Below are 57,671 nucleotides of genomic sequence, written 5' to 3'. Positions count from 1 at the left end.
CGCCCGGTTACAACGAGCGGATCACCGCACTGGAAAATGATCTGCGAAAAAATGATGAAAAAGGCAGCTTGGGTTTCCTGCAAAGTCTGGTCATTCGTGATATCGCAACGCTGCAGGAGTTATTGAATAACATCACCGAACAGGATCTCGATGAGACCGCCCATCTGCTGAAGGAGGCTGAAACTGTCTATATTGCCGGCCAGCTGCGCTCCGAACCTGTCGCGTCGCTGATGCGGTACCTTTTAACCATGCTCAATCGTCGCGTGATACTGCTGGATGCTGCCGGGGGACTGGCACCGCAAATGGCCAACAATATGCTGGAAAATGATGTGCTTATTGCCATAGCATTTCGCCATTACGCGAAAGAAGTGATCGCCATTGCGGATGATGCCGGTGCGCGTGGCATCCCTATTGTGGCCATTACTGACAGTCAGCTTTCACCACTGGCGAAAAGTGCAAAAGTGCTGTTTACCATACCGGAAGAAGAATACAGTTTTTCGCGATCTCTGGCGGCGCCGGTGTGTCTGGCGCAGAGCATTGCGATGGCATTGGCTGCGGCATTACAGCCGGAAAAAGCCCAGCCCTGCATTGAAACCATTACCGAGCGTGAAAAGCGCACTGAGGGGAACCGCAAGCGTCATCGCAGTTGAGTCACGTTTAAAACAGACTTCTGCCCTGTCGGGATGGGAGTCTTGTCGTTTGAATTTGCAATTTTTATTGCCAATTAAAATAAACAGCAATTTAAAATGCAAAAAAAATAATCATGCTGCTTTCAGGCGTCCAATCCGAATGGGGGAAGATATGGCCAAGATTCGTTGTACAGCGGCTCAGGCAGTCGTTCGTTATCTGAGCAACCAGTTTACGGAAATCGAGGGCGAACGCGTCCCGCTTTTTCCCGGCGTGTATGGGATTTTTGGCCATGGCAACGTCACCTGTCTGGGTGAAGCGCTGGAAGCGGTACAGGATATATTGCCAACCTGGCGCGGCCAAAATGAACAATCGATGGGTTTTGCGGCTATTGGTTTTGCCAAGGCGATGGTTCGCAGGCAGATCATGGTGGTTACCGCGTCGATCGGTCCGGGTACCGCCAACCTGCTAACCGCTGCCGGCGTCGCGCACACCAGCCGTTTGCCCATGCTGATGATTTGCGGCGACAGCTTTGCGCGGCGGCATCCGGATCCGGTAATGCAACAGATCGAGCATTTCAACGATCCGACACAAACCATCAACGATGCTTTCAAAACGGTAAGCCGCTATTGGGACCGCATCACCTATCCTGAACAAATCGTGTCCTCGCTGCCGCAGGCCGTGGCCACCATGCTGGATCCGGGCGACTGCGGCCCGGCCTTTATCGGCATGTGTCAGGACGTGCAGGAAATGGCCTGGGATTACCCGGAAGCCTTTTTCGCCCCGCAGTTGCATCTGATGCCTCGTCCACGGCCCGATCGCCTTCAGCTTGCTCACGCAGCACAATGCCTGATGAACGCCAAACGCCCATTGATTGTCTCTGGTGGAGGCGTGCGCTACTCTCAGGCCGAAGCTGAACTGGAGGCTTTCGCGGTTCGCCATGGCATACCCGTCGTGGAAACCATTGCCGGTAAAGGCGCTTTTACGCACGACCACCCTATCCATATGGGGCCAATTGGTATCCTTGGTTCCACCTCAGCCAATGAGTTGGCTTCCCGAGCCGATGTCGTGGTCGCCATAGGAACCCGGTTGATGGATTTCGTCACCGGTTCATGGACGGTATTCGATCAACAGGCACAGTTCATTTCACTCAATGCTGCGCGCTTTGATGCGCATAAACACCGCGCTATTCCGCTGGTGTGCGATGCCCGCGAAGGGATCATCGAGCTAAATCATGCACTGGGCGAATGGGTGGCCGCGCCCGCCTGGTTGGCTAAGGGACGAGCGGCTTTTGCTGACTGGAACGCACTGATTGCAAAAACCCAAGAACCTGGGGTCACCACCGATGTCCCCAGCTACGCCCAGGTGATCGGCGTGGTGAATGCAGTGGCGGCGCCGGAAGATTACATCATCAGTGCCGCCGGCGGGCTGCCTGGCGAGTTGGTGAAAGGCTGGCGTGTCAAAGATCCCGGCACCTTCGATTGCGAGTTCGGTTTTTCCTGTATGGGTTATGAGCTCTCTGCAGGCTGGGGAGCCGCCATGGCGGGCAAAAAACAGGATGTCTTCGTCATGATTGGGGACGGCACCTACATGATGATGAACTCAGATATCTATTCGAGCGTACTGTCCGGTCATAAATTTATTTTACTGGTGTGCGACAACGGCGGTTATGCGGTGATCAACCGTTTGCAGAACGCCAAAGGCGGTGCTTCCTTCAATAACCTGTTGAAGGATTGCCGCGTGAAAGAGCCTTTCCCGGTGGATTTCGTCGCCAATGCCGAGTCGATGGGGGCTTATGCCCGCAAGGTGACCTCGCTCGAACAGCTTGAAGACGCCCTTAAATGGGCCAAAGGCAACGATCGTACCACGGTAATTTCCATTGCCACCGACGCCCACCACTGGACGCCCGGAGATGCATGGTGGGATGTCGGCGTGCCGGAAGTGAGCGAGCGCGAGAGCGTTAACCAGGCGCATCGCGAACATCTCGAAGGACGCAAAAATCAGCGTATCGGCATTTAAAGAAGGGGCAGAACATGGTTCTTAAAGCAAAGCTTGGCATCGCGCCTATCGCTTGGTCGAATGACGATCTCCCTCAGCTAGGAGGTGAAACCTCGTTGGCAACCTGCCTGTTTGAAAGCCACCTTGCGGGGTTTCAGGGCGTTGAAACGGGCGGCAAATTCCCAAAAACCAGTGAGGAGCTCAAACCTACCCTGAAATACTTCCAGCTTGAACTGGTCTCGGGATGGTATTCGGGCACGCTGCTTGATAACAGCCTGAACGAAGAAATCAGCCGCTCGCTGCCACAAATGCAACTTTTCCGCGACTGCGGTGCCGCCTGCCTGGTTTACGGAGAAACTGCCGGTACCATCCAGAACCGGCAGAACGTCCCCCTGGCTGAACGACGTCGGTTGTCCGACGCAGAAATCAGCGAGTACGGCGACAAACTGTCTCGATTCGCCGCCTTCTGCAAGGATTTCGGCGTGCCGCTCGCCTTCCATCATCATATGGGCACGGCAATTGAAGATGAACAGGATATTGACCGCTTAATGGCGGCAACCAGTAAAGACGTTGGCCTGTTATTTGATACCGGACATTTGGTGTTCGCCGGCGTGGACCCTGTCAGAGTGCTGGAAAAACATGGCGATCGCATCATCCATGTGCATACCAAAGATGTCCGTTCGGATGTGCTAAACGGTATCGACCGCCATAAAGACTCTTTTCTGGATGCCGTATTGAAGGGGGTTTATACCGTACCGGGTGATGGATCCATCGACTTCACCGCCGTCATTAATAAGCTTGCCGCTATAGGTTATCAGGGATGGTTTGTGGTTGAAGCCGAACAGGATCCGGCCAAAGCGCCGCCCCTTGAGTATGCCCGTCTCGGCTATAACACCCTGTGCAAAGCGCTCAGCGCGGCAGGCTATCGCTATACAGAAGGAGATATATGATGGATCAGTTAGTCGGAAAAGTGGCTGTCATCACCGGTGGCACGCAGGGGCTGGGGGCCGCAATCGCGCGCCATTTTAGCCAGCAAGGGGCTGCTGGAGTGATTATTTGCGGAAGAAACCAGGCAAAAGGCGCAGAAATCGCTGAGAGGTTAAATGCAGAAACTGACACCCCAGTGATTTTTGTACGCGCCGATTTATCTTCCGTGGAAGACTGTCGCCAGGTTATCGCTAAAACAGATGAATTATTTGGCCGCGTCGATGTTCTGGTCAACGCCGGGGGCATGACCGATCGCGGCACCATCATCGATACGGCACCCGAGCTGTTCGACAAGATGTTTGCCACCAATGTTCGCGGGCCGTTTTATCTGATGCAAGAGTCGATAAAAATTATGCGTCGTGAAAATACGGCGGGCAGCATTGTTAACATCTGTTCCATGTCAGCGTTGGCCGGGCAGCCTTTTATCTCCGCCTACTGTTCGTCGAAAGGTGCATTGGCTACGTTGACACGCAACACCGCCTACGCCCTGTTACGCAACCGGATCCGCGTCAATGGTCTGAACATCGGGTGGATGGCATCCGAAGGGGAAGACCGCATAATGAAGCAATATCATGGTGCCGAGGATAACTGGCTGGAAAAAGCCGCCGCCGAGCAGCCTTTTGGTCGTTTGATTCAGCCAGAAGAAGTGGCACGTACCGTCGCTTTCCTGGCCAGCGATGAATCCGGCCTGATGACCGGTTCTATCGTTAACTTCGATCAGTCAGTCTGGGGGGGCTACGATCAAACGGCATCCCCCTCCGCCCCGCTCTGATCCCTTCCACCATGGCGGGCTCCGGCCAGCCATGGTGTTCACTCACATCATCTGAAAGGGCGAACCGACGTAGTTTTCCGCCAGCACCGTCATGGCGCTGCGTGACTTCACGGTGTATTGCAGTTCCGAAAGCTGCAGGCGTTGCTGGAATGCGCTGTCGTCCTGGTGGGTGTGCAGCATATTGGTCATCCACCAGGAAAAATGCTCGGCGCGCCAAACCCGTTGCAGGGCATCATCGCTGTAGCTGTCCAGTTGCCGCCAGCTCTTATGCCGGTAAAATGCCTCAAGCGCCTGCGACAACAGGCAGACGTCCGCCATTGCCAGGTTCAACCCCTTTGCCCCGGTCGGCGGCACGATATGCGCCGAGTCCCCGGCCAGCAGCAGGCGCTTGCAGCGCATAGGCTCAGTGACGAAGCTGCGCATGCCAACCACGTTTTTCTGGAAGATACGTCCCTTTTTCAGCGACCAGCCATCGTGATTTTCCAGCCGGCTTTCCAGTTCGTTCCAGATGCGATCGTCTGACCAGTGGTCAACATTCTCCGCCGGATCACACTGGAAATACATGCGCTGCACGCCCGGCGAACGGGTGCTGATCAGCGCAAATCCGCGTGAATGGCTGGCGTAGATCAGTTCGTCGCTGGACGGCGGCGCGTCCACCAAAATGCCGAACCAGCCGAAGGGATAAACCCGGGTGTAGTCCTGACGCAGCCCACCGGGCATCGCGGCCCGGCTGATGCCATGGAACCCGTCGCAACCAATGACAAAATCGCAGTCAAGCCGTCGTTGTTCGCCGTTGTGGCGGTAATGTACCTGCGGCCTTTCGCCGTCCAGCCCCTTCAGCGCCACCTCCTCCACCTCAAAATGGAGTTGCCCCTGCGCGGCCTGCCGTGCGGCAATCATATCTTTCAGCACCTCGTGCTGAGCATAAACGGTGATCGCCCGATCGGTCAGTTCCGTCAAGTCGATCCGGTATTGTTGGCCACCAAATGCCAGCCGGATGCCATGATGTTGCGCCCCTTCTCTACGCATGCGTTCACCCAGCCCGGTTTGATTGAGCAAATCCACCGTTCCCTGTTCGAGTACCCCGGCGCGAATGGTCGATTCCACCGCCTGTTGGCTGCGTGACTCCAGCACTACCGACTCGATGCCTTGCAGATGCAGCAGGTGCGACAACATCAATCCGGCTGGACCGGCACCAATAATCGCTATTTGTGTCCGCATGATTATCTCCTTATAAGGCTTTGTTGAGCGAACCGGGCAATGCCGCCGCTTTGCTGGAAAAGTGTTTGGCTACCAGCGCCAGTGCCGCCACCAGTGCAGGGATCGCCAACAGGGTAAAAATGGTGCTGAACGACAGCTGCATTTGCATCAGTACCCCGCCGCTCATGGCCCCCAGAATGCCGCCGAAGCGTCCCAGCCCCAGCATCCAGGCGACACCGGTCGCCCGTCCCTGGGTGGGATAGAAACCGGCGGCCAGTGCAGGCATCGAAGACTGAGCGCCATTCATGCAGGTTCCTGCGATAAAGACTGTCACGGCCATCAGCAACGGATCGGTGTAGACATAGCCAATCGCGCAGACGAACACTCCGGTCAGCAGATAGCCCACCGCCACCACCTTGTGCGGGTTCATGCGATCCATCAGCCAACCGATGATCAGCACGCCAATACCGCCGCCCAAAGGAAACAGCGCGGTAATCAGCGATGCCTGACGGATAGAAGCCCCGGTTTCACGGATCAGCAGCGGCAACCAGCTGGTCAACAGGTAGAAAATCATCAGTCCCATAAAATAAGTCAGGCACAGCATCAGCGTCCCCAACAGATAACGAGGGGAGAAAATCACCCCCAGCGCCGACTTGTTCTTTACCTGCCCGTTTTCACTCAGGCTAAAGTGCAGCGGTTCGGCGAGATTGAGCGGTGCAATACGCTTAAGTACGGCAGCGATACGCTGCGCCGGGTAGCCGCGCACCACCATAAATCGCGCGGACTCCGGCAGCGCGACAATCAACACCACCGCCAGCAGCAGCGGCATTACCCCACCCAGCACCATCACGCTCTGCCAGCCGAAATGCGGGATCAGCCAGGCGGAGACGAAGCCCCCCATCGACGATCCCAGCGGAAAACCGCAGAACATCAGGTTTACCAACAGTGCCCGTTTACGCTCAGGTGCATATTCCGACATTAAAGTGGCTGCGTTCGGCATCGCTGCGCCCAATCCCAGGCCGGTTAAAAAGCGCAACAGCGTCAGCATCGGCAGCGTGGTGGCAAAGGCCGTCAATAAACTGAAGCCGCCGAACAGGATCAGCGACAGTACCAGCACCTTCTTGCGGCCGATACGATCCGCCAGCGGTCCGGCGGTAAGCGCGCCAACCGCCAGGCCGACCAGGGCGGCACTCATTACCGGCCCCAGCGAGGTTTTCTCAATCCCCCAGTCCTGTACCAGTGAGGTAGCGATAAAACCGATGATTGCGGTGTCGAAACCGTCCAACGCCACGGTCAAAAAGCACAGAACCAGGATCAACCACTGGTAACGTGAGAAAGGGTTTTCATTGATAAACGACTGAATTTCTAACGTGTTTGGCTGGGACATAGAGCGTTTCCTGGGTTGGTCTGGCGAAATAAACCCTGCGGATACGACCAGGCGTTCCCCTGGCAAAGCCGCTAATTGTGCGATTATCGAAACTTGGTTCGTTAATCGCCTAATTATCAAAGCATCGGCGGCTATAAGTTTCAATATTGTTAAATCAATTAGCGTGCGATAACCGAACGAGAAAAGAGGGACATTCACATAACCAGATTAGTTTCAGAAAGATACGTCGCATTCACGTAAGGCGATGGAGCATGGATTCTGTGAGCCGATTAACATTGAAGAAACAAGACTGGCTGCGCACCAATAAAAACACCCTGCGGGGCCACAGGGTGTCGGGGGGACTTCTCTTGCGGGCTATTGAACACACACGCGGTTATTTCAGTTTAAGCATCTCCCCAAGCAGAATATCCGTGGGTTCGAGGATATCCGTATCAATCCCGGCTGAGGGTGTGAAGGTCAACTCGCCAAAGATGACTTTGCCATTGGAGATATAGAAATCGACACGGACAAACTCAAACGGCGCCGAGAGCTTTCTGGCGTAGTCAAAAAGGTCATCGTAACCTTCCGGCTTAACAAAAGCCGCAATCTCTTCTGGGCCAAGGGCCAGGCAGTCTTGGCTGTAGCACAGAAACTTGAAGTCCTTATCGAAAAAGTAATATTTCGGCATGCCCTTGTCCCTGCCGACACAAAGTAACGTGCAGTATGGAACGCCATTGAAGCAGTATATTTTGTAGTCTTCGGGGCCATGACCGCCCGCTGACTCTATATACTTCTCACCGATTATCTTTTTATTGATTTTCTTGTAGTTTAATTCCGCGTAGACCTTCCAATAGTCCTCCCGCATCCAGTTATCTATGATTTTAGAGGCGCGCCCGATGTCCAGCTTGCTTTTATCCTGGCAAATCAGGTTGTAACCGGAGCCATGGTTGCCTTTGATGACAAACTTGTCGGGCAAAGAATCCCAAGGGATCTCATCGACCGAGTCGCAGGCGAAGTACAGCTCATTGAGAATCTCTTCGCATCCCTGCGCCTTCAAATACTCGCGCACGGCGTATTTGTCCGCACACTGCGTGACCAGCGCATTTTTGCTGTAACCGTTCAGTTTGAGGTAGTTGATTTTTTCGTTCCACGTCACCGGCGGATTAAGGTTTAATTTTTTTCCAAATGCCTTTTTATAGATAAATTTTGTCTTGAACGTCGGCGTAAATGTCGCCAGTTGATTCATGATAAATTTATTAATGTTTTTTCTCATACGCCCTGTCTCATCATTATGACGAAAATATTAAAACGGTGACGGTTAGACACCAAAGGAAGCTGAAGCGGTGGCTTTTTCTTGCTCACTGCGCCACTGGATCACCGCCGGGGTGGTGCTTAAATCAAACTGGTTGCGGCCTAAGGCGCGATTGAGAATGCAGGCCGAACGCCAAGCCATCAGGCTCAGTTGGGGATCGGCAATGCCGTGGTGGTGCATGCTGGCGTTGACGGCAAACAAACAGTTCCCCTCGGCTCCTGGTCGTGCCAGGGTAAAATCAGAGGCAATGCGGTATTGTCCATCAGCGGTGGTTGATAAAACGCCGGCCAGGGAGTCAAGAAAAGCCGGGCGTGCCTGTTGATAGCCGGTCGCAAAAATCACCACGTCGGCGTCAAAGGTTTCCCGACCGTGATCAAGGTGATGCTGCGTCTCCAACCGATAGGCATTGTCTTTGGTGCTGAGGGCGGTCACTGAACGGCTGGGCAACAGTTGGACCCAGCGCTTCTCACGGAGCACATCGAAGCGATGATACATGGCGCGATAAATCGCCAACAGAGACTCGCTGGTGATGCCATCAGAGGTCATTTTTTGCTCGTGCAGCATGTGCCGTTTGGCCTCATTGCCCAGCGTGCAGAACTTCTCGACATACTCAGGCGTAAAATACTCGTTAGCAAATGCCGCTTCATCCAGAGCGTTGTAATTGTTGCGCCGGGACAGCCAACTCAGGTGTTCTGGCTGACCCCATTCCCCTTTAAAAATGTTCAGGAACAGATCGGCACCGCTTTGCCCCCCGCCCACGATGGCCACGCGTTTTCCGGTAAGATTCGGCTGGCGCAGCATCATTTCGCTGGCGTGGAAGCATTGATCATTTTGCTGCGTCACGCAGTCAGGCAGTTTGATCTGCTTGCCAATCCCCACGCACAGGTGTTTGGCGTAGAGCACATCATTCTGGGTGGTGACGACAAAGTGTCGTTGCTGGTCATCAAACGCCACATGCTGGACTTCCTGGTTGAACGCCAGTGAGTCCAAACCCGTTGCCGCCCAGTTCAGGTAGTCGGCGAACTCTTCGCGCGACGCAGTGCGTTGCTCGGTGGTCAGGAAACGGTAGAACTTTTTCCGCTTCACCAGATAATTGAGAAAACTATAAGGGTTGGTAGGGGCAACGGCAGTGACCAGATCCTTTAAAAAATTCGTCTGCATGCTGCTCTCTGCCAGGATCATGCCTGGATGCCAAGAAAAGTGCGGTTTGCGCTCGAGGAATTTGCAACTGAATCCCTCGATTTCGCTAGCAAGCGCAGCAATACTGAGGTTGGACGGACCGATGCCAATACCGATAAAGTCCAAACGCTGGTTCATTGAGTGTGCTCCTGAATAAGTAAAAATATTTACCAGATATATAATATTGGCCCGGTAAAATACCGTAACGAAACTTAACCCCGACATGGGAATGATAGAACCTCTCTTGAACGAGTGTTCCTATCGAAAGTACCCTGCATTATCGCCGTCGAGAATCAGCGCATTAGCCATGACAATAAAAACAACCTAATCACCACGGAAATTTATTTTTCTGGGGTTTTGAGCGCAATATTTCAGCCGGGCATTCTTCCGTGAAAGTAAAAAAACGTTTTACAGCATTATATAAAGAGAGTGTTTTGGGAGAGGCTTTTAAGATAATAAAACCCAATGAATTAACAGAGTAATTCATAACATATCCCTATGTTAATCTGCATACCACGCATGGCATTTTCCTTGATCAGACATTGCCAAATGAGAGTAGCGCCAAAGTTGCACTCTGGCATGTGAAAAAAAATAATATTGAAGTCAAAACCCGCGTTGTTAATGTAAAATTAAAAGTGAAATCGTAAAAAATGCTAAAATTTCACCTTGGTTTAGCTACCGTTGCAGGTGGGCTTTATCAAGTGAAACCCGTGTCAAAGCGGCTCTGGGCCTGATGTTCCCGTTTACCGAGCATACCAAATGGAGCAAGTCAGCCTGAGCCAGGACATTACGCTGGCTTTTGCAACCCTCCGGCTTTTTTTGTCTGTCTGGCTTCAATATTTCACCTGCTATTGTGCCATTAACCGCGGATACCCAATTCGACTTGCCGATAATATCCTTGCTTTGGCATCAATGAAGACACGTCCGACATTGAAGTTTCTTGCCCTCTCCCTCACTTTGTTCAGATCGCTTCCTTCTTAATCATCTTCATAACAATGAATATCAAAACCGTAGGAGGCTAGAAAAGACAGTGAAAACGAGCATCAGTACAAATCACCGTCAGCGGCGGGTGGCTTACTTTTTCTCCTCTGAATTAAGATTTTTATGCAAAAATGTCATATCTAAAGAATTAATCAGCTCGCCCACGCGGCGGAAATTAAAAATTAACACCAAGCTTTTGCATTTCCTTTTCGGTACGTTATCTAACCTCCCCTATTCCATGTTCTGTTGCCTAAACTTTAAAAATCCATAGGGGATATATCATCACATACAGATATAATCCCGATGCGCCATTATTATTACTGCGTAATCTGACGGTGGTTCAACATGATGAGCTTCGCAAAGCGCTAACGCGCCAGATTGTATTGCCGGCGAACCCCGGTTAATCTTAACCGGTGCCCTCCAAAAGATAAGTGACTGATGTTTTGAAGAATGACGAGATGCCCGCCACCAAGCGCAAAAATGACCCCGTTGGCCTGAAACAGCGCATTTTCGCTGCGGCGCTGAGCGAGTTTGCTGAAGCCGGCCTTAAAGGCGGTCGCATGGAGAACATCGCCGAGCATGCGGCCACCACCAAACGTATGGTGGTATATCATTTCAAGAATAAGGAGTCGCTCTACATAGAGGTGTTGGAGCATGTCTATCAGCATATCCGCACGCATGAATCGGGCCTGGATCTGCACGCATTGCCCCCGGTTGAAGCCATGGCCCGTCTGGCAGAGGAAAGCTTCAATTACCATGCTGAGCATCCTGACTTCATCCGCGTTATCTGTATGGAGAACATGATGCGCGGCCAGTACATTCGCCAGTCGCTCCGCATCAAGGCGCTGAATCAAAGCGCACTGACCTTGCTTGAGGATATTTTGCAGCGAGGTAAACAAGCGCAACTGTTTATTGCGGACGTCAGCGCTACAGATGTGCACCGTTTGATCAGCAGCCTGTGTTTCCACTATGTGGCCAACCGGTATACCTTCAATACGCTGTTCGAAAGCCATGAAGCTGCTGAAGATCAGGTGATCCGTAATCGTCGATTGACCGTCATGGCAACGCTGCGCTATGTAACACTGTAAGTGCCAACCAGGGAGCCTGTGTGATGACAAAAACCGCTGGCGGAGAAGAAATTTCCGCACCTGATGCTTTACTGTCCCCTGCCAGTGGCGATCCTTTCAAGGGCGATCCCAATTTTATGGCGTCGCTGGCGCGCGGTCTTGAGGTGATCCAGGCTTTTACCCCGCAGCGCCGCCTGATGTCCATTTCCCAAATCAGCCAGAAAACCGGTATTCCGCGCGCGGCGGTGCGCCGCTGCCTGTATACGCTTAACAAATTAGGCTTCGTCTACGCGCAGGACGGCAAGAATTTTGAGCTGCGTCCGCGCATTCTGACGCTGGCCCACGCCTATCTTGGCGCCACACCGCTGGCTAAAGCCACCCAGCCGGTGCTGAAACACATCAGCCAGTTGTTGAATGAGTCCTGCTCCATCGCCACGTTGGACGGCGACAATATTCTGTATATCGCTCGCGCCTCTGCCGAGCGCATTATGACAATTGATCTGAACATAGGCAGTCGCCTACCGGCATTTGCCACCTCAATGGGCCGCGTGCTATTAAGCCATTTGCCACCCGATAAGCTTGATGATTACCTGCAGCGCATCAGCCTGGTGCGCTATACGCAATACACTATCGGTTCGATCGACAAACTGCGCGACGAACTGGATAAGGTTCGCGCGCAGGGTTATGCGATAAACGATCAAGAACTGGAGATTGGTCTGCGTTCGATTGCCGTGCCAATCGCCTCGATGGATGGGCGGGTCACCGCCGCATTAAACGTGGGTGTGCAGGCCGGTCATGTCCCGCTAAGCGAGCTGACCGACCGCATCTTGCCGATCCTGTTGGAAGGCGCGCAGGAGCTTTCGTTACTGAGCCATTAAAGGGATTGCTGAGCCGCAGCCAGGTATTTCGCCATCTCCGCTTCCGGCACCATGCCGCCGCCGGTTGCCCACACCAGGTGAGTAGCATGGTTCATCTGCTCCTCATTCAACCCCTGGCTCGCCAACCACTCCGCATCTGCCGCTACGCGCCATGGCCCTGGCATACCCGCCAGCGCTGAGGGTTCGAGCCGGATATGTTCATGTCGATCCAACAGGCCTAACAGCGCAAACATCTCCACATCGCTCAGGGTATAGAACCCCGCAAGCAGACGTTCCATCGCACGGCCGACAAAACCGGAGGCGCGCCCCACCGCCAATCCATCCGCGGCAGTCTGGTTGTCGATACCCAGATCCTGGACCGAGATACCGTCGTGCAGCCCGGTATGCACACCAAGCAGCATGCAAGGCGAATGTGTCGGCTCGGCAAAGATACAGCGTACGTGGTCGCCGAAGGCCAGTTTCAAGCCAAATGCCACTCCGCCAGGACCGCCGCCGACGCCACAGGGCAGATAAACAAACAAAGGATGCTGAGCATCGACCCGAATGCCGCTCTCGGCAAACTGGCGTTTCAGCCGCCCACCGGCCACGGCATAGCCCAGGAACAGCGTTTGCGAATTTTCGTCATCGATGAAGAAGCAGCGTGGATCGCTCGCCGCCTGCAAACGACCCTGTTCAACGGCGACCCCATAATCTTGTTCATATTCCACCACGTTGACGCCGTTATCGCGCAGCTTTTGCTTTTTCCATTCGCGGGCATCCGCCGACATGTGCACGCTGACGCTAAAGCCGAGGCGAGCGCTGATAATGCCGATTGACATGCCTAGGTTACCAGTCGACCCTACGGCAATGCGATAGCCACCGAAAAACTCGCGGAACTCCGGCGAAAACAGCTTGGCGTAGTCATCCGTCAGCTGAAGCAGCCCGGCTTTCAGAGCCAGCTTTTCCGCATGCGCCAGCACCTCGTAAATACCCCCGCGAGCCTTGATCGAACCGGAGATTGGCAGATGGCTGTCTTTTTTAAGCAGTAACCGCCCGCCCAGCGTCAGGCCATAGCGTTGATTCAATGCCGTTTGCATCGCAGGCAGAGCGACAACCTCAGACTCGATTACCCCTTTAGTGGCTTGAGTTTCGGGGAAGGCTACGCTCAGGTAAGGCGCAAAACGCGCCAGCCGCTGTTCTGCCTCAGCGACGTCTTCAGCGCCCAGCCCGACGTGGGGCAGCCCGACCTGCAAAGTCGTCGCTTGCGGATTGAACCAGGTCACCGGCTTAAGGTCGATCAGCTCCTGCACCAGCGGGAATTGCGTCACTAATTGCTGAATCTGTGTCTTTTCCATTGTTTTTCTCTGCGCTGCAAAAAGGTTAGCCCTAGAGTGCAGCGATTCGCCTGAGCTGACAAATGATAAAAAATCAGCCTTAGATGAGCAGTATTGATGCAATAAGGTGATTTACGTCAATTTATAAACTTTTGGTAGGTTTTGAATGACAGGCAATCATCTAAAACGCCCCGCAGGCGTACCTTCTGCGGGGCATTTGCCAAGGCCATATTACTCACGAGCCGCCGCTTCCAGCCCGGCGATATCCAGCTTGACCATCCGTAGCATCGCTTCGGTGACCCTTTTCACCTTCAGGCTATCGGGGTCAGCCATCAGCTCCGTCAGCCGTTTGGGCACAATCTGCCAGCTCAATCCCCAGCGGTCGCGCAGCCAACCGCACTGTTCAACGCTGCCACCGTCGCTCAGGGCTTCCCACAGCCGATCCACTTCCGCCTGATCCGCACACTCGACCATGATGGAAAAGCTGTGATTGAACGGATCCAGGGGCCCGGCTTCAATCGCCGCATAGCGCTGGTCGCAGAGAATAAAAGTCGCCAGTTTGACGCTGCCAGCCGGGCCGCTGGGGGTATCGGCGGGCAAGCTAGAATGCCAGGTCAGGGAGGAGCCGGGGATCAAATCTATGTAGCACCGCAGCGCCGCATCCATATCTTTTTCAAACCATAAGTGTTGGGTGATTTTCACGATATCCCCCTCCGCTACTGATCCAGGATCGGTTCGAAACCGCCGAAAATCATGCGTTTGCCGTCAAAGGGCATTTGGTCACCCAAGGCTTTCATGCGCGGATCGGCCATCATCTTCTGGTTGGCATCGTCACGCGCCGCCTTGGAGGGGTACTCAATCCAGCTGAACACCACCACTTCATCGGCTTCGGCCTTCACCGCACCACGAAAATCGGTAAGTTTGCCGTCGGGGACATCATTGCCCCAACACTCAACAACGCGTGTGGCACCGAATTCCTTAAACAGAGGAGCTGCCGCAGCAGCCAGTTTTAGATACGCCTCCTTATTGGCGGCCGGCACCGCCACTACAAAGCCATCAACATATTTCATAGGAGATTCCTCTTGTCGATTCGACAGTCGGGGTGGCGCCGGCGGAGTTGCCGGTGCCCTCTACCATTTTAGACCCCATTAGTGGGGTCAACCATTCAGGCTGCTGGTGGCTTCAGAGGTCGGTATAAGCGCGGGAGAGTAATTCTGGCGTGGCGACCCGATTGCGGCCGCTGTTTTTAGCTTTGTAGACTGCCAGATCGGCGATTTTCAGCAGGTTGTCCAGGTTTTGGCCTGACCCACCAATGCAGGTAACCATGCCGATACTGACGGTAATTTGCAACGAGGTTCCGGCGGGCATGGTGATGGATTCGATTTCCACACGACGGCGCAGCCGCTCGGCCAGTGACAGTGCGTCCTGCTGCTGGGCTATCGGCGCAACAATGGCAAACTCTTCCCCACCCATGCGACCAAACAGATCCTGATCGCGTAGATCAGCGGTAATGGCTCGCGTGAAGGACAGCAGCGCCGCGTCACCGCCGGCGTGGCCAAAACGATCGTTGATCGACTTAAAGTAGTCGATATCCAGCATCATGATGCAGACGTGTTCCCCTTTCTGGCTGACCAGCTTGGTACCGCGCTGCATAAACGCGCTGCGGGTTAATACGTGGGTCAATGCATCGTGATTCGCCACATGTTCCAGCCTGCGCAACAATGCATTGCGGGCATAGTTCATGCTGGCAACGGCGATCGGGCCCAACGCCAACAAAGCCACGCCAAGCCGCATCGATACCGTATTCTGCAACAGCTTCATGTCGAGATTGGTCGCAATCAGCCCCATGTCGATGGCGAAATGGCACCACAATACATAGGCCAGCACCGCGATCATGGTGCTGAACAAGGAAAAGGTCATTGCCAGCCACAACAGGATCGGCATCGGGAAAATCACCGCACCGGGGCCGCCGATCAGGACGCTGCAAATGCACGCCACCAGCAGCAGGATTAACACCGCCATTTTTCTACAGATGCTGTACCACTGGCTGCGGCGGAACACCGCCTGGTTAAGGCTATGCAGGTAACCTTTCCAGTCGGTGGGGAAAGTCAGGATAAACGGCATCAGGGTAATGTAATGGGTAAACTCCGAAGACAGCCACAGCGCCATGGCGGGCAGGAATTGGCGGTCGAAAAGCAGCACCGAAGCCCCGGCACCGACTAACCCCGTGGCGGTCGCGCTCGTCAGGCAGATGGCGAACAGAAAAATGCTGGACGAGGTGCGTTCCAGCGTTCTGACCTGCGGCGACAAACGCATAAACAGGAAAAACCCGACCGCGACACCGGTAATGTTGGCGCCATTGAGCAATGCGGCTTTCACGACCGTGCTGCCGGTGATCAGATCCGCCGCCATATACCCCAGAATCGCCATCAGCCAACCCCAGGGGCTGGCCAGCGCCGGATAACGCACCAGCAGCGCCAGCAGCACCGCATTGGCCGGCCAAAACGAGGACAGCAGCCCGGTGGGCCGGCTCACAATGCCAAACAGGCACAGGCCGAACACCAGCAGGAATACGATTAATGCGTGCTGTAATTTTGTGGCACCAGGTAACTCAGTGGTGTGCATCTTGCTTCCAGAAGCTTGCAAAAAATACGAAAAATCCTGTCTGCATGACGGCGTCCAACCCGCTGGCCAGCATGCCTGACGTCGCACGCAAAATGTGCTGTCAGACAGATATTATTGCCAGTTTTCACCGGACTGGCATCAGCTAATTGAAAATTTAAAAATATTATTATGTTTCAAGCTGTCACCTCTGCGGCAGCCTGAAGAGCAAGGGAGCGGATATCGCTATCTTGGCGATTAATCTTCAGATAAAAACACCGCCGACCGAATCCAACACGGAACAATGTGGCCAAATTCCCCCACCAGTGCCCGCTTGATAAACATTCACTACACAAATCCTACACATGCAAATTATAATAATAATGATAATCGTTTTTATTTATTAATTTGATATGGAATGGTATGCATCAGGTAGAAAACCCACGTCCGACTAAAACAAAAAAGCATCCGGCGCTTCGTACACTTCCCCTCCTCGTCACCGTTTTACCGGGGCTGGCCATGACCACCGTCTGGGCCGAAGATGACACGCTTACCGTGACCACGCGCTCACTTCCCACTGAGGGTTACAATGCCGACACGGCCTCAACGGGGAGTAAAACAGCCACTCCGCTCAGTGACGTGCCGCAGTCCGTCAGCGTCGTCACGCCTGAGATCATTAACGACTTTCAGGTTAAAAGCGTCAATGATGCGATGAAATTCGTCAGCGGCGTGACTCAAGGTAATACCCTGGGCGGCACGGAGGACGGCTTTGTCAAACGCGGCTTTGGCGTCAACTCTGACGGCTCGGTATTTGTCGACGGTGTCCGCAGCAATCAGGGGTTGAGCATGGATGCCACCACCGATCGCGTTGAGGTGTTGAAAGGCTCTGCCTCTTTGCTGTACGGAATTCTCAATCCCGGCGGCATCATTAATCTGATCAGCAAAAAACCGCAATACGACTGGAATACACGCATCAGCGGTGCCACCAGCAGCTTTGGTGGCGGCAGTGGTACCCTCGACGTCACCGGCCCTTTGGGAAACGGTTTTGCTTTCCGTTTTATCGCCGAGCGTCAGCATCAGGATTACTGGCGCAATTTTGGCACCAATGAACATACGCTGTTAGCCCCCTCACTCAGCTGGTATGGTGATAAAGCGTCCTTCAACATAGCCTACAGTGAGTATAAGTACGATATTCCTTACGATCGCGGCACTGCCTTTATCAATGGCACGCCGGTCGATGTCCCCTATAACCGCAGGCTGGACGACTATGCCAACCACGCCTGGGGCAAAAACAAACGCCTCAATACTCATTATGAGTACGCGCTGGACAGTACCTGGACCACCCGTTTTAACTATGCCTGGATGCAGCGACGCTATGACAGCAACGAAGTGCGCGCCACCGCCATCAACACTACAACCGGTGTGGTTTCACGCCGGGCGGATGCCAACCGCGGCTTCAACCATCAAACCTCTTACTATTCCTGGGACGTAAACGGGTCGCCGGTGGTATTGAGCATGCAGCATGACCTGCTGGTTGGCGTTGACTATGAAAAAAATGAAACGTACAAGGCCTACTCTTACCGCGGCAAGGTGTCGAATACCTTTAATATGTACGATCCGGTCTACGGCGAAACGCCGATAACCAACAGCAGCACTTACAATGATGCGTTAAGTAATCTGCGCAGCCGCTTATATAGCCGCTCGGTCTACGCCAAAGACAGCATTCATTTAACTGACCAGTGGATTGCCGTCCTGGGCGCACGCTACCAGTCGTACTACCAGAACAACAGCAACGGATTCCAAAACCCGCAAAACACACTGAATGACAAAGGCAACAAATTCCTGCCGCAGGCTGGCGTGGTATATAAGTTGACGCCGGGCGTTTCTCTGTACGCCAACTACAGTCAGTCCTTTACCCCCTCGACGGCGGTGGATGACAACGGTAACGTCGCGACGCCTGAAACCGGCACGACCTATGAAATGGGCGGCAAATGGCAAATCACTCCGGCGGTGGATGCCACGCTGGCGCTGTACCGTATAGATGAAGAAAACATGTCGATCTTCATCAACGGCGTGACCCGCAGCATTCCTAAGGCTCGCTCCACCGGCATTGAGCTGGAACTCAACGGTGAAGTGGCCCACGATTGGGATCTTACGGCCAATTACAGTTACGACAAAACCCAGATTGTCGAAGACAACCTCAATCCGGATAACGTCGGTAACCGGTTGGTCAACGCCCCAACCAATATGGGTAGCCTGTACCTCAGCCATCGCATCACTGTGCCGTTAGTGCCTGGTGATGTGCGCCTTGGTGGCGGCGGACGCTATGTCGGACGCCGCGCCGGCGATCCGGAAAACAGTTTTACCATGCCAGCATATACCGTGGCGGATGCGTTTATTGCCTGGGACAGCAAACTGGTGGGTAAACACACCCAGATTAAGCTGAACGTCAAAAACCTGTTCAACCGTGAATATTATGAGTCCAGTGCAGGGAACCTGCGTGTGATCGAGGGCGAACCCCGTAGCCTGAGTTTGCAGGCTACGGTAGATTTCTGATCCTGTCTCCTCGGATGCAGCCAGCTGCATCCGAGGAGAGCGAACACGGCCGGGATTAAATACAGCTGAGATTTTTTTGCCGCTGATAGACTCGAGTTTCATATGGGCGCAGCCTTTGCAGCTCACCGCTGTCCTGATAATTCCCTAATGCCAGCTGCCATTCACCCAGCGCTAATACCTGTGAATTTATCCGTTGCGCCTCGTTGCTCAAATTACAAAGCACCAACCTCCGCTGCGTACCCAGGGTGCGGCTATAAGCGTAAATATGCGGATGTTCCGCCAGTTGTAACTGATAGCGACCTTCGATCCACACAGGATCCTGCTTGCGCAGACGGATTAGCGCCCGATAGAAATTCAGTACCGAATCGGCTTCTTCGCGCTGACGCGCCACGTTGATCTGCGGATAGTTGGCATTGACCGCAAACCAGGGTGCGGCTGAGCTGAAACCGGCGTTGGCGCTGTCGTCCCACTGCATTGGCGTGCGCGAGTTATCGCGTCCGCTGCGGCCCAGAAACGCCAGGATCTGCGCCTCGTCCATGCCCTGCTCGCGCAGCTTGGCAAAACGGTTTCTGGCGGCAATATCGTTAAAATCGGCCAGGCTATCGAAGCGGGTATTGGTCATCCCCAACTCCTGCCCCTGGTAGATAAACGGTGTTCCCTGCATCAGGAAATACATCGCGGCGATGGCAGTGGCGCTTTCGCGCCAATACTGCTTATCGTCGCCCCATTTCGACACCACGCGCGGGATATCGTGGTTTTCAACATACAGAGCATTCCACCCCTTGCCCTCCAGCAGCGTCTGCCAGCGGGTAAAGATGTCTTTCAGGCCCAGCACGTCTGCTCCGGCATGCGGCGAATGCTGGTGGTTGTTTTCCCACAGCTTGACGTGCTCGAACTGGAAGATCATGTTCAAACGGCCGTGCTGCTCGCCCACCCAGTCTTCACCCTGCTCCGCCGAAGCCCCGTTCATTTCGCCCACCGTCATGATGTCATAGCGATTAAACACCTGTTCGCACAGGTCATCGACATACTCCAGCAGGCCCTCATAGTTCAGATGCCGCTCGAAAGACGGCACGTAACGCAGCCCAAGCGGATTGGGCATGTCGGTCAGCCCCGGCTGCTTTTTCATATGGCAGATGGCGTCGATGCGGAAACCGTCAATGCCCTTATCTAGCCACCAGCGCATCATGTCGTACAGCGCCGCGCGCACCTGTGGGTTTTCCCAGTTCAGATCCGGTTGACGCTCCGAGAACAGATGAAGGAAGTATTGCTCGCTGCCGGGGTCATATTTCCAGGCCGAGCCGTTGAAAATGCTCTCCCAGTTGTTGGGTTCCGCGCCATTTTTACCGTCACGCCAGATATACCAATCGCGTTTGGCGCTGGCTTGAGATGATCGGGACTCAATAAACCACGGATGTTCGTCAGACGTGTGGTTAACCACCAGATCGAGTATCAGCCGCATTCCCCGGGCGTGCACTTCGGCCAGCAGGCGGTCAAAGTCGTCCATGGTGCCAAATTCGGTCATTATGGCCTGATAATCACTGATATCGTAGCCATTGTCGTCGTTCGGCGAGCGGTACATCGGACAGATCCAAATCACGTCGATACCCAGCCACTGCAAGTAATCCAATTTGGCCGTAATGCCATTCAGGTCACCTATACCGTCACCGTTGGAGTCCATAAAGCTGCGCGGGTAGATTTGATACACCACCGCCTGCTTCCACCACTGTACTGTCTGCCCACCGCTCATGGCTGTGCTTCCTTAATAAATTAATGCGCCTGCGCCGAGGTCAAAATGCGCTGAAACGCCCGACCTTGACGGTCAAACAGATAACAACACTCTACCGGCAGCCGCACGCCGACGGTATCGCCGGCCTGGATGCGGGAGCGCTCAGGATTGCGCAGCACCCAGGGTTCACCGGCGTTGCCGTTGTCCAGATAAAGGTAGGTTTCATTCCCCATGTGTTCGACAAACATCACCTCGCCCTGAAACTCGCACTCCGCGCGTTCGCCCCCCCGAATATGCTCCGGGCGAATACCGACATTGACGCTCTGGCCTTCCGCCTCGGGAGGCGTGGCGATCGGCAGTATCAGCGCCTTGCCGTTGTCCAGCTCGACCACGCTTTGCTGCTCACCGGCACGCCGCAAAATCGCCGGGATCAGGTTCATCTTCGGTGAACCGATAAACTGCGCGACAAATTCATTGGCCGGTTGGTCATAGAGTTCCAGTGGTGTGCCGACCTGCTCGACATGACCTTGGTTCAGCACCACGATACGATCCGCCAAGGTCATGGCTTCAACCTGATCGTGGGTAACATAAATGATGGTCGACCCCAGCCGCTTATGCAGCGACGCCACTTCCATACGCATTTGCACCCGCAGTGACGCATCGAGGTTGGACAGCGGTTCGTCGAATAAAAACAGCTTAGGCTCGCGCACGATGGCCCGACCAATCGCCACCCGTTGCCGCTGCCCGCCCGAAAGATCCTTCGGGCGGCGTTCCAATAGCGGCTCGAGCTGCAAAATGCGTGCGCTCTCGCGCACCCGGCTGTCGATTTCAGCCGCGGAATGGCCCGCCAGCTCCAGCGCAAACGCCATGTTTTTATAGACGCTCATATGCGGATAGAGCGCGTAAGACTGGAACACCATGCCAATACCGCGTTCAGCCGGGGTATCGTCGTTAACGTAGTTGCCATCGATATACATGCCGCCGCTGCTGATCTCCTCCAGCCCGGCGATCATCCGCAACAGGGTTGATTTACCGCAGCCGGAAGGTCCGACGATCACCACAAATTCCCCACTGTTGATGTGCAGATCCAGCGATTTAATCACCTCTGCGTTAGCGCCATAGCGTTTTTGCAGTTTTTCAAGCGTAAGTTGCGCCATATTCCCCCCGTTCTCACCCCAGTTGGCAGTCTGCGGGGCGCCAATGTGCGCCCCGCTATCCGGCTTATTTCAGATAATCAAGCCACGGACTCTGGCGTGAGATCATCACGTCGACCAACTCAGGGATCGCACGGCATTTGTCGTTGACCGAATCCACCAGCAGCGCCTGGATCACCAGATCGCGCGAGCCTTCAATCACCGCATCGGCGGTTAAATCGTGAATGGCGATCTGGTTGCTGAGCAGCCCGCCAATACCGGCCGGCATATTCACTTTAATGCCGTGCACGCCTTTGCGATCGATAATCGCCGGCACCTCCACCGCAATAAAGTCCGGCAGCTGTTTGATAAAGCCCAGGTTCGGGATATTGACCGCCGACTCCTCATAGCCGGAATCGGTCAGGATCCCTTCCATGATCGGCACCACGCGCTCTTTCAGCTTCAATTCGATTTTCGGCTGCACGTGCCCCAGGTAATTGCGATAGAAGGTGTAAAAATCGAGAATGCCGCGATGATCGCTGACCTCGCTGGCCCAGCGGATATACTCGCCAAAGTGGCTGTCGCCGGTGATTGGCAGGTGGTGGAATTTCTCCAGAATCTCCTTGAACAGGGTACGGTCAGCCCAGGGATAAGCGCTGTCTTTGCCGCCCAACGCATCACGCTCAGTGCTGCCTTCGGTCTGCACCAGTTTACCGTGGGTGCGGGTATACGCCAGGATATCGCTGTAGCCCGGCAGGCGGGAGAAATAGTCCGGTGCCTTGGCGCGCACGTCGCCATAGGCATCCTTGCCGCTGTCTTTGTAACTGGCTTCCAACAACACGCTGAAGTGGTTAAGCCCGGCGGCGCGCAGGTTTAGATTCTCGAACGACGTGCCGAGCATTTCCGGTAAATAGCGCTCAAGTGAGGCGATTTCATGACACATGCCGACAAAATTGAGCTGCGGAAAGCGACGATGCACGGTGGTGCAAATGCGGCTCATCGGGTTGGAATAGTTAAATATCCAGGCGTTGGGACAGATGTCGGCAACGTCGGCACAAATGTCGAGGATCGGCGGAATAATCCGCAGCGAGTGGAACAGCCCGCCAGGCCCACCGTTTTCTCCGTATACCTGCTGGATGCCGTATTGCTGCGGGATCTGCCAGTCGAGATCCCACAGTGCGAAACGGTCACCCACTTCGATGGAGATAATCACGAACTCCGCCCCTTTCAGCGCAGTTTTACGATCGGTAGTGGCGCTGATGGTAAACGGCAGATCTTCAGCAGCCAGAAAGTCCCGGGCGGTTTTCTCGGTCACTGCCAGTGCAGACGGATTGATGTCGTGCAGCACAATCTCGCTGCCGTACAGCGTTTTGCTTTGGAAGATATCCCCCAGCGTGCCATAGCCGAATTGCGCACTGCCCGCACCCACTAAAACGATTTTTGTAGCCATTACTTTTCTCCTGCTTCAGGGTTAATCGAAAATCAGCCTTTTACTGCGCCGTTGGTTAATCCGCTGACGATGCGACGCTGGAATATCAGGACCAGTGCGATGATCGGCAGTGTGACAATGACCGAGGCCGCCATGATGGTGCCCCAGGGAAGTTCGAACTGAGAGGCGCCCTGCAGCATGCCGATGGCGACCGGCACGGTGCGCTTGCCGCTGGAAATGACAAACGTCAGGGCGAACATGAATTCATTCCAGGCGCCGATAAAGGCCAGCAGCCCGGTGGTCACCAGTGAGGGCCCCATAATTGGCGCGAAGATGCGGGTGATGATGGTCCAGGTGCCGGCACCGTCGACGATCGCCGCCTCTTCCAGCTCCGCCGGGATCGCCTTCATAAAGGTGGTCAGCACCCAGACGGTAAACGGCAGCGAGAAGGTGGTATAGGACAGCACCAGAGCGCCCAGGGAGTCGTACAGCCCCATAAAACGCACCAACTCAAACATGCCGGACAACACCGCCACCTGTGGGAACATCGAGACGCAAAGAATGGTGAACAGCAGATACTTACGGCCGCGAAAACGGATACGCGCCAGAGCAAAAGCGGCGGTGATCGACACCAGCAGGCAAATGCCTACCGTCAGCGTCGCCACAACAATGGAGTTCAGCAGGCTGCGGGCAATGCCATTTTCCATCAATGCGGTCAGATAATTGCCCCAGTGCAGATTGCCCGGCAGATAAGCAACCTGGAACAGATCCTGCCCGGAACGCAACGAGGTGATCAGCGCGTAGTAGAACGGAAACAGGCAGATCACACTGGCCAAGGCGGCCGCGGCGAAGATCAGCGTTTTATGGCCGTATTTCTGCTGTTGGCGGCTCAGTTTCATGCTTGTTTCTCCTTGTCGTTCAGGCGGCCCAGCGTAAGAAAGCCAGCGGCGATCCCCGCCACCATCATAAAGACCAGTACCGATGCGGCAGAGCCGGAGCCCATTTCCTGATAGCTGACCATGCGATCCCGGGCGTAACCGGACACCGATACCGTGGCTTCGCTGTTGGAAGTCAGCACGTAAATCAGATCAAACACCCGTAGCGCATCCATCACCCGGAAAATCAGCGCGACGATCATTGCCGGCATAATCAACGGCAAGGTGATGCGGCGGAACCGTTGCCAGGCATTGGCACCGTCGACGCGGGCGGCCTCATACAGATCGCCGGGGATCAGTTGCAGCGCCGCCAGCAACATCAAGGCCATAAACGGCGTGGTCTTCCACACGTCGGCAATCACCACCGCCCACATTGACAGCCCCGGCTCCGCTACCCAGGCCAAGGGCGTGGCGATAATGCCGGTTTTAAGCAGCAGGTCGTTCACCACGCCGTACTGATCGTGGAACATCCAGCCCCACATTTTGGCGGACACGATGGTCGGAATGGCCCAGGGCACCAAAATGGCGGTGCGCACCAGCCCCTGGCCGCGGAATTTTTGATTCATCAGCAGCGCCAGCAGCATGCCGAACACCAGTTCCAGCGATACCGACAGCAAACTGAAGCGCAGCGTGTTACCTACCGCCAGCCACCAAAGCGGATCCGCCAACACCCCGTAATGGTGGCCACCCTCGGTCAGATCCAGATAGTTGGCGAAGCCGACAAACCGATAATCGTCCGGCGCGTCCAGCATGGCGTCGGTAAAGCTGTAAAACAGGGTGCGCAGCAGCGGCCAGCCGGCTACCACCGCCAGCAGCAACATCGCCGGCGCCACCAGTAACCAGGCGATGCGGCTGCGCCGCTGCTGGTGATTAAGCTTGCTGCGCCTGGCCGGCAGCACCTGGGCTGACTCATCAGGGGTAGCCGTCAGGGATAAAGCGTGCGTATCGCGTTTCATGCATCAGACTCCGGCGGTTAATGGGGAGATGATTCAGCGCCATCCTCTGGCTTTGATCCGTTCCAGTCGCTGCTGTAAATCCGCCACGGCGGTGACACCGTCACTGTCACCGCGCAATACGTTAAAGGTGGCGTTGTAGATGGCTCGGGAAACCTGCGCGTATTGCCGTTTGGTTTGAGTGGCCGGGCGCGGCATGGCCTGCGCGAATATGCCCTTGAAGTCTGCCAAATAAGGCGCCTGCGCCAATACTTGCGGATCGTCGTACAGCGCGGTGCGCGAAGGAGCCTGACCCAATAACGCCAGCGCCCTTTTTTGCGATTCGGCATCGCTGACGATTTTCAGCAGCGCGATGGCCGCCTCGGGGTGTTTGGTATAGCCGTTGATCGCCCACTGCCAACCGCCCAACGCGCTGACCGAATGGCCGTCAGCCCCTTTCGGCAACGGCATCACCCCCACTTTGCCGCGGATCGCGCTGCTACTGTCCTGCGCTAGCACGTAGGCGTAGGGCCAATTGCGCATAAACAGCGCATCGCCGTTTTGGAATACCGCCCGCGACTCTTCTTCCATGTAGCCAAGCGTGCCTTTCGGCGTGATTTTGCCAATCCAATCGGCGGCCATATTCAGCGCTTGCGCCGCTTGCGGGTTGTTAATGGTGATATTGCCCTGAGCATCAATAAAACTGCCGCCGTTTTGCGACGCTACCCACTCCAGGGCGTTGCAGGTCAGCCCTTCATAAGATTTTCCCTGAAACACCAGCCCCCAAAAGTTTTTGTGGCCGGCGGCACGCTCAGCTTGCTGAATGTGGGTTGCGACGCGGGTCAGATCGGCCCAGGTCTCCGGCGGTTGTTCACCGTATTTCTCCAGCAGATCCTTGCGGTAGTAGAGCGCACCGCTGTCCAGATAGGCCGGCACCGCTTTGACCCGGCCATTAACCACGTTGTTTTGCCAGGCGGCGGGGAAGAAATCCTGTTTGATGTCGCTCACGCTGTCGGTCAGATCCAGCAGGTGTTTGTTCAATACGCCGATCCATACGGTGTCGGCCTGAAACAGATCGATGGCGCTGGCGTCTTTGGCGGCAAACAGTTGCTGGAACAGCGACAGCTTTTCATCGGAGGCAGGAGGCAGATCGATAAATTCCAGGGTATGGCCAGTCTGAGCCTCAAAGCGCTGTTTGATCTCGTTGCAGTATTGGCGCCCTTCTTTGCTTGGCGCGCATTGCATACGCAACGTGTCGGCCAATACTTGCCCGGACATCAACGCCAGTGCGGCGGCAACCATACTCGGTATCAATCTTCTCATTGCATCCTCTCTGGTGGCGGCTGGGAATACCGGCATAGGAGCAAGCTATCGAAGGCAGGTCATTGGCGGAAATCGTTTTTCACCGCTACGATATAGAAACTTTCTATACCACCAGTGGAAAATATGATCGTGGACAAAATTCTGCGGCAGTTTATCGAAGTGGCGATGTTCAAAAATGTGAGTCATGCAGCAAACAAACTTTGCCTGAGCCAGCCGACGCTGACCCACAACATGAAGAAACTGGAAGAGAACCTCGGAGTACAGCTGCTGGAGCGAACCTCAACCGGGGTAAAAACCACCGAGTACGGCGATCTGCTGTTGGAGCAGGCGCAGATGATGCAGCGTATCTACGACAACACGCTGATCAAACTGGCGTTTATCAAAGCACGTCAGGAGCAGAGCCTGCGTATGGGCACCGGTCATGCCTGGTGGTATATGTTTGTACGCGACAGCTTCAATGCCTACCGCAAGCTGCATCCGATGGTGAATATCCATATCGATCTGGGCAACCACCTGCGCCTGATGGACCTGTTATTGGGCGGGGATATCGACTTGTTTATCGGCCATGAAATTCAGGGGCTGAACCCTAAAGCAGGCATCAGCTTTCTGCCGCTGTTTGGCACCACCGACAGTATGTTCGTGCGGCGCGGACACCCGCTGCTGGGACAAACGGTGGGCCCGGATGCGCTACTGGACTACCCCTGCGTTGAGCTGACCCCGGATGAAAGTCGTTATCATCATATGGTGGAAGATATGCAGCCGAAAAAGCTGGCGCGAAACCGCCTGCATCTGGCGGAGCGGGTAATTTGTTCGACCAATTCCATGATGTCGGCTGTAGACATGATCAACGATTCCGATGCGGTACTGCTGAGCTACCCCTCCTGTATGGCGGGTTATTTTGCGGATTACGGCATTGAACCCCTGCAGCTGATCCAGCCGGGACCACGTTGCACCGTCGGTATCTATCTGATGCGTGAAAAGGCGGATGCCCCGCATGTGGTGCAGATGCAAACACTAATGCAGCAGCACCTGGAACAGATCCGCCCGCTGTTGTCGTAGCTACTTCTCGCCGGTCAGCGCCACCAGCGCCTGGTACAGCGGTCGGGCATTGCCCGGCCCCACCACCAGCTGATATTCGGTAGTCAGGCGTGGGGTCTCGACCTCCAACAGCGCTTTAACACCGTTCAGGTCTTCGATGCCCGGTCGATCCAGCCGCCCGGCATCGCGCAGTTCCACCCTGATACGGCTGGCGCAGTAGCGTATTTTAGTCAGGTTTTCCGCTCCGCCAAAGGCGGCCAGCACCAACGCCGCAAGCTGATGTGTTTCCATTGTGCCTCCAGAAAAAGATTGCCTATGCAACAACAGCATAGAGCCGGCGGCAGGCCGAAGTGAAATTGGTTTCACCCGGTGCAATATAGACCCTGTCTATAACGCATCATTCGGCGCCCTCAATCTGTTACAAGGCATATACTTAACGGAGTGTACAGATAGGAGGTAATTGAGATGAAAGCGATAATTCCCCTGTTTTTGATGCTGATGCTTTCCGGCTGCCTTGGCCGGGGCGGCCCACAGGATGTGCCGCCACCGCCGGTGCATAACGATCCACAAACCTGCAATAATTCCTCCGCCAGCGCCAACAGCGACTGCTCTCAGTCGGTGGTACCGGCGATGCACTAACGCAAGCCATGCGGGCCGCGATCAGATCTCTATACGCAGGCCCGCCGCTTTCCAGTCAGGAAATCCGTCTTCCAGCCTGCGGGCCTCGCGACCTTTGGCGCGCAGCACAACAATGGCGTTAACCGAAAGCACGCAGTAAGGGCCGCGGCAATAGGCGACCACTTCACGGCCTTCGGGTAACTCGGCCAATCGACGTTCAAGTTCTTCCAACGGAATGTTCAATGCGCCAGGCAAATGCCCCAGCGCATACTCTTCATGCGGGCGTACGTCGAGCAAAAGGCCCACGCCGTGTTCGGCGTAGGCCTTTATCTCAGCGCTGTCCTTTGCGCCGGGCTGTGGTAATCCCAGCTACGAAGATTGTTCTTCTTCGTTGGCCAGATTTTTCGCCTGCTGTTTCATAAACACCACTTCCTGCGGGCTCGACATGTTGACACGGTGCGCCCGCAGCAATTTGAGAATATTGAACAACAGTTCGCTCTTGGTTGAACCGACCATGCGCGGGCTGGCGACATAACCGGTCACGCTGAGGATAATGCCGTCCGGGCCGAGCTGGCTGAAGCGCACATAGGGCGCCGGGGCATCCAGAATGGCTTCATATTCCTGATAAGCGCTCAGCAGGATGTTGCGAACCTGCTCCGGATCGATATCCGTCGGGAAGGTCAGCGCAATGGTTACCACCCCCTGCGCATTGCCCATGGTGGCATTACGCACGTTTTGCGAGATAAGTTGAGAGTTAGGTACGATCATCGTTGAGCGATCGCTAAGCTGGATCTCGGTGGCGCGCACATTGATACGACGCACGTCCCCCTCTACGCCGCCGATACCGATCATATCGCCGACTTTCACCGGGCGTTCGGTCAACAGAATCAAACCGGAAATAAAGTTCTTCACGATTTCCTGCAAACCAAAACCGATACCCACCGACAAGGCACTGACGATCCAGGCCAGGTTGTTCCACTGAATGCCCAGCGCCGCCAGGGTAATCAGGATCAACAGCACGTAGCCCACGTTGCTGAACAACGTCACCAGCGATGCACGAATACCAATGTCTGCAATGGTTTTTGGCAGCAGTTCCTGGCTTAACCAGCGCTGGGTAACTCGCAGAATATAGATGCCAATGGCCAGGCAAATCACCGCATTGATCAGGTTGCCGGGCACAATGTTCAGTTGTTTCAGCCCTTCGCCGCTAAGAATGGCGATGATCTTTTCCAACAGCGAGTTGGGCGTCGTGGTGCCAAACGAGCCGTTAAACAACGAGACAATCATCAACAACAGCAGCGAACACTTGGCGATGGCGGTGAAGATGATCGCCATCTGCTCCAGGTGGCGATCCTTAAAATTAAGCGACTTCTTCAGCATCTTGCCGCTGGCGGTTTGCGGCGAGAAGATTGCCGCGCACAGGTCAGTGGCGAACAGCACCAGGAAATAGAACGTCATTAACACCAGCGCGATCCAAATCACCTGATAGGTCAGGAAACGGGCAAAAGCGATATACCCTATCAGCAGCGAAAGCAAGATCACGCTTGAACACACCAGGGTGCTCATATGCAAAAGCCCACTGATGGTGGAGCGCTTCTCTACGTGTTCGCCCTGTTGTTCCAACTGACGGCGGATACGCTGAGAACGCAGTGGCATCGCCAGCAACACCATACCAATCAAGCCGGCAACCAGGCCGTTACCGAAAATGGTGGTGCTCAAACTGGCGCTGACGGCATTATTAATAAGTTCTACCGTACCAAATGCCAATGCCAGCCCGGCCAACAGCGGCGAGAAATAGCGCAGACCTGAGGCAACGGCATTATCCAGGGTGCCAAGGCGCCACGAAGGGCGATTAAGTGACAGCGTTGCGCGCCCCAGTCCGGCAATCAGCGCGCAGAAAATCCCTAACTGATAAAAACTCCCGGCGAAATCCTCCAGCATCACCGGTAAGGGTTGTACGCGTGTGAAGGTGAGGAACAGCAGGTTCAACGCAATGCTGGTAGTAACAACCGTGACGGTGACGGTCATGATTGCCATAAAACTGCGGCGCAAACGCCCGTCCGGAAGATAACGGATGCTCACCCACGCCAGGAAACGCTCGGAAAAATAGCGCCCCCACGACCAGATAACCACCGCCAATACCAACAGACCCAGGGTGCCGTAACGTGAATCTTCCTGCCAACTGGCGTCCCAGGTCTGTTTCATTGCGGCGTTGAACTGATCCAGGCGCTGCACGTCGTCATCGGCAGGCTTTATCACCGGCGTCCAAAATTTGGTGCCCAACACGCTACCGGTGTTCAACGCCAACTGACTTTTGAACGCGACGCGACGTAAGTCACTGATTTGTTGCCCCAGATCGAGCACGCCAGCTCTCATCGCCTGTGCGCGTTGAACCGCTTCGTCGAGCTGCTTCTTGCTGTTATTCAAGGCATTGCGCTGTTGTACCACTGCCGCGTTTTCCGCCAACGCACCTGCCGCCGGTTGCGGCCCCAACACGTCCAGCTGCGCCTGCAGCTTCTCTTGCGCCGGTTGCAAGTCGGCCGCCAGCTTTTCCAGCTTGGCGGCCAGATCGTCAGTGGTCAATTTCAGCTTGCTGAGCTGGGTATCGTTACTGGCTTTGGAAACCTGCTGTTTTATGCTGTCCAACTGCTTCTGGTAGTTTTTCAGGGCGGTCGCAGGGTCCGGCTGGCTTTCGGCTACCGGGCTGTCATCCTGTGCGGCAACGCTGGTCAGCGGCGCCAACTGCAAGCCAAACAGCAGGAACAGGAAAAGAATAATTTGACGGGGCTTTAACATAAATTCGGGGCTCAGCCTTTACATGATAGACAAACGAAACAGGCGGGCCGGTAGTCACCGACCCGCCTGGCTAATCATAAACTGAGATTATGATAACTGCTTAATCTCCGCTTAAATATCAGTATTACTCCCATTCAGCACGATTCTCATGGTGACAACGTCACTAAAAACAATGAAGATTTACCGCTTACCGCACTGATAACGCTGCGAATTTACACTAGCGCAACCTGCCAAAGCCCCCTATACTCAGCTCATTCATTAACCTACGTTATAAAAGGAGGATTACTATGCCGATGTGTGAATTGTTTTTTTACTCACACTTCTATAGTAATTGCCGCTGCTCAAGCATTACCGGTATCGTGCTGCGATAACCCAGGCTTGAGCGAAGCTTACTAACATTTGAGTCCCTTCCCTCCGGCTTACCGGGTTGTCGTCAGCGATGTTTGACGATAGGCATACGCATGCCTGTAACTCTTGAGTAAGCAATGAGCACATTACTTTCTGCATTATCTGTCGGCTACGACAACAATTTCGGCCCTCTGCTGGTTGAGGTTTCCTTTAGCCTGAAAAAAGGCGATCGCATCGGTTTAATCGGCCACAACGGCTGCGGTAAAAGCACCCTGCTTAAAATCCTCAGTGGCGATCTGCCCGCCAGCGCCGGCAGCGTAACCCCTGCCCACCAGTGCCTGATGGCGCGGGTGGAACAGCACCTGCCCGAAGCTCTGCACGACTGCAGCCTGCTGGATGCGGTCATGGCGCGACTACCGGAAAACCAACGCGTCAGTGAAAGCTGGCAAGGCGAAGTACTGCTAAGCAGCCTGGGCTTTTCGCCAACGTCATGGACACTGACTGCGGGCACACTGAGCGGCGGCCAGCATACGCGCTTGCTGTTGGCGCGCGCGTTGATTCGCCAACCCGACCTGCTGCTGCTGGATGAGCCGAGCAATCACCTGGACCTGCCGACCCTGCTGTGGCTGGAGCAGTTTCTGCAAAACTGGTCCGGCAGCTACGTACTGGTATCTCACGATCGGCATTTGCTGGATCAGGTCACCAACTGCACCTGGATCCTGCGCGATAAAACTCTGCAGTTTTTCCGCCTGCCCTGTACCGCCGCACGCAAAGCACTGGAGGAACAGGATGAAGCGGACGCACACCGCCGTCAGGCGGAGCAGAAAGAGATCGACCGGGTGGCGAAAAGCGCCCAGCGGCTGGCCGTGTGGGGTCGGGTTTACGATAACGAAGACCTGGCTCGCAAGGCCAAGCAAATGGAAAAACGCGTTGATCGGCTGAAAGAAGAGCAAACCACGTTGAGCGCAGGCAGCCAATGGCGGCTTAGGTTAAAGGGCGAGGCACTGGATGCCGATCGCCTGCTGGCCTTGCCGCAACTGGACGTGCGCCCGGCGGCGGAGGCTCCGGTTCTGTTCAGGCTTGCATCGTTGCGGGTTAAAAGCGGGGATCGCATCGCCATCGTCGGGCGTAACGGCTGCGGTAAATCTTCGTTGCTACATCATCTGTGGCGCGAATACCAAGACCCAAACCAACGGGAAGCCGTGTTCCACCCGCGAGTCCGCATCGGCTATTACGATCAAAGCCTGCAGCAACTGCGTGACGAGGATACGCTGAGCGAGGCGTTGTCGCATTTCGCGCCGCTGACCGAGGAACAGCGGAAAATGGCGCTGATTGGTGCCGGGTTCCCTTACCTGCGCCATCAGCAGCGCATCAGCACCCTGAGCGGCGGCGAGCGTTCGCGCCTGCTGTTTGTTGGGCTGACGCTGGCCAACTACTCTCTGTTATTGCTCGACGAGCCGACCAACCACCTGGATATGGAAGGCAAAGAAGAGCTGGCCGAGACCCTGCGTCAGTTTGAAGGCGCAGTAATGCTGGTCACCCACGACCGAATGCTGATCGAAAATAGCTGTAACCGCTTCTGGTTGATTGACCAGCAAAGGCTGGAAGAGTGGCAGGATCTGGAGCCGGTCTACCACCGGTTGGCACAAGCGACGGAGGCCGCGCCAATGACCACCTCGTCCCAGCAGCCTGCCTGTCGCGAATTGCAGCATGCAGACGAGGAGCGACTGTTGGCCGCGCTGTTTGAACTGGAAAGCAAACTGCAAGAGGATCTGGCGCGTAAACCCAAGCATCAAAAAGTGCAGCTGCAGCAGCAATGGCGAAGTGAAATCGCGACCATTACCGCACAGTTAAATCTGGACTAACCTGTACAGGCCGCCTGCGGGCGGCCTTTTTCGTAGGGAGGTGGTATGAATATTCATCTCAGGTTGGCAACCCGTGAGGAGCAACCCTTGCTGGCGGCGATGCTGCCCAACTATTTGCGGGAGCTGGCTGCGGATACTGACTATCCACACCTGGCTCGCTATTGGCATGAAAACGGCAGGTACCCGTATCTGATAGTAAACCAGGCACAACCGGTGGGATTTGCCTTGGTCAGAACGCTGCTGCCAGCTACCACTATGGAAATGGCGGAGTTTTATGTCGCTAAACCCTGGCGAAAATACGGCATAGGTAAAAGTGCCGTGCAGGCACTGTTTGCCCTGCATCCCGGTCGTTGGCAGCTGTCGGTGCTGGCAGACAATCCGGGCGGCCTCGCCTTTTGGCTGTCGGTGGTACCAGCGACGGCTTACCGGGCCTGGGTTGAAAAACCGGGGATCCGACCTCACTGGGCGCTGTCATTTTCCGTCGGCAGCGCCCAGTGATAAGCACCAGAAACTAGATGCCGGGTTTAGGCTTAATCGGCTCCACGTGCCCTACTGCCCGCGATATGCTGGGATAAAGTGCGCGTAACTGGCGTTCGATGCTGTCTACCGCAGCATGCGCGGACACAATAGAGGCCGCCGGGGAAACCCGGCAGTGAAAGTTAACGATAATGCCGTTCGCGGTTTTGCGTGCGCGTATGTTATGCACGTCCTGCACCATTTCACCGTTCTCTACCGCCACATGCAGGATCTGACGAATGTGCGCCAGCTCTTCCGGTGCAACATCTTCACTGGCTATCCAGTGGTGCGTCTGCGGTTCAAGATGAGTTTCAATTTCAGTCTCCTCGCCAATCGCCTCACGCAGCAAGGTTTCAATCTCACTGGCGATATCGTGAGCCTGTGCCACGCTGGCGCTGGCAGGTACGGCCAGATCCAGACTGATCGACATGCGTTCCGGTAGCTGTTGCAGGGCCAAATTTTGCACCACCGCCCCGTGGTTGGCGGCGATCACCCGGATACGGGTCGCCATGTCTTCGTCGCTGCGGGTTTGCGGGTTGGCAATCACCGTGGCTTCGGCATTGGCATATTGCCGTTCCAGACGTTCGGCAATCGACTTTTTCAGCGCGTTGATACGCTCCAGCGGCAAGGTGCGACACACGGCGACGGTGACCTCAATGAACAACATGGCACCGGCGTTGCGGATGCGAATATTCTCGGTGGCCAGTATTGCGGGGAAACTCTGGAGCAAGGCATCGATTTCTTCCTTGGCACCGGCAGGCGCGGTATCCATCAGCGAATCGAATGAACGTTTCCCCAGTTTCACCGCCGCGACCACAATAAAACAGGCTACGATCAACGCCGCGATGGCGTCTGCACGATTGAAGCCGAGCATGACGAACACCATGCCCAACAGCACCACGGCGGAAGCCAACATATCTGAGAAGAAATGCAGCGCATCGGCCTCTAGCGCCGCACTGTCAGTGGCCTTTGCCACGCGATTCAGCGCCCTGACGCGGAAAAAATCGACCACAATCGAGATCAACAGCACCGCAATGACCACAGGGGCAGCGACAATTTCATGCGCCTCCCCGAGCAGGCTTTTGCCGGCCTCGTAAACAATCCAGCCGGCAGCCCCCAACAGCAACAGTACTTCAAACAGCGCGGCCAGATTTTCGACCTTGCCATGACCAAAATGATGGTCGTCATCAGCGGGTTTGTCGCTGATGCGCACCGCCAGCCAGGTAATACTGGTGGCAATAAAATCGGTGAAAGAGTGGATCCCTTCAGAAATAAGACCAATACTGCCGGTAAAAATGCCGGCAATAAATTTCCCGGTCGCCAATAGCCCGCTGGCTATCATCGAATTTCTGGCAACGGATTGTTTTTCATTTTGCATATTACGGCTCACATTCAAAGGGGCATTCATTTCTTTATTTTAGTCGAGTATTGCCAGGCAAAAGCAACCAGCAGCATACTACCCGAGAATGTCAGCATTAAACTAGACAGAAATTCTGATTTTCCGGTTGAATAAAAATAAATCTCATTCACACCCACGGCAATCATCAAAATGGCATAGAGCAGACCAAGAATAGAAATAATCATTATCGTTATACTCCACAAAGCCGCATCAGGCGGTCAGAGTTTAATCGCATCCTCCCCGTCGTAATAAAACACTTCGGGGAGGATGCATCCAGGCGGATCTTTAGCGTTCATTAATCATCCCATTTAGAGCTCATATAGGCGGCGAACAGGCCCAGTGAGCTGATGATGCTCAGGAATCCTACAAAGAAGATCATGTTTCCCATTATTTCGTCCTCGATTAATTATTGTCGATAAAAGCCTCTTTAATTAAAAAGTGGATAATCTCATTATTCATGAATATTTACGCACCTCCTGTTTGCTGAGAGTTAATTTCCGCTCCGGCAACCACACGGAGCGGAAGCCCCTTTATATCCCCAGCACGTGCTGGGCGATTTTGAAGTAGATAATCAGCCCGGTACCATCAATAAAGGTGGCGATAAACGGCGCCGACACTACCGCCGGATCAATGCCCACACGCTTGAGCAGCATCGGGATAATGGATGAAACAATGGCGCTCCAGACGGTAATCGCCACCAGCGACAGGCTGACCACCATAGTAACGTCCATACCCACGCCCATGATCCAGGCGCGCGCCCAGGCGGCGATGCCGATGGTAGCGGCTATCAGCAGCGAGGTAGACACCTCTTTGCGGATCACCGCGCCCAGGTTACGCAGGCTGACTTCACCCAACGCCATGGCACGTACCAACGTAGAAGTGATTTGAGTACCGCTGTTACCGCCGGTACCGATCAGCAACGGAATGAAGAATGCCAGTGCTATCGCCGCTTCCAGCTGTTCTTCAAAGGCCTTTAACACATTGCCGGTATAGGCTTCGGCGACAAACAGCATCAGTAACCACACCGAACGCTTGCGCCACAATGCCCAGGGGCTGGTTTCGAGATAAGGCTTGTCCAGCGGCAGGCTGGCGCCCTGGCGTTGCGCATCCTCGGTATTTTCGTCTTCAATCAGCCGGGCGATTTCTTTTTCGCCCAGCACGCCCACCAGCGTTTTATTCACCACCACCGGTACTACGTCCAGCCCGCCCTTACCCAATAAATGGGCAACGTCATTACGGTCGTCATCGGGAGAGACCTGGAAATAGCTGTGATTGATCATCACGCCAACGGGTTTATCATCGTCTTCGCACTGCAATAATTTTTTTACCGACAGCGTACCGCGCAGATGATAATCATCAGCAGTGACAAACAGCTGAGCGGGAATTTCATCCGTTTTTAACTGAGAAAGAAAATATTCCTTGGCTTTGTTGACCGTCATATTGCCGGGAACGGTAATAAAATCGGCGTTCATATAGCTCGCAATCGAAGACTCGTCTTGAGTTTCAGCATGGGCCAGCGCCGGTGAGAGGTAATTTTGATGTGACTTCATTATGTTAGTCCCTATTTCTGTTTAAACTTCAACAGCGAATCGCATAGGGGCGTTAACCACAGAGGGAGTGCAGAAAGCCTATCTCCGCGTCCAGGTTTTAGCACTATACAACGTATCTGATGTGTTAATCAGAAGTTACTTTGGGCTGAACCTTAATCCGATAAAGCCTGTCTTAACCTTGGGCATCTCTCGATGTCGTCAGATCAGTAACCTGTGTTTGTATAGGAGCCTCGCCAAACGAGATACTGCATATAAACTACGGGGGGCAGTATAGGCAGGGTTTTTAATCGATGGGCAAAAATCTGGCTTGCCGTTGATGAAACATTTAGAAAAAACATTTTCGGTAAAAATAATAAAATGTGGGACGGAACAATCCTAACCCACATTATTTACCGTCAATGCGCGAGGATATACACGTTTTTGTCGTACAACGGCCCCTGGCGAGTAAAGTCGATGTCTTTCACATAGGGTTTGACCAGCGTGGCGTTAGCCTCGTAGTACACCGGGGCCACCGGCGTATCCACCGCCAACACATCTTCTGCCTGCTGGAAGGCCTGCTGCACCTGTTCCGGGCTTTGCGCCGCGGTAGCCTGGTGCAGTAGCCGATCGTAATGCTCATTGGCATATTTGGCCGAGTTCTCGCTGCTGGTAGAGCGGAATACATTCAGGAAAGTGGAAGGATCGTTGTAATCCGCCAACCAACGGCTGAACGCCGCACTGTATTGACCGTTGTTGATATTGTCCAATACCACCTTGCGCTCCTGATTTTGCAAAGTGACCTCTGCTCCCAGGTTCTTTTTCCACATCGCGCTAGCGGCGATCACAATTTTCTTGATGGTGGCGTCGTTGCTGTACAGCAGAGTGAAACGTAACGGATGCTGCGCGTTAAAACCGGCTTCCGCCAGCAGCTTTTTCGCTTGGGCAATGCGTTGCTCTTGCGACCACCCCGCCGCCACGCCAGGCTGTAAGGTAAAGCCACCGGAGCCGGTTGGGGTAAAGGTCCAGGCCGACTGTTGACCATAGCCCAAGACCTTGCCGGCAATGACCTGTTTATCCAGCGCCAGATTCAGCGCCTGACGCACCCGCACGTCGTTAAAGGGCGGCTGCCGGTTATTAAAGGCAAAGTAGCTGGTCGACAGCAGCGGATAAGTCACCAGTTGCTCATCGCCCAGGTTTTTTTTCAGCTGTTGGTATAACTCTGGCGGCGCGCTATAACCCAGTTCGATCTCACCGGCGCGAAAACGCGCCACTTCCGGGAACCCTTGCAGCGGCAGGAATGTCACCTTATTGAGCACCGTGTGGGCGTTATCCCAATACTGGGTATTTCGCTCTACTACCACTTTTTCATTCACCACCCACTGCGCCAGTTTGAAAGCTCCGTTACCGACGAAGTTTTGCGGTTGGGTCCAGTTTTTGCCGTATTGCTCCACCACTTTCCGATTTACCGGCAGCACCGGAAAATGCACCAGCTGTTTAAGCAAATAGGAGTTAGGTTCAGCCAGCGTCACCTGCAGGGTATGGGCATCCAACGCTTTCACGCCCAGTTCGCTCGGCGGTTTGCTACCGGCGTTAATTTCCGCCGCATTCAATACATAGGCCGACGCCAGATAGCTGCCGTAGGGTGAAGCGGTTTTGGGATCGGTCAAGCGACGCCAGCTAAAGACGAAATCATCGGCGGTCACCGGATCGCCATTTGACCATTTCGCTTCTGGCCGCAGATGGAAGGTCCAGACAGTCCCCTTAGTTTCCCACTTAGTGGCCAATGCGGGGATCACCTCGCCATTTTTTCCCACCCGCAGCAGCCCTTCAAACAGGTCATTGAAGATATAAAATTCCACGTTGCTTTCCGCCAGGTTCGGATCCAGCGTAGCCGGCTCGTAACCATTGGCCCGCACCAGCTCCTGTTTGGCGGCCAGTTGAACGCCTGCAGGCACCTCGGCGGCCTGCACCGCCATGCCAGCCTGCAAAGACAAGATGATTAGACCAGTCAATCCCTTAAGCTTGAATGAATATGTCACGTCGTTATCCCTTATTGGTGTTTTGTCGACGCCTATATTCATCGAAGCAGTTGAATAAATTAAATCATTAAACGCTATGACTCATAACCAAAATAACTGGAGTGAAACAACATGAATTTCTTTCATTATCAAACTCCTACTCGCCATCCTGATGAGTCTGTTTTTCACCAGGACTGAAGCAATGTTAACGGCTATCCGGCCAACACTTAATGGCGATGGTTGAATGCATTAAACGGCGTCACTCGTGGTTCTGAGGGCAGTTTCACCGACAGCGGAGATGACAGGCCAAACAGCGAGGTTATTGGTTTCATTGCACTGCCAATCGATTAACGCATTATAAATACTGATGAATTAGCGAATAAAAGAATCAATAATACTCAAGCTTAATTTTTCCTTAAGACAAGATAATTAGTGAGCAATTTATAAAAATAAATTAATACGAATCGTTTTCACTATCATTATTAATGTTCTTATATACAATCAGGGCTGCCCGGCATTCGTCAGGCCTTATTCATTCGCTTTTCTTCTCTGCACTCTCTCAATAAAAAGGATGACTGTATGAAGCTGCGTTTCACTTCTCTCGGCCCCATTGCCCTGTTGGCGTCGTCCATGATGCTGGCGTTTTCCGCCAATGCCGCATCTCAGGATGAAGGTATCGTTATTTATAACGCCCAGCATGAAAACCTGGTGAAATCCTGGGTGGACGGTTTTACTAAAGACACCGGCATTAAAGTGACCCTGCGTAATGGTGGCGACAGTGAGTTGGGTAATCAACTGGTGCAAGAAGGGAGTGCATCCCCCGCCGACGTTTTTCTGACGGAAAACTCCCCGGCGATGGTGTTGGTGGATAACGCCAAACTGTTTGCGCCCCTGGACGCCACTACCCTGGCCCAGGTTGAACCGCAGTACCGTCCACAGCATGGCCGTTGGATAGGCATTGCTGCCCGCTCAACGGTATTCGTCTACAACCCGGCTAAGTTGACCGAAGCGCAATTGCCGAAATCACTGCTGGATCTGGCCAAGCCGGAATGGAAAGGCCGCTGGGCAGCCTCACCTTCAGGTGCGGATTTCCAGGCGATCGTCAGCGCCTTGCTGGAGCTAAAAGGCGAGAAAGCCACCCTGGAATGGCTGAAAGCGATGAAAACCAACTTCACCGCTTACAAAGGCAACAGCACCGTGATGAAAGCGGTGAATGCCGGCCAAATCGACAGCGGTGTCATCTATCACTATTATCCCTTTGTCGACGGTGCCAAGACCGGCGAGAACAGTAAAAATATCAAGCTCTACTACTTCAAACACCAGGATCCAGGTGCTTTTGTCAGCATCTCCGGTGGCGGCGTGTTGGCCTCAAGCAAACACCAGCAGCAGGCTCAGGCGTTCGTGAAGTGGATCACCGGTAAAAACGGCCAGGAGATCCTGCGTACCAACAATGCGTTCGAATATGCCGTGGGCGTTAACGCAGCCTCCAACCCGAAACTGGTACCGCTGAAAGAGCTGGACGCGCCTAAAGTTGACGCCTCCGCGCTGAACGGCAAAAAAGTCGTCGAATTGATGACCGAAGCCGGTTTGTTGTAAGCCAGTCTTGTCCGTAAAGAGAGCTTTTAACCCTATGTCGAATATAGGTTTCAACGCTGCCGGTGCAGCGCCACGTTACGCTTCAGCCCGACGCCATCAGCGGCCGGGGTTGTTTATCGTGGCGGTCGCCATTTTACTCTCCCTGCTGGCACTGTTGCCGTTGGGGTTTGTCATTAGCGTGGCGTTTGAAACCGGTTGGCCGACGGTGAAAGCTCTGGTCTTTCGCCCCCGAGTGGCCGAACTGCTGCTTAATACTCTGTTGCTGGTGGTCTTCACACTGCCGATTTGTGCCGTTCTTGGGGTGGCATTGGCCTGGTTGACCGAACGTACCACCTTGCCCGGACGGCGTATCTGGTCACTGTTAGCAACCGCACCGCTGGCGGTGCCCGCCTTTGTGCAAAGCTACGCCTGGATAAGCCTGGTACCTTCGATGCATGGCTTGGGTGCAGGGGTCTTTATTTCGGTCATTGCCTACTTCCCGTTTATTTACTTGCCGGCGGCCGCAGTACTGCGCCGGCTTGATCCCGGTATTGAAGACGTCGCCACTTCGCTGGGCACCCGCCCGCTGGCGGTGTTTTTCCGCGTGGTATTGCCCCAGCTGAAATTGGCGATTTGGGGCGGTTCACTGTTGATCGCCTTGCATTTGCTGGCGGAATACGGCCTGTATGCGATGATCCGCTTTGATACCTTCACCACCGCCATTTTCGATCAGTTCCAGTCCACTTTTAACGGCCCGGCGGCCAATATGCTGGCCGGGGTACTGGTGCTTTGCTGCCTGGTGCTGTTGCTGCTGGAAGCCGGCAGTCGAGGCCGAGCACGCTATGCTCGCGTCGGTTCCGGCAGCGCCCGCAGCCAGAACGCTTACCGTCTTGGGCCTGCCGCTACCCTGTTCGGCCTGCTACTGCCCTTGGTACTCACCGCGCTGGCGCTGGGGGTGCCCTTTATCACGCTGGCCCGCTGGCTGACCTTGGGTGGATTTGAGGTCTGGCGCAATGCCGAACTGCTGCCAGCCCTGCTGCAAACGCTGTCATTGGCGGCCAGCGGAGCGCTGTTGATCACCTTATGCGCCATCCCAATGGCCTGGCTTTCGGTACGCTATCCGGCACGACTGTATCGGATTTTGGAAGGCTGCAATTATGTCACCAGCTCGCTGCCCGGCATCGTCGTGGCGTTGGCGTTGGTCACCATCACCATTCACAGCTTCCGCCCAATTTATCAAACCGAAATTACCCTGCTGCTGGCCTATTTACTGATGTTTATGCCGCGAGCCTTGATCAACTTGCGTGCGGGCATCGCTCAGGCACCGGTAGAGTTGGAAAATGTAGCGCGCAGTCTCGGCCGATCCCCGGCGCAGGCGCTGTGGAGCACCACGCTGCGACTGGCGGCTCCCGGCGCGGCCGCCGGTGCGGCACTGGTGTTTCTGGCCATCTCCAACGAATTGACTGCCACCCTGCTGCTGGCCCCCAACGGCACCCGCACGTTAGCTACCGCTTTTTGGGCGCTGACCAGCGAGATCGACTATGTGGCCGCGGCCCCTTACGCGCTGATTATGGTGGTGTTATCACTGCCACTGACCTGGCTTCTTTATTCTCAATCCAAACGCACGGCGGGATTATGAGCACGCTTGAACTACAAGGCATCGGCAAGTCCTATAACGCGATCAAGGTGCTGGAGCATGTTGATTTGCAGGTGGCCCCGGGCAGCCGCACCGCGATTGTCGGCCCTTCCGGCTCGGGGAAAACTACCCTGCTGCGCATCATCGCCGGCTTCGAAATACCGGACAGCGGTCGGGTGATGTTGCAGGGCCATTCGATGGACAATGGCAGCGGCTGGGTGCCGGCGCACCTGCGGGGCATTGGTTTTGTCCCGCAAGATGGCGCGCTGTTTCCGCACTTCACCGTGGCCGGCAATATCGGTTTTGGCCTGAAGGGCAGCAAGCGCGACAAGCAGCTGCGTATAGATGCGCTGATGGACATGGTGGCGCTGGATCGTCGCCTGGGTGCACTGTGGCCCCACGAACTTTCTGGTGGGCAACAGCAACGCGTGGCGTTGGCCCGGGCACTCTCCCAGCAGCCGAAATTGATGTTGCTGGATGAACCCTTCTCCGCGCTGGATACCGGCTTGCGTGCCGCGACCCGCAAAGCGGTGGCTGAGCTGCTGGCCGAAGCCAAAGTGGCGTCTATTTTGGTGACCCACGATCAGACTGAAGCGTTGTCGTTTGCCGATCAGGTGGCGGTGATGCGCAATGGCCGTCTGGCACAGGTTGGGCCGCCGCAGGATCTTTATCTACGGCCGGTCGACGAACCCACCGCCACATTTTTAGGTGAGACGCTGGTGCTCTCCGCCGATCTGGAACAGGGTTGGGCCCAGTGCGCGTTGGGGCGGATTGCCGTGGACGACTGTATCCGCCGTGGGCCTGCTCGCATCATGCTGCGGCCGGAGCAAGTCCAAATCAGTCAGTCCGAGTCGCAACACTCCAGCCAGGCGGTAGTGACCCACATCGATTTCGCCGGTTTTGTCTCCACCCTGAATTTGCGTATGGCCAACAACGACGCCACGATTGAGCTTAAAACCGTCAGCCGCGAAGGCCTTCGCGCCGGTACCCTGGTCAATCTGAATATCATCGGTCAGGCACATATTTTTGCCGGGTAATACCTGCATCTCAGTCAAACCGGTGCCTGCAGAACAGGCATCGGTATCCCCCGAACCTGGCCTTCGCGTTGCAGTACCCTGGCGTCTCACTCAACTCGCTTAACGATAAAACCTATCGCAGCCATCGTTGAGTAAAAACCCTTTCATCAACTACGATTAGTTTGTGACCGGTGCAAGCATTCACCCGTCCGGAGATAACCCACAGAGGATTATCATAATTATTCATGCTGCTTAAAGCCGCCCTTCTTTGATGCGGCTAAGAAAGGTTAATTATGTCACGTACTACCCCCCTCGAACGCTACCGCAATATCGGCATCTCGGCGCATATCGATGCCGGCAAAACCACCACCACCGAGCGGATTCTGTTTTACACCGGGGTCAGTCACAAGCTGGGCGAAGTGCACGACGGCGCCGCCACCATGGACTGGATGGCGCAGGAGCAGGAACGCGGCATTACCATTACTTCGGCGGCGACGACCTGTTTCTGGAACGGCATGCAGCATAATTATCCGCAGCACCGCATCAATATTATCGACACCCCCGGGCACGTAGACTTTACCATTGAGGTCGAACGTTCGATGCGCGTGCTCGATGGCGCGGTCATGGTCTACGACTCGGTGGGTGGCGTACAGCCACAGTCGGAAACCGTCTGGCGCCAGGCCAATAAATACAAGGTGCCGCGGCTGGCGTTCGTCAACAAAATGGACCGCGTGGGCGCTGACTTTTTCCGCGTGCGCAAAATGATGATCGAGCGCCTTAAGGCCAATCCGGTACCGATCGTCATACCCATTGGTGCTGAAGACCACTTCACCGGCGTGGTGGACTTGGTGACCATGAAAGCAATCCTGTGGGACGAAGCAACCCAGGGGATGAGTTTCAGCTTTGAAGAGATCCCGGCGGAACTGCGTGAATCGGCACAGGAATGGCGGGATAAAATGGTCGAAGCTGCTGCCGAAGGCTCGGAAGAGCTGATGGACAAGTACCTTAATCAGGTACCGCTAAGCGAAGAAGAGATCGTTCGCGGCCTGCGCCTGCGCACCGTGGCCGGCGAAATTCAGCCGATGCTGTGCGGTTCCGCATTCCGCAACAAAGGGGTGCAACGCATGCTGGACGCGGTGATTGAGCTGATGCCCTCGCCGCTTGACGTTCCACCGATGGAAGGCCACGACGAGCGCGACAATATCGTGATCCGCCGCGCGTCTGACGATGAAAAGTTCTCGGCGCTGGCATTCAAGCTGATGACCGATCCTTTCGTCGGCCAATTGACCTTTGTGCGAGTGTATTCCGGCGTATTGGCCAAAGGCAGCAGCGTATACAACCCAGTGAAGGGGAAGAAAGAACGTATTGGCCGCATCGTGCAAATGCACGCCAACGATCGTAAAGATGTCGAAGAGCTGCACGCCGGTGACATCGCCGCCTGCGTGGGGCTAAAAGATGTTACCACCGGCGACACCCTGTGCGATCCCAACGCGATTATCACGCTGGAGAAAATGGTGTTCCCGGAACCGGTCATCGCTCAGGCGATTGAGCCGAAAACCAAAGCCGATCAGGAGAGGATGGGCATCGCGCTGCAACGCCTTTCCTCAGAGGATCCGTCATTTCGCGTGCGTACCGACGAAGAGTCGGGCCAGACCATTATTTACGGCATGGGCGAACTGCATTTGGAAATTATCGTCGACCGCATGCGGCGTGAATTTGGCGTGGCGACCACCACCGGCAAACCGCAGGTGTCCTACCGCGAAACTATCCGCAAGCGCGTGACCGACGTGGAAGGCAAGTTCGTGCGCCAGTCCGGCGGTAAAGGCCAGTACGGCCACGTGGTATTGACGGTGGAACCCAATGAGCCGGGCAAGGGCTTTGAATTTTTCGATGAAATCAAAGGCGGCGTGATCCCGGGCGAATTTATCCCGGCGGTGAGAAAAGGCGTGCTGGAAGCCTTGAATAACGGCGTGCTGGCTGGCTATCAGGTGGTCGATGTCAAAGTGCACCTGACCTTTGGCTCTTACCACGACGTCGACTCCTCGGAGCAGGCGTTCCGCATGGCGGCCATCTTCGGTTTTAAAGAGGCCTGCCGTCAGGCGGATCCGGTGATCCTCGAACCCATTATGTCGGTAGAGGTAGAAACGCCGGAAGATTACGCCGGCAGCGTGATGGGCGATCTGTCGTCACGCCGCGGACTGGTGCAAGGGATGGAAGATATTCCGGGCGGCGGCGGCAAGGAGATTCATGCCAAGGTGCCGCTGTCGGAGATGTTTGGCTATTCCACCACCTTGCGCTCGATGTCGCAGGGGCGCGCCACCTACACCATGGAGTTCAGCCACTACGCCGAAGCGCCGCGCAACGTGGCCGAAGAGATCATTCACCACAGCAAAAAGTAAACTTACCGCCTGCCGCGCTCTGCGGCAGGCATTACTCCTTGGCCCCAATACTGACCACCACCGGCTGTGGCTTAATCCGCATCGCAGACACGACTCCCACGATCAGGCAGGCAATACCGCCCAACGTCAGCAGCGGTGGCCAGGCCTGGCGCAGCATAAAGGTATAAGCCAACCCCGCCAGAATTTCGAAGACGATCAGCGGCCCGACCAACACCGTCGGCAGGCGCTGACTCGCTTCATTCCAGCACAATGCGCCAATCCACGAACACAACATGCCAATGGCAATCATCAACGGGACAAATACTTCAGGCCTGGGTCCGAAAGGCAACGCAAACTCCGGCTGGGTAAAAGCCAATTGACCGCAAACCACCACGTAACCGATCAGTGCCAGCGGCAGCGTCACCAGCCCCTGAGCCGTTGCCCAGGTCGCGGACCTTTGCCCCGGGTTCTCCCGCAGCCAGCGGGCATTACGCAATGGGAACCAGGTCCAGCACGCCACCGCCAACACCGCCAGGCCCAAGCCGCTGGTATAACGCCAGACGTCAACCGGGGCCGTATTGCCCTGCAGTTCGGCAACGTTGACCAATGCCAGACCGCAGGCAATCAGCACCAGCGCCGGCGTCAGTTTACGCCAGGAAAGTCGGCCATCGTGCTGGCTGTAAAACAGGTTGGCGGTCACCGAAATGACCACCGGCAACGTACCGATAATCATGGTAGAAACCGGCGCGCCAGTACGTTGAATGGCACTCGCCAGGCACAGGTAATACAGCAGGTTGCCAATCGCCGTCAGCTTTAACGCCTCCAGCCAATCGTGACGATGTAACTTTTTCAGACGATGACGATCAAACCACGCCAACGGCAAGGCAATCAGCCCAAAGGCCAGATAACGCCCGGTCGACTGCAACGCCGCCGGGTATTCAGGGATTAACACCGGGCCGACAAAAATCAGCCCCCACATCAGCCCGGCAGACAAGGCAAATAACACGCCGACAAACATAATGACTCCATCAACAACCGGGAACGGCAATGCGAACCCGTGATTAAATACTTGGGGTCAGCCTAACGAGCTCGGGCGGGAAAATATTGTAGCAGGTTGCTGTTTTAGCGGTTGGTGACCTGTTTCTGGTAGCGCACAGGCGTGACACCGTAACGATTGGCAAAGGCGCGCGTCAAATGCGCCTGATCGGTCAACCCCGCCGCTGCCGCCACCTGGGCCGCGGGCATACCGCGCCCCAACATCAGTTTGGCCTGTGACAGACGGATCGCCATCAGCATCTGTTGGGGAGATACGTGATATTGGGCTTTGAATTTACGCAGAAAATGATATGGGCTGAGCGAAACCAGCGCCGCCAACTGATCGAGGGTAATGACCGAAGCAAAGTTATCGTGCAGGTAGCTTTTGACGATATCAAAACGGTGTGCCGCCTCTGCCTTCAACGGACGTGCCGCCTGGATGTGTGGGCGGAAAATGCCAATGACCTGCATCAGCAAGTCGTCGATGGTCAAGGGATCTTTGGCTTGCCACAGCGCGGCCAGCGTGGCGGACAATCGCTGCGCCGCCAATGGATCCTCGCGTACCGCTTCGGTAAACCAGAACCCCTGCTCACCCGACAGCAATTCCAGCGTGTCCGGCTCCAGATACAGCATCCGGTAATTCCAGCCGCCGGCGGTTTCCGCCTCGCCGGTGTGCAACTCGTCCGGGTTCATCAATACCAACGAACCCGGCGCCGCCAAATGTTGCGCGCCACGGTAGCGGAAACGTTCAGCGCCAAAATCGACGGTGCCAATGGCGAAGGCATTGTGCGTGTGCGGCTCAAAAACATAGCGCTCTATATGGGCGTGATAAAGCTCAACGCCCGGCACCTGCGGCAAATGCCGAAACTGCGCGCTGTCTTTTTCAAAGGGAAACTGTTGTGGAACACCCTGCACCTTGCCACCCTGCTTCTATTTCGCTAGTGCCGGTATGATAGTCAACGCGACAGGTTTTGAGTAGTGCGTAACGCGGTTCTCTGGACGCTGGTACTCATTCAGCGTAGGGTATTTTACTCAGCGCCCGGCGTCAGCAAGCCGGCACCGGCGTCTTGATTATCCCGCCGCAGAACGGGAAACCCGTTTTTAACCCCTTGAAAGTAAGAGGCAACAATGTATCCAGATACTCAACTCTATATCGACGGACAATGGCGTAACGCAGTCGCCGGCAAAACCACGCCGGTCACCAACCCCGCGACCGATGAGGTGATTGGCAGCGTGGCGCATGCCGCCGCAGCCGATCTTGATCTGGCACTGGACGCAACCGAACGTGGTTTTAAAGTCTGGCGCGACACCTCCGCCTATCAGCGTGCAAACCTGATGCGCAAGGCCGCAGCATTGTTGCGTGAGCGCGCCGAGAAGATCGCCGCCATCATGAGTCAGGAACAAGGCAAACCGGTGGCGCAGGCCAAGGTTGAAATTCTCAATTCGGCGGACGTGATCGACTGGTTTGCCGGCGAAGCCAGCCGCACCTACGGCCAGATTATCCCGTCCCGCAGTCGCGATGTGCAGCAGCAGACCCTCAAGCTGCCGGTTGGGCCGGTTGCCGCCTTTACTCCGTGGAACTTCCCGATTAATCAGATCGTACGCAAACTGTCCGCCGCGCTGGCAGCAGGCTGTTCGATCATCGTCAAAGGCCCGGAAGAAACTCCGGCCTCACCGGCGGAGCTGATCAGAGCCTTTGCCGACGCAGGCGTGCCGGCGGGCGTTATCGCGCTGGTATATGGGACTCCGTCGGAGATCTCCGAGTACCTGATCCCGCATCCGACCATTCGCAAAATCTCGTTCACCGGCTCCACCCGCGTGGGTAAACATTTGGCGGCACTGGCCGGCCAGCACATGAAAAAAGCCACCATGGAGTTGGGTGGCCACGCGCCGGTGTTGATTTTTGACGATGCCGATCTCGACGCTGCCGCCAAAGAGCTGGCGTTGGCCAAATTCCGCAACGCCGGCCAGGTCTGCATCGCCCCGACCCGTTTCCTGATCCAGCAAGGCGTTTATGAAGCCTTCGTTGAAAAATTCACCGCTGCGGTGCGTGATATCAAGCTGGGCAATGGTCTGGAGGAAGGCGTCACCATGGGCCCGATGGTTCTGCAACGCAGCGTAGAAGCCATTGATGCCTTTGTGAAGGATGCGATTGCCCAGGGTGCTAAAGCCACGACCGGCGGTCACCGGGTGGCGGGCGTCGGCAATTTCTTCGAACCGACGGTATTACGTGACGTGCCGTTGAGTGCGCGCGCGATGTCTGAAGAACCTTTTGGTCCGGTAGCCCTGCTGCGTCCGTTCACCACTTATGAGGAAGCCATTGCCGAGGCTAACCGCCTGCCATACGGTCTGGCGGCCTACGCCTACAGCCGCAGCATCGCCACGGTGACGGCGCTGGGACGCGATGTGGAAAGCGGCATGCTCAGCATTAACCATATCGGTTTTGGCCTGCCAGAAACGCCGTTTGGCGGGGTGAAAGACTCCGGCCACGGTACCGAAGGCGGCAGCGAAGCGATCGAATCCTATCTGGAAACCCGCTTCGTCACCGTCGCCGGCCGTTAAGCCACTCAGGCCGGTACATATGCCCCGTATCATTCATACGGGGCATTTTTTATCAGCCAACCTTGTCGAACAACACCCGCGCCGCCGGGGTCAAGCCCAGCATGTGAATGCAGGCATGCACCATGCCCGGCAGCCGCTCGCAACGCACCGCTACGCCCGCCTCCTGTAACCGCTTGGCATAAAGCTCGGCTTCATCACGCAACGGATCGTATTCGCAGCTGAGAATGGTCGCCGGGGGTAACCGCTGTAACCTTGGGGCATGCAGTGGCTCTGCGTAAGGATCCTGCGGCTTGTCCGCTTCGCCCAGATAGGTGTTCCAACAAAACGCCATCACTTCCCGCGTCAAATAATACCCTTGCGCGTACTCCTCATAGCTTGCGGTATCCATAGCACGACTCAATGCCGGATACAGCAACAGCTGATGCTCAATCTGCGGCCCCTTGCGGTCTCGGGCCAATAACGCCACCGCCGCGGCCAGGTTGCCGCCTGCGCTGTCGCCGCCTACCGCCATGCGGGCAACGTCAACGCCCCACTCATCGGCCCTTTCCACCACGCCGCACAGGGCCTGATACACGTCCTCAAGCGGCCGTGGATAGGGATACTCAGGCGCCAACCGGTAATCAACCGACAGGATCACTCGCCCGGTGGCATTGGCCAGTGCCTGACAAGGCCGGTCATACAGCGCCAGCGATCCCAGACACCAGCCGCCGCCGTGGGCATACAGCATCGCAGGCAAAGGCTCACCCGGCGTCGCTCCTCCCGGCGTATAGGCACGAATGGCGATAGCCTGCCCGTCGTCAGCGGTCACCCAACCATCACGGACGCCACCACTGGCTTCGGCTTCACCCTGCAGCGCCAACAAGCCGGCATGAGCGACCTCCCGCATCTCACTGAGCGATGCAGGCGCTGGTGCCTGCGCAGCCTCCGCCAGAAAACGAGCAATCTGAGGATCAAGCGGCATGGTTCTGGCTCCCTGACAGGAAGGGGATCACCAACGCGATAAATTCCTCGTGACACTCTTCGGTGATGAAATGGCCACAGCCGGCCACGGTTTCTCCTCGCAGATCCACCGCGTTGTCACGCAGCGTGACGAATGGCGCGTCGCCAGTAGCATGTTCTGCACCAATGGTCATCACCGGCATGGTTAGCCGAGTCTCTGCCCGCCGCTGGTTTTGGCGGATGGTTTCCGGAATGGCGCGGTAGTAGTCAAAACCGGCCCGCAGGCTTCCCGGCGCTGAATAGGCGGCAATATAGGTTTCTGCCGCCACCCGATCCCGGCGATAGGACCAGCGGTTAAAGATATAGCTGAGATACTCTCTCTCACGGCCCAGCGTCAACGTCTCCGGCAGATCCGCCAGTTGGTTGAACATGAAGTGCCACAGGAAAATATTTTGATCTGCCGGGACAAAAATCGGTGGCGCCGGTGCCAGGCCAGGAATAACCGCTTCCGTCAGCACCAGCCCCGTCACCGCCTGCGGGAAGTCGCTCGCCATTGCATAGCCAACCCACATGCCGATGTCATGGCCGATCAGTTGGTAACGTTCATGCCCCAGTTGCAGCATGGTCTGGTGCAGCGTCGCGGCAACGCTGCCGGTGTCATACCCCCCGATCGGCTTGTCCGAATCGCCGATGCCCGGCGGGTCTACCGCTATCGCTTTAAAACCGGCCGCCGCCAGCGCTTGCATGACATAACGCCAGGTAAACCAGGTCTGCGGCCAGCCAGGGATAAGCAATACCGGCTGCCCTTCGCCCAGCGTAACGCAGTGGATGCGGTTACCCTTTACCCGCGCATAGACGTGTTCCGGCTCAGGTCCATTGGTCATGGACCCGTTATTTTGCAGTGTCATTGATGTTCTCCGTCGTGGAATTGCAGGCTCAGCGCAGGCCGAGCAAGGTATTGATTTGCTGTTGATCAACCGGCGCACCGGCGAAGTCATCAAACACCTTGTCGGTCACGTTGATGATGTGTTCACGAATAAAGGCGGCACCTTCGCGAGCCCCATCCTGTGGATGCTTCAGGCAGCATTCCCACTCCAGCGTGGCCCAACCGTCGTAACCATGCTGCGTCAGCCGGGAGAAGATGCCCTTGAAATCCACCTGGCCATCGCCCAATGAGCGGAAACGTCCGGCGCGCTCGGTCCATGACTGATAACCGCCGTAAATGCCCTGCCGCCCGGTCGGATTGAATTCGGCATCCTTGACGTGGAACATGCGAATGAAATCCTTATAAATATCGATGTAATCCAGATAGTTCAGCTGTTGCAGCACGAAGTGGCTCGGATCGAACAGTATTTGGCAGCGCGGGTGTCCGCCAACACGCTGATGGAACATTTCAAAGGTCACGCCGTCGTGCAGGTCTTCACTGGGGTGGATTTCATAACACAGGTTCACCCCCTGTTCATCGCAGGCGTTGAGCACCGGCAGCCAGCGTTTGGCCAACTCATCGAACGCGGTTTCGATAAGCCCCGCCGGGCGCTGCGGGAACGGGAATAGATAAGGCCAGGCCAGCGAACCGGAAAAGGTGCCCATTTCGGTCAGGCCCAGTCGCGCTGAGGCTTTGGCCGCCAGCAGCAGTTGCTGGTGCGCCCACTCGCTGCGCGCCTGCGGGTTGCCATGCAATGCCGGTGGCGCAAAGCTGTCGCACAATGCGTCATAAGCCGGATGCACCGCCATCAGCTGACCGAAAATGTGGGTGGTCAGTTCGCTGACTACCAGTCCCTGCTCCGCCAGCATGCCGATCAGTTCGTCACAATAAGTCTGGCTTTCCGCCGCGGTGGCCAGATCAAACAGTCGGCTGTCCCAGGCGGGGATCTGCAGGGCTTTAAAACCGGTTTCTGCCGCCCATTGAGCGATAGCCGGCAAGCTGTTGAATGGGGCTGCGTCGTCACTGAATTGGGCGAGATGCAGGCTTGGACCTTTCAGGGTTTTCATCGTAAACTCCTATTGTTTGTCGATTGACAAACAATAGGCTTAAACGAACCTCTCAGCAAGCGAATTTTAAAAACTCGTTGGTATTACAATAGATTTAAGCGATCCTGTTTCGCTGAGGGACAGGCAACCAGGAATTGATTAATGGCAGGCAGACCGCGCGAATTCGACCGTGAGCAGGCGTTACTGAAAGCACGAGATTTATTTTGGCGTCAGGGGTACGAAGGCACCTCGATGTCGGATTTGGTGACCGAGCTGGGCATCGCTTCCGCCCGTATCTACAAGGCGTTCGGCTCGAAAGAGTTGCTGTTTCGTGAAGCCATCGAAAGTTACGAAAGCCATGAAGGCGGATTTGCCGATCGCGCATTCAGTGAAGAAAGCAGCGTGCGCCTGGCGATAAAACGCATGCTGGACGATGCAGTGGCGCTCTACAGCCGCGCAGACCTGCCGCAAGGGTGTATGGTGGTTTCCTCTGCCGCCAGCGTCAGCGACGAAAACAGCGGGATCAAAGCCTGGCTGGCGGAACATCGTCTGCTTCGCACCCAAGGCATTATTGATCGCCTGCACGCCGCCGTCGCCTGCGGTGAACTGCCGCCCGATACCGATGCCGATGCTCTTGGCGACTATTTTGCCGCCTTCCTGCACGGGTTGTCGATTCAGGCGCGCGATGGCGTTAGCCGGGCAAGATTGGAAGCGGCGGTCAAAATTGCGCTCGCCACGTTGGATTGATCACTCCGGTAAATCAAAAATCACCAGGGTGCCCTGGCTGCCCGCCAGCACCCGATGCGGCACGCCAGCGGCGGCCTGATACAGTTGCCCGGCGTTAACCGTGATTTCCTCACCCTGCACTTCAAGCCGCAGTTGCCCGGCGATCACCAGCAATCCTTCATGGTAATCGTGGACCTCTTCGGCAATCTCACGCTGATCCATCCGCAACACTTTGATATTGGCCGCGCCTACCTGCCCAAGTACGCTGGAGCGCCATGCCTGCGGCAAATCGGCGGCCAGCGCGGTAAGATCGAATAATGACATAAGCCCTTCATCAGCAAGCAGCGCCCTTCGCTGCTACGGCAATTTACTCCCTCGCGCTTCGACGGCTAAATAACCTTTGCTTTTAACCTATAGCCAGACGGATCAAACCGGCACCCGACGGCTGATCTCCACCACCTGATCGCTGGGCAAATAATAATAATCCGTCACGTGCATGCCGTTGCGCACCATCAGCGCAAAAATGTTGCGCTGCCAGGCCGGTAATCGGTCACGGGCTTCACGGCGCACCACGCTTTCATGACCCAGGTAATAGGTAGCATCGTCAAAGTTCAGCCCGGTTTTCTGTGCCTCCGCATGCTGTAATAAACGCGGAATATTGGGCCGTTCCATAAAGCCATAGCTGGCTACCGCGCACCAGAAACCCGGCGACTGTTGCCGCATCACCAAACGTTCGGCGTTTGCCACCCGCGGTTCGTTAACAATCATGATGTGCAGCGCCAGCACATTGGCGTGCAGCGAACCGTTGCGTTTAACCTGCCATCTCATCACCGGCGGTGTACCATTTAACGTTCGGGTCAGAAAAATGGCCGTGCCTGGCACCCTTGGGATGTTACGCTCTTCAAGATGCGCCAGAAAATCCGCCAGCGGCAGGTTCTTTTCCCCCAGCGTGCGAGAAGCCGCCAGCACCCCGCGATGCCAGATTAACATCACGCCATAGACCAGCGTGGCCATCAGCAACGGGACATAACCGCCCTGCATGACTTTGCTGAGGTTAGCCAACAGGAAGCTGAGATCGACGATAAAAAAGCCGCCGGCAACCAACAGGCTGGCGAGCGTTCCCCAACGCCATACTTCGCGCATGGCCACAAACAAAAGCCCGGTGGTCATGATCATGGTGAGAGAAACCGCAATGCCGTAAGCCGCGGCCAGATTGTCGGAAGACTTGAAAAACACCGTCAGAAAAACCGTCACCGCCATCAGCAACCAGTTGATGGCACCGATATAGATTTGCCCGTAGCTCTCCTCAGTGGTCTGTTTCACCCGCAAACGCGGCAACCAACCCAGTTGGATTGCCTGACGAGTCATGGAAAAGGCGCCGCTGATGATCGCCTGACTGGCGATAATGGTGGCCAAGGTCGCCAGGATCACCAGAGGGATCTGCAGCATCGGCGGGCACAGGCGGAAAAAGATGTTTTGGGTGACGTCGGCGCCGGAGAGGATCAACGCGGCCTGGCCGGCGTAGTTCAGCAGCAGGCTGGGGAAGACGATACCAAACCAGGCCAGCCAAATCGGCTTTTTGCCAAAGTGCCCCATGTCGGCATACAGCGCCTCTGCGCCGGTGACGCAGAGAAACACCCCACCCAGCACTAAAAAGCTGGTCAGCCCGTTGGAAAACAGAAAGTGGATGCCGTACAGCGGATTCAATGCCATCAGCACCGCCGGATGCTGAACGATGCCCCAAATACCCAGCACCGCGATAGAGAAAAACCACAGCGCCATGATAGGCCCAAAGACTTTACCGATACGCGCGGTCCCTAACGGCTGAATGGCAAACAAGCTCACCAGGATCAGCACCGCCGCAGGCAAAATATAGGGTTTCGACTCGGGCAGTACGATGTTCAGCCCTTCCAACGCCGACAGCACCGAAATCGCCGGGGTAATGGCCCCGTCGCCGTAGATCAGCGCCGCACCAAACAGGCCGGCAAACAGCACCATCGGCCGGGCCTTTTTCTTGCTGACCAGTAACGACATCAACGCCATAATGCCGCCTTCACCGCGGTTATCGATGCGCATGGCAAACATGGCGTATTTCAGCGAGGTGACGATCACCAGCGTCCAGAAAATCAGCGACAGCAGGCCCAGGATCACCGGCGCGGACGGCGCATCCCCCGAGAGATAGAGCACGGTTTTCAGGGTGTATAACGGGCTGGTGCCGATATCACCAAACACTACCCCCAGTGCGCCACCGGCCAACAGCGGCATGCTTATTTTCGGCGTCTGTTCCTGTTCATTCCCTGTGCTCATCGAAGTTTCCTGAATAAGCCATTACGATTTATTCAGGATAGTCAATTCAGGCGGTTAGCGCGTGCCGATATTGGGTGAAAACCTTCAGTTCCCCGCCTCTTTCAGCAGCCAGCGCTGCAAGTTCAACCCTTCTGGTGACAGTTCATTGTCTTGCCGCACGCACAGGTAGTAATCGCGCCCATCGTCAATCGCCAGATCGAACAACTTAACCAACTCGCCGCTGTTGAGATAGGTTTCGATCAGGGGTTCACGCATCAGCGCACAGCCCAGGCCCGCCTGCACCGCCGCCAACGTTAGCAGACCGTCTTCAAACATCGGGCCGGTACTGCGCAGCGGTCGTTTGACACCGGCTGACTGAAACCACTGCATCCAGGTAGCGCGCTCTTCGTCGTGCAGCAACGGCAAAGGTGCAAGTTGCTCCGGCGTGTCCAACAGCCCGTGCAGCTTGATAAAGCTGCGGCTGCATACCGGCACCATTTTGCCGGACATCAGTTTTTCACTGCGATAGCCGCTCCATTGCCCCGCACCAAAGCGGATAGAGATATCTGCGGCATCGCTGAGGTAATTGCGATGATTGGCATACACCACGTTGATATCTATCTCGGGATTTTCGCGCAGAAAGCCGCGCAGTCGCGGAATGAACCAGCCCATGCCGAACAACGGGATCAGGCTGATGGTGACCTGCCGGGAAGCCGACTGCTCGCGCACCTGCTCGGTTGCCTGACGCAATACGTTAAATGCCGAGCGGATAGAACGGTAATAGTCCCGTCCTTCGCTGCGCAATATTAACCGGCGCCCCTGGCGTTCGGTCAGCGGCATTTGCAGAAAGGCCTCCAGCGTTTTGAGCTGATGGCTCACCGCCGAAGGCGATATTTCCAGCTCAAGCGCCGCGGCGCTGATGCTCCCCAAACGCGCGATAGCCTCAAATGCCCTCACGGCGCGCAGCGGTGGATCATTGGGTAACGATGCATTGTATTGTTCTGTTTTTTTCATATGTTGACTATTTTGCTGAAAAATCGCCGATGATTAAAAATTAATATACAAATAAATCAATCAATTAAAAACACACATTTTCTGTATAAGAAATTATTTTTCCGTATTTTACAATTTTTTTTAATTCTCTACTGTGAGCTTCCTGAATCATTATTTTTCGGGACTCCTTCCTATGGATACGCTGGTACAGCAGACCGTCAACGGACTGATGCTTGGCAGCATTTATGCATTGATTGCCCTGGGTTACACCATGGTGTACGGCATTCTGCGCATCATCAATTTTGCCCACGGCGATGTGCTGATGGTCGGCGCGCTGAGCGCGTTGTCCGCCATCGGTGTGTTACAACATCATTTCCCGACGCTATCACCTTACGTCACGCTGTTGCTGGCGGCGCTGATCGCCATGGCGGTCTGCACGCTGGTATCGATGAGTATTGAGCGTCTGGCCTATCGCCGTCTGCGCAATGCCCCGCGCCTGGCACCGCTGATCAGCGGGATTGGCGTTTCTCTGCTGCTGCAAACGCTGGCGATGCTGATCTGGTCACGCAATCCCTTAATGTTCCCGCAACTGTTGCCCATGGAACCCATCGCCCTGACGTCTGGCAGCGCCAACCACGCGCCGGCAGTGATCACCGGTACCGGTATTGCCACGCTGGCTATCGCGCTGCTGGTAATGGCCGGGCTGCTGCTATTGGTCGAACACTCGCGCTTTGGCCGCGCCATGCGCGCCACGGCGGAAAACCCGCAGGTTGCCGGCCTGATGGGCATAGACCCCAACCGCATCATCGTTCTGACGTTCGCCCTCGGCGGTGCTTTAGCGGCCGTGGCGGGCATCATGATGGCCAGCAACTACGGCAATGCCGGTTTCTCCATGGGGTTCCTGCCGGGCATCAAAGCCTTCACCGCCGCCGTATTGGGCGGTATCGGCAACCTGCGTGGCGCCATGCTCGGCGGCCTGTTGCTGGGGTTGTTCGAGTCGCTGGGCACCGGTTATCTCGGCGAACTGACCGGGGGCACCTTCGGCAGTAATTATCAGGACGTTTTCGCCTTCCTGATATTGATCGCCGTATTGGTATTTCGCCCATCCGGCCTGCTGGGCGAACGCGTCGCCACCCGCGCCTGAGGATACAAGATGACTGTTTTGACTCACCTACAGCAAACCGATTCCCCTGGCCGCGCCAAACTCGGCGTGGCGCTGTTTATGCTCGGCCTGCTGCTTGCCCCCTGGGTAGCCGGTGCCGCCGGTGGTAACTACTGGGTGCGGGTGATTGATTTTGCCTTGCTCTACCTGATGCTGGCGTTAGGGCTGAACATCGTGGTTGGCCTAACCGGCTTGCTGGACATGGGGTTTATCGCTTTTTACGCGGTAGGCGCCTACCTGACCGCTCTGCTGTCGTCACCCCACCTGACCGAGCAGTTTCCAATACTGTTGCAGTGGTTCCCCGATGGGCTGCATTTGTCTATCCTGCTGCTGATCCCGCTGGCGGCAGTATTGGCAGCGTTGTGCGGCATTCTGCTGGGCGCACCGACGCTGCGACTGCGTGGAGACTATTTGGCGATCGTCACCTTGGGCTTCGGCGAGATCGTCCGCATTCTGATGCGCAATCTGGACCGGCCGCTAAACATCACCAACGGCCCCAAAGGGATCTCCGGCATCGATCCGGTTTCACTGTTTGGCCTGAAGTTTTCGGGCATGCATCAGTGGTTCGGTTTCCGCTTTTCGTCACTGTACCTCTATTACTACCTGTTCGCCGCCCTGCTGCTGCTGATCCTGTTTATCTGTCTTCGTCTGCAACATTCACGGGTGGGTCGGGCCTGGACCGCCATCCGCGAAGATGAAGACGCGGCACGGGCGATGGGCATCAATACCCGTAATTTCAAGCTGTTGGCATTCGCCATCGGCGCCACTTTTGGCGGCATCGCCGGCGCTTTATTCGCAGCATTTCAAGGATTTGTCTCACCGGAGTCCTTTACGCTGCAAGAATCCATCGCGGTACTGGCGATGGTGGTGTTGGGCGGCATGGGCCATATCCCCGGAGTGATGCTCGGCGCCTTGTTGCTGGCCGCCTTGCCTGAACTGCTGCGCAG

Annotated in this window: 49 protein-coding genes and 1 riboswitch (2 of these 50 cut by a window edge); of the genes, 19 read left to right on the top strand and 30 right to left on the bottom strand. The window is 55.6% G+C overall.

The genetic code is table 11. From position 1 onward, the window contains the following. The 4 genes from M2407_RS17030 to M2407_RS17015 all read left to right on the top strand — a co-directional run. Positions 1 to 650, top strand: the 3' portion of a protein-coding gene (locus tag M2407_RS17030) for a MurR/RpiR family transcriptional regulator (RefSeq protein ID WP_259218682.1). 292 nt of this gene lie to the left of the window's left edge; the window shows 650 of its 942 coding nt (coding positions 293-942); its start codon lies off the left edge, out of view; the stop codon is at positions 648 to 650. Between the two features lie 151 nt (positions 651 to 801). Beyond that, entirely contained in the window at positions 802 to 2,646 is a 1,845-nt protein-coding gene (iolD, locus tag M2407_RS17025) for a 3D-(3,5/4)-trihydroxycyclohexane-1,2-dione acylhydrolase (decyclizing) (RefSeq protein WP_217331286.1), read from the top strand. 14 nt (positions 2,647 to 2,660) lie between these two features. Beyond that, entirely contained in the window at positions 2,661 to 3,575 is a 915-nt protein-coding gene (gene iolE, locus M2407_RS17020; protein ID WP_128865241.1) for a myo-inosose-2 dehydratase, read from the top strand. After that, positions 3,575 to 4,384 carry an SDR family oxidoreductase gene (locus M2407_RS17015; protein ID WP_128865260.1) on the top strand — a complete coding sequence of 270 codons (810 nt, stop codon included), beginning with the start codon at positions 3,575 to 3,577 and terminating at the stop codon, positions 4,382 to 4,384. The genes iolE and M2407_RS17015 overlap by 1 nt, the downstream gene beginning before the upstream one ends. 42 nt (positions 4,385 to 4,426) lie before the next feature. Here the strand turns inward: M2407_RS17015 and M2407_RS17010 are convergent, their stop codons facing one another. From M2407_RS17010 to M2407_RS16995, 4 genes are all read right to left on the bottom strand, one after another. Then, positions 4,427 to 5,605, bottom strand: a complete 1,179-nt coding sequence (locus M2407_RS17010; protein WP_259218679.1) for a 4-hydroxybenzoate 3-monooxygenase — start codon at positions 5,603 to 5,605, stop codon at positions 4,427 to 4,429. A gap of 10 nt (positions 5,606 to 5,615) precedes the next feature. Then, positions 5,616 to 6,971, bottom strand: a complete 1,356-nt coding sequence (locus tag M2407_RS17005) for an MFS transporter (RefSeq protein ID WP_130015780.1) — start codon at positions 6,969 to 6,971, stop codon at positions 5,616 to 5,618. Positions 6,972 to 7,344: 373 nt separating this feature from the next. After that, positions 7,345 to 8,223, bottom strand: coding sequence for an ATP-grasp fold amidoligase family protein (locus tag M2407_RS17000; protein WP_130015781.1), 879 nt, complete (start codon positions 8,221 to 8,223; stop codon positions 7,345 to 7,347). 45 nt (positions 8,224 to 8,268) lie between these two features. Then, complete coding sequence (locus M2407_RS16995) at positions 8,269 to 9,579, bottom strand: lysine N(6)-hydroxylase/L-ornithine N(5)-oxygenase family protein (protein WP_259218677.1); 1,311 nt, start codon at positions 9,577 to 9,579, stop codon at positions 8,269 to 8,271. Between the two features lie 1,301 nt (positions 9,580 to 10,880). Between M2407_RS16995 and M2407_RS16990 the strand changes: the two genes are divergently transcribed. Together M2407_RS16990 and M2407_RS16985 are read left to right on the top strand one after the other, a co-directional pair. Further along, positions 10,881 to 11,510: a TetR/AcrR family transcriptional regulator gene (locus M2407_RS16990; protein ID WP_259218821.1), complete on the top strand. Its 630-nt coding sequence runs from the start codon at positions 10,881 to 10,883 to the stop codon at positions 11,508 to 11,510. A gap of 23 nt (positions 11,511 to 11,533) precedes the next feature. Further along, a complete protein-coding gene (locus tag M2407_RS16985) occupies positions 11,534 to 12,367 on the top strand; it encodes an IclR family transcriptional regulator C-terminal domain-containing protein (protein WP_130015783.1) in 834 nt (277 codons plus the stop codon). Here the strand turns inward: M2407_RS16985 and M2407_RS16980 are convergent. From M2407_RS16980 to M2407_RS16965, 4 genes are all read right to left on the bottom strand, one after another. Further along, positions 12,364 to 13,701, bottom strand: a complete 1,338-nt coding sequence (locus tag M2407_RS16980; protein ID WP_128865236.1) for a D-serine ammonia-lyase — start codon at positions 13,699 to 13,701, stop codon at positions 12,364 to 12,366. The genes M2407_RS16985 and M2407_RS16980 overlap by 4 nt on opposite strands. 210 nt (positions 13,702 to 13,911) lie before the next feature. After that, a complete protein-coding gene (locus M2407_RS16975) occupies positions 13,912 to 14,382 on the bottom strand; it encodes a VOC family protein (RefSeq protein WP_259218676.1) in 471 nt (156 codons plus the stop codon). Between the two features lie 14 nt (positions 14,383 to 14,396). Next, a complete protein-coding gene (locus M2407_RS16970; RefSeq protein WP_116690429.1) occupies positions 14,397 to 14,750 on the bottom strand; it encodes a DUF1428 domain-containing protein in 354 nt (117 codons plus the stop codon). A gap of 112 nt (positions 14,751 to 14,862) precedes the next feature. Next, positions 14,863 to 16,305 carry a GGDEF domain-containing protein gene (locus M2407_RS16965; protein ID WP_048758821.1) on the bottom strand — a complete coding sequence of 481 codons (1,443 nt, stop codon included), beginning with the start codon at positions 16,303 to 16,305 and terminating at the stop codon, positions 14,863 to 14,865. 495 nt (positions 16,306 to 16,800) lie between these two features. Between M2407_RS16965 and M2407_RS16960 the strand changes: the two genes are divergently transcribed. Further along, a complete protein-coding gene (locus M2407_RS16960) occupies positions 16,801 to 18,837 on the top strand; it encodes a TonB-dependent siderophore receptor (protein ID WP_240504926.1) in 2,037 nt (678 codons plus the stop codon). A 55-nt stretch (positions 18,838 to 18,892) separates the two neighbouring features. Here M2407_RS16960 and M2407_RS16955 read toward each other — a convergent pair whose 3' ends face one another. From M2407_RS16955 to M2407_RS16930, 6 genes are all read right to left on the bottom strand, one after another. Next, the gene (locus M2407_RS16955) at positions 18,893 to 20,587 is read right to left on the bottom strand and encodes an alpha-glucosidase (RefSeq protein WP_128865232.1); all 1,695 of its coding nucleotides are present in this window, start codon (positions 20,585 to 20,587) and stop codon (positions 18,893 to 18,895) included. Between the two features lie 20 nt (positions 20,588 to 20,607). Continuing rightward, positions 20,608 to 21,723, bottom strand: coding sequence for an ABC transporter ATP-binding protein (locus M2407_RS16950; RefSeq protein ID WP_259218675.1), 1,116 nt, complete (start codon positions 21,721 to 21,723; stop codon positions 20,608 to 20,610). A gap of 64 nt (positions 21,724 to 21,787) precedes the next feature. Beyond that, positions 21,788 to 23,149, bottom strand: coding sequence for an alpha-glucosidase (locus M2407_RS16945; protein WP_259218672.1), 1,362 nt, complete (start codon positions 23,147 to 23,149; stop codon positions 21,788 to 21,790). A gap of 32 nt (positions 23,150 to 23,181) precedes the next feature. Then, positions 23,182 to 24,027: a carbohydrate ABC transporter permease gene (locus tag M2407_RS16940; protein ID WP_020826988.1), complete on the bottom strand. Its 846-nt coding sequence runs from the start codon at positions 24,025 to 24,027 to the stop codon at positions 23,182 to 23,184. Then, positions 24,024 to 25,019: a carbohydrate ABC transporter permease gene (locus tag M2407_RS16935; RefSeq protein WP_259218669.1), complete on the bottom strand. Its 996-nt coding sequence runs from the start codon at positions 25,017 to 25,019 to the stop codon at positions 24,024 to 24,026. Before M2407_RS16935 ends, M2407_RS16940 begins: the two co-directional genes overlap by 4 nt. A gap of 33 nt (positions 25,020 to 25,052) precedes the next feature. Continuing rightward, positions 25,053 to 26,318: an ABC transporter substrate-binding protein gene (locus M2407_RS16930; RefSeq protein WP_128865229.1), complete on the bottom strand. Its 1,266-nt coding sequence runs from the start codon at positions 26,316 to 26,318 to the stop codon at positions 25,053 to 25,055. 123 nt (positions 26,319 to 26,441) lie between these two features. Here M2407_RS16930 and M2407_RS16925 point away from each other — a divergent pair, with 123 nt between their 5' ends. After that, entirely contained in the window at positions 26,442 to 27,377 is a 936-nt protein-coding gene (locus M2407_RS16925; protein WP_048758812.1) for a LysR family transcriptional regulator, read from the top strand. Here M2407_RS16925 and M2407_RS16920 read toward each other — a convergent pair whose 3' ends face one another. Next, complete coding sequence (locus tag M2407_RS16920) at positions 27,378 to 27,647, bottom strand: PTS transporter subunit EIIB (RefSeq protein WP_259218668.1); 270 nt, start codon at positions 27,645 to 27,647, stop codon at positions 27,378 to 27,380. 174 nt (positions 27,648 to 27,821) lie between these two features. On the opposite strand from M2407_RS16920, the gene M2407_RS16915 reads away from it, so the two are divergent. Beyond that, positions 27,822 to 27,995, top strand: a complete 174-nt coding sequence (locus tag M2407_RS16915) for a hypothetical protein (protein WP_020826993.1) — start codon at positions 27,822 to 27,824, stop codon at positions 27,993 to 27,995. Between the two features lie 21 nt (positions 27,996 to 28,016). On the opposite strand, the gene M2407_RS16910 is transcribed toward M2407_RS16915, so the two are convergent. Both M2407_RS16910 and M2407_RS16905 read right to left on the bottom strand, forming a co-directional pair. After that, the gene (locus M2407_RS16910; RefSeq protein ID WP_409049655.1) at positions 28,017 to 28,304 is read right to left on the bottom strand and encodes a rhodanese-like domain-containing protein; all 288 of its coding nucleotides are present in this window, start codon (positions 28,302 to 28,304) and stop codon (positions 28,017 to 28,019) included. Between the two features lie 39 nt (positions 28,305 to 28,343). Continuing rightward, complete coding sequence (locus M2407_RS16905; protein ID WP_020826996.1) at positions 28,344 to 30,770, bottom strand: DUF3772 domain-containing protein; 2,427 nt, start codon at positions 30,768 to 30,770, stop codon at positions 28,344 to 28,346. Between the two features lie 485 nt (positions 30,771 to 31,255). Between M2407_RS16905 and M2407_RS16900 the strand changes: the two genes are divergently transcribed. After that, positions 31,256 to 32,983 (top strand): ABC-F family ATP-binding cassette domain-containing protein, encoded by a 1,728-nt coding sequence (locus M2407_RS16900; protein ID WP_259218666.1) that lies wholly within the window; start codon positions 31,256 to 31,258, stop codon positions 32,981 to 32,983. A 45-nt stretch (positions 32,984 to 33,028) separates the two neighbouring features. Next, complete coding sequence (locus M2407_RS16895) at positions 33,029 to 33,481, top strand: GNAT family N-acetyltransferase (protein WP_116690421.1); 453 nt, start codon at positions 33,029 to 33,031, stop codon at positions 33,479 to 33,481. Between the two features lie 13 nt (positions 33,482 to 33,494). Here the strand turns inward: M2407_RS16895 and M2407_RS16890 are convergent, their stop codons facing one another. The 5 genes from M2407_RS16890 to M2407_RS16870 all read right to left on the bottom strand — a co-directional run bounded on the left by M2407_RS16890 (position 33,495) and on the right by M2407_RS16870 (position 38,508). Beyond that, positions 33,495 to 34,877 carry a cation diffusion facilitator family transporter gene (locus tag M2407_RS16890; protein ID WP_041415406.1) on the bottom strand — a complete coding sequence of 461 codons (1,383 nt, stop codon included), beginning with the start codon at positions 34,875 to 34,877 and terminating at the stop codon, positions 33,495 to 33,497. A 26-nt stretch (positions 34,878 to 34,903) separates the two neighbouring features. Then, positions 34,904 to 35,083 (bottom strand): hypothetical protein, encoded by a 180-nt coding sequence (locus tag M2407_RS16885; RefSeq protein WP_020827000.1) that lies wholly within the window; start codon positions 35,081 to 35,083, stop codon positions 34,904 to 34,906. A gap of 110 nt (positions 35,084 to 35,193) precedes the next feature. Further along, a complete protein-coding gene (mgtS, locus tag M2407_RS16880; RefSeq protein ID WP_020827001.1) occupies positions 35,194 to 35,286 on the bottom strand; it encodes a protein MgtS in 93 nt (30 codons plus the stop codon). 142 nt (positions 35,287 to 35,428) lie between these two features. Then, positions 35,429 to 36,451: a magnesium transporter gene (locus M2407_RS16875; protein WP_082144822.1), complete on the bottom strand. Its 1,023-nt coding sequence runs from the start codon at positions 36,449 to 36,451 to the stop codon at positions 35,429 to 35,431. Between the two features lie 72 nt (positions 36,452 to 36,523). After that, a riboswitch (M-box (ykoK) riboswitch) is annotated at positions 36,524 to 36,697 on the bottom strand. A 146-nt stretch (positions 36,698 to 36,843) separates the two neighbouring features. Beyond that, positions 36,844 to 38,508 (bottom strand): ABC transporter substrate-binding protein, encoded by a 1,665-nt coding sequence (locus M2407_RS16870; RefSeq protein WP_259218665.1) that lies wholly within the window; start codon positions 38,506 to 38,508, stop codon positions 36,844 to 36,846. Between the two features lie 516 nt (positions 38,509 to 39,024). Here M2407_RS16870 and M2407_RS16865 point away from each other — a divergent pair. The 4 genes from M2407_RS16865 (at position 39,025) to fusA (ending at position 45,071) form a co-directional block, all read left to right on the top strand. Further along, complete coding sequence (locus M2407_RS16865; RefSeq protein WP_020827004.1) at positions 39,025 to 40,041, top strand: iron ABC transporter substrate-binding protein; 1,017 nt, start codon at positions 39,025 to 39,027, stop codon at positions 40,039 to 40,041. Between the two features lie 34 nt (positions 40,042 to 40,075). Next, positions 40,076 to 41,659, top strand: a complete 1,584-nt coding sequence (locus tag M2407_RS16860) for an iron ABC transporter permease (RefSeq protein ID WP_020827005.1) — start codon at positions 40,076 to 40,078, stop codon at positions 41,657 to 41,659. Further along, positions 41,656 to 42,693 (top strand): ABC transporter ATP-binding protein, encoded by a 1,038-nt coding sequence (locus M2407_RS16855; protein WP_258089629.1) that lies wholly within the window; start codon positions 41,656 to 41,658, stop codon positions 42,691 to 42,693. The genes M2407_RS16860 and M2407_RS16855 overlap by 4 nt, the downstream gene beginning before the upstream one ends. 272 nt (positions 42,694 to 42,965) lie before the next feature. Beyond that, positions 42,966 to 45,071 (top strand): elongation factor G, encoded by a 2,106-nt coding sequence (fusA, locus tag M2407_RS16850; protein WP_048758795.1) that lies wholly within the window; start codon positions 42,966 to 42,968, stop codon positions 45,069 to 45,071. 31 nt (positions 45,072 to 45,102) lie between these two features. On the opposite strand, the gene M2407_RS16845 is transcribed toward fusA, so the two are convergent. Together M2407_RS16845 and M2407_RS16840 are read right to left on the bottom strand one after the other, a co-directional pair. Beyond that, positions 45,103 to 46,068: a DMT family transporter gene (locus M2407_RS16845; protein ID WP_020827008.1), complete on the bottom strand. Its 966-nt coding sequence runs from the start codon at positions 46,066 to 46,068 to the stop codon at positions 45,103 to 45,105. Between the two features lie 104 nt (positions 46,069 to 46,172). Further along, a complete protein-coding gene (locus tag M2407_RS16840) occupies positions 46,173 to 47,000 on the bottom strand; it encodes an AraC family transcriptional regulator (protein WP_046373470.1) in 828 nt (275 codons plus the stop codon). 213 nt (positions 47,001 to 47,213) lie between these two features. On the opposite strand from M2407_RS16840, the gene M2407_RS16835 reads away from it, so the two are divergent. Next, positions 47,214 to 48,647: an NAD-dependent succinate-semialdehyde dehydrogenase gene (locus M2407_RS16835; RefSeq protein ID WP_258089627.1), complete on the top strand. Its 1,434-nt coding sequence runs from the start codon at positions 47,214 to 47,216 to the stop codon at positions 48,645 to 48,647. Between the two features lie 52 nt (positions 48,648 to 48,699). On the opposite strand, the gene M2407_RS16830 is transcribed toward M2407_RS16835, so the two are convergent. Genes M2407_RS16830 through M2407_RS16820 form a run of 3 tightly spaced genes read right to left on the bottom strand, consistent with a single transcriptional unit; the run spans position 48,700 to position 51,578 of the window. Further along, positions 48,700 to 49,608 (bottom strand): alpha/beta hydrolase, encoded by a 909-nt coding sequence (locus tag M2407_RS16830; protein ID WP_048758790.1) that lies wholly within the window; start codon positions 49,606 to 49,608, stop codon positions 48,700 to 48,702. Next, entirely contained in the window at positions 49,598 to 50,494 is an 897-nt protein-coding gene (locus M2407_RS16825; RefSeq protein ID WP_234529208.1) for an alpha/beta fold hydrolase, read from the bottom strand. Before M2407_RS16825 ends, M2407_RS16830 begins: the two co-directional genes overlap by 11 nt. A 28-nt stretch (positions 50,495 to 50,522) precedes the next feature. Beyond that, on the bottom strand, positions 50,523 to 51,578 hold the full coding sequence (locus M2407_RS16820; RefSeq protein ID WP_129982802.1) for a sugar phosphate isomerase/epimerase: 1,056 nt from the start codon (positions 51,576 to 51,578) through the stop codon (positions 50,523 to 50,525). A gap of 141 nt (positions 51,579 to 51,719) precedes the next feature. Here M2407_RS16820 and M2407_RS16815 point away from each other — a divergent pair, with 141 nt between their 5' ends. After that, complete coding sequence (locus tag M2407_RS16815) at positions 51,720 to 52,304, top strand: TetR/AcrR family transcriptional regulator (RefSeq protein WP_046373465.1); 585 nt, start codon at positions 51,720 to 51,722, stop codon at positions 52,302 to 52,304. Here the strand turns inward: M2407_RS16815 and M2407_RS16810 are convergent, their stop codons facing one another. From M2407_RS16810 to M2407_RS16800, 3 genes are all read right to left on the bottom strand, one after another. Beyond that, positions 52,305 to 52,607: a cupin domain-containing protein gene (locus M2407_RS16810; RefSeq protein ID WP_048758784.1), complete on the bottom strand. Its 303-nt coding sequence runs from the start codon at positions 52,605 to 52,607 to the stop codon at positions 52,305 to 52,307. A gap of 102 nt (positions 52,608 to 52,709) precedes the next feature. Next, positions 52,710 to 54,590: a potassium transporter Kup gene (locus M2407_RS16805; protein WP_115058755.1), complete on the bottom strand. Its 1,881-nt coding sequence runs from the start codon at positions 54,588 to 54,590 to the stop codon at positions 52,710 to 52,712. Between the two features lie 84 nt (positions 54,591 to 54,674). Continuing rightward, positions 54,675 to 55,583: a LysR substrate-binding domain-containing protein gene (locus M2407_RS16800; RefSeq protein ID WP_259218662.1), complete on the bottom strand. Its 909-nt coding sequence runs from the start codon at positions 55,581 to 55,583 to the stop codon at positions 54,675 to 54,677. A gap of 172 nt (positions 55,584 to 55,755) precedes the next feature. On the opposite strand from M2407_RS16800, the gene M2407_RS16795 reads away from it, so the two are divergent. Next, positions 55,756 to 56,706 carry a branched-chain amino acid ABC transporter permease gene (locus M2407_RS16795; RefSeq protein WP_259218660.1) on the top strand — a complete coding sequence of 317 codons (951 nt, stop codon included), beginning with the start codon at positions 55,756 to 55,758 and terminating at the stop codon, positions 56,704 to 56,706. A 9-nt stretch (positions 56,707 to 56,715) separates the two neighbouring features. Next, positions 56,716 to 57,671, top strand: the 5' portion of a protein-coding gene (locus M2407_RS16790) for an ABC transporter permease subunit (protein ID WP_259218659.1). It continues 157 nt past the right edge of the window; the window shows 956 of its 1,113 coding nt (coding positions 1-956); its start codon is at positions 56,716 to 56,718; its stop codon lies off the right edge, out of view.

The organism is Serratia sp. BIGb0234 (assembly GCF_024809915.1).
GTDB lineage: Bacteria > Pseudomonadota > Gammaproteobacteria > Enterobacterales > Enterobacteriaceae > Serratia > Serratia liquefaciens.
This window is presented reverse-complemented; position numbering and strand designations above follow the sequence as displayed.

What these genes read in the sequence shown, in the direction of transcription:
- M2407_RS16930 (WP_128865229.1), bottom strand. Translation starts at nt 26,318, where the DNA reads ATGAGAAGATTGATACCGAGTATGGTTGCCGCCGCACTGGCGTTGATG.
- M2407_RS16995 (WP_259218677.1), bottom strand. Translation starts at nt 9,579, where the DNA reads ATGAACCAGCGTTTGGACTTTATCGGTATTGGCATCGGTCCGTCCAAC.
- M2407_RS16860 (WP_020827005.1), top strand. Translation starts at nt 40,076, where the DNA reads ATGTCGAATATAGGTTTCAACGCTGCCGGTGCAGCGCCACGTTACGCT.
- M2407_RS16970 (WP_116690429.1), bottom strand. Translation starts at nt 14,750, where the DNA reads ATGAAATATGTTGATGGCTTTGTAGTGGCGGTGCCGGCCGCCAATAAG.
- M2407_RS16905 (WP_020826996.1), bottom strand. Translation starts at nt 30,770, where the DNA reads ATGTTAAAGCCCCGTCAAATTATTCTTTTCCTGTTCCTGCTGTTTGGC.
- fusA (WP_048758795.1), top strand. Translation starts at nt 42,966, where the DNA reads ATGTCACGTACTACCCCCCTCGAACGCTACCGCAATATCGGCATCTCG.
- M2407_RS16820 (WP_129982802.1), bottom strand. Translation starts at nt 51,578, where the DNA reads ATGAAAACCCTGAAAGGTCCAAGCCTGCATCTCGCCCAATTCAGTGAC.
- M2407_RS17000 (WP_130015781.1), bottom strand. Translation starts at nt 8,223, where the DNA reads ATGAGAAAAAACATTAATAAATTTATCATGAATCAACTGGCGACATTT.
- M2407_RS16955 (WP_128865232.1), bottom strand. Translation starts at nt 20,587, where the DNA reads ATGAGCGGTGGGCAGACAGTACAGTGGTGGAAGCAGGCGGTGGTGTAT.
- M2407_RS16830 (WP_048758790.1), bottom strand. Translation starts at nt 49,608, where the DNA reads ATGCCGCTTGATCCTCAGATTGCTCGTTTTCTGGCGGAGGCTGCGCAG.
- M2407_RS16815 (WP_046373465.1), top strand. Translation starts at nt 51,720, where the DNA reads ATGGCAGGCAGACCGCGCGAATTCGACCGTGAGCAGGCGTTACTGAAA.
- M2407_RS16920 (WP_259218668.1), bottom strand. Translation starts at nt 27,647, where the DNA reads ATGGAAACACATCAGCTTGCGGCGTTGGTGCTGGCCGCCTTTGGCGGA.
- M2407_RS16890 (WP_041415406.1), bottom strand. Translation starts at nt 34,877, where the DNA reads ATGCAAAATGAAAAACAATCCGTTGCCAGAAATTCGATGATAGCCAGC.
- iolD (WP_217331286.1), top strand. Translation starts at nt 802, where the DNA reads ATGGCCAAGATTCGTTGTACAGCGGCTCAGGCAGTCGTTCGTTATCTG.
- M2407_RS16980 (WP_128865236.1), bottom strand. Translation starts at nt 13,701, where the DNA reads ATGGAAAAGACACAGATTCAGCAATTAGTGACGCAATTCCCGCTGGTG.
- M2407_RS16805 (WP_115058755.1), bottom strand. Translation starts at nt 54,590, where the DNA reads ATGAGCACAGGGAATGAACAGGAACAGACGCCGAAAATAAGCATGCCG.
- M2407_RS16965 (WP_048758821.1), bottom strand. Translation starts at nt 16,305, where the DNA reads ATGCACACCACTGAGTTACCTGGTGCCACAAAATTACAGCACGCATTA.
- M2407_RS16810 (WP_048758784.1), bottom strand. Translation starts at nt 52,607, where the DNA reads ATGTCATTATTCGATCTTACCGCGCTGGCCGCCGATTTGCCGCAGGCA.
- M2407_RS16990 (WP_259218821.1), top strand. Translation starts at nt 10,881, where the DNA reads ATGCCCGCCACCAAGCGCAAAAATGACCCCGTTGGCCTGAAACAGCGC.
- M2407_RS16935 (WP_259218669.1), bottom strand. Translation starts at nt 25,019, where the DNA reads ATGAAACGCGATACGCACGCTTTATCCCTGACGGCTACCCCTGATGAG.
- M2407_RS16950 (WP_259218675.1), bottom strand. Translation starts at nt 21,723, where the DNA reads ATGGCGCAACTTACGCTTGAAAAACTGCAAAAACGCTATGGCGCTAAC.
- iolE (WP_128865241.1), top strand. Translation starts at nt 2,661, where the DNA reads ATGGTTCTTAAAGCAAAGCTTGGCATCGCGCCTATCGCTTGGTCGAAT.
- M2407_RS16925 (WP_048758812.1), top strand. Translation starts at nt 26,442, where the DNA reads ATGATCGTGGACAAAATTCTGCGGCAGTTTATCGAAGTGGCGATGTTC.
- M2407_RS16945 (WP_259218672.1), bottom strand. Translation starts at nt 23,149, where the DNA reads ATGGCTACAAAAATCGTTTTAGTGGGTGCGGGCAGTGCGCAATTCGGC.
- M2407_RS17010 (WP_259218679.1), bottom strand. Translation starts at nt 5,605, where the DNA reads ATGCGGACACAAATAGCGATTATTGGTGCCGGTCCAGCCGGATTGATG.
- M2407_RS16835 (WP_258089627.1), top strand. Translation starts at nt 47,214, where the DNA reads ATGTATCCAGATACTCAACTCTATATCGACGGACAATGGCGTAACGCA.
- M2407_RS17015 (WP_128865260.1), top strand. Translation starts at nt 3,575, where the DNA reads ATGGATCAGTTAGTCGGAAAAGTGGCTGTCATCACCGGTGGCACGCAG.
- mgtS (WP_020827001.1), bottom strand. Translation starts at nt 35,286, where the DNA reads ATGGGAAACATGATCTTCTTTGTAGGATTCCTGAGCATCATCAGCTCA.
- M2407_RS16845 (WP_020827008.1), bottom strand. Translation starts at nt 46,068, where the DNA reads ATGTTTGTCGGCGTGTTATTTGCCTTGTCTGCCGGGCTGATGTGGGGG.
- M2407_RS16915 (WP_020826993.1), top strand. Translation starts at nt 27,822, where the DNA reads ATGAAAGCGATAATTCCCCTGTTTTTGATGCTGATGCTTTCCGGCTGC.
- M2407_RS16895 (WP_116690421.1), top strand. Translation starts at nt 33,029, where the DNA reads ATGAATATTCATCTCAGGTTGGCAACCCGTGAGGAGCAACCCTTGCTG.
- M2407_RS16855 (WP_258089629.1), top strand. Translation starts at nt 41,656, where the DNA reads ATGAGCACGCTTGAACTACAAGGCATCGGCAAGTCCTATAACGCGATC.
- M2407_RS16960 (WP_240504926.1), top strand. Translation starts at nt 16,801, where the DNA reads ATGACCACCGTCTGGGCCGAAGATGACACGCTTACCGTGACCACGCGC.
- M2407_RS16870 (WP_259218665.1), bottom strand. Translation starts at nt 38,508, where the DNA reads ATGAATATAGGCGTCGACAAAACACCAATAAGGGATAACGACGTGACA.
- M2407_RS17005 (WP_130015780.1), bottom strand. Translation starts at nt 6,971, where the DNA reads ATGTCCCAGCCAAACACGTTAGAAATTCAGTCGTTTATCAATGAAAAC.
- M2407_RS16800 (WP_259218662.1), bottom strand. Translation starts at nt 55,583, where the DNA reads ATGAAAAAAACAGAACAATACAATGCATCGTTACCCAATGATCCACCG.
- M2407_RS16885 (WP_020827000.1), bottom strand. Translation starts at nt 35,083, where the DNA reads ATGATTATTTCTATTCTTGGTCTGCTCTATGCCATTTTGATGATTGCC.
- M2407_RS16865 (WP_020827004.1), top strand. Translation starts at nt 39,025, where the DNA reads ATGAAGCTGCGTTTCACTTCTCTCGGCCCCATTGCCCTGTTGGCGTCG.
- M2407_RS16825 (WP_234529208.1), bottom strand. Translation starts at nt 50,494, where the DNA reads ATGACACTGCAAAATAACGGGTCCATGACCAATGGACCTGAGCCGGAA.
- M2407_RS16795 (WP_259218660.1), top strand. Translation starts at nt 55,756, where the DNA reads ATGGATACGCTGGTACAGCAGACCGTCAACGGACTGATGCTTGGCAGC.
- M2407_RS16985 (WP_130015783.1), top strand. Translation starts at nt 11,534, where the DNA reads ATGACAAAAACCGCTGGCGGAGAAGAAATTTCCGCACCTGATGCTTTA.
- M2407_RS16900 (WP_259218666.1), top strand. Translation starts at nt 31,256, where the DNA reads ATGAGCACATTACTTTCTGCATTATCTGTCGGCTACGACAACAATTTC.
- M2407_RS16940 (WP_020826988.1), bottom strand. Translation starts at nt 24,027, where the DNA reads ATGAAACTGAGCCGCCAACAGCAGAAATACGGCCATAAAACGCTGATC.